The sequence below is a fragment of the Candidatus Viridilinea mediisalina genome (genome assembly GCF_002532535.1).
GTDB lineage: Bacteria > Chloroflexota > Chloroflexia > Chloroflexales > Chloroflexaceae > Viridilinea > Viridilinea mediisalina.
On record NZ_NQWI01000020.1, the window covers coordinates 1 to 57,671 of the forward strand.

Sequence of the window (57,671 nt, forward strand, 5' to 3'; positions counted from 1 at the left end):
AAGAGCGCCTCGCCATCCAGTCGCCACAGGTGGATCACGTTGTTGGCTTCGACAAGCTCAGCCAACAACATGTGACGTTGGCTGAGCTTGTCGAAGCCAACGTCATCCGTTCCGGTATTCACCGCATACCATACCACACTGTGAACTGGCATGTTTGGGTAGCTGCAACGAAGCCACGCACAAAAAACCGCTTCATGGTTCGTTGTTGGCGGTTTCGCCGCCAACAACGAACCATGAAGCGGGTGTGGGGCGTAGCCCCAACATGGGTTTGAGGGCAGTTAGCCCTACATGTCATACACATGGATGTTGTGGGCGGCGAAACCACCCACAACATCCATGATCAAGGATGAAACGAATAGCCCATATCACGCACACGGACAATATGGGTCGGCTTCAGCGGATCTTTCTCAATCTTGCGGCGCAGCCGCCCTACATAGACCGGCACAAGGTTGCTGTCGGTGGCGTCCTCGATGCCCCAAATCTGCTGGAGCAGTTGGCGTGAACTGAGCACACAGCGTGCATTCTGGGCCATATAGTAGAGCAGTTGGAACTCACGCTCGGTCAGGTTCTCTTCGCGCTCATTGGCGATGGTTACGCGGCGCTGCACCGGATCAAGGTGGATGGTACCCACTGAAATGGGCTCGTAGGCAGTATAGAGACGCAGGTACTCATCGCCATAGCGGCGCATCACCGCCTCGATGCGGGCCAGCAACTCATTGGGATTATAGGGCTTCTGCACCACATCATCGGAGCCAAGCTTGAGGGCACGTACCCGATCCGAGACCGCGTTGCTATCGCACATGAAAATGATGGGGGTATGGTATTGCGAACGCACCTCACGGCAGAAATTGTAGCCCCCAACCTCTGGGCATTCAGCATCAAGCAGAATCAAATCGGTCGAACCCTGCTTGAGCGTGCGGCGTGCCGCATGCTCATCCACATCGTGCTGAACCGTATAGCCAACATCCTCCAAAAGGAAGCGTGTCATGCGCGCATGCATGACATCGCTGCTCACAATCAGGATTTGCACCACATACCCCCTTGTTGGTTATAGCTCAATGCTATACTTGAGCTAGGTGAGGTCGTTTGTGTTCGTGAGCGCAATGAGCTTATGAATAGACAGCCCTAGCAAGCTCAAGCAAACGCTACCTGTACACACAAACACTTAAAAATGGGTTAAAATAAGTGTCATAACGTTTGATTATAAGAATGTGTATGGTCTTTAGGATTTTTAAGTGCATTATAGATAATAATGGTTCTAAGAAGCTTTGTCAATAGATGTAGGATGAACATCTGATCATCTGCTTGTTGCGCTGTTATCGTAAAAGGGAGGGGTTCTGGGAGGGCAAAGCCCTCCCAGAAAAACCCTCCCACGATCCTGGAGGTTCCAGAAACATTATCTGAAAGACTAGAGCGAAGCTAGACAAATCTTAACGGAGCGTTGTCAACCATTTTCATCACAACGGCATACTTTTTGGTATTATGAGCATAGTTTCACAAACTCCCCGCGGCCTACTCTGGGCCGGAAAGGCTGTTCTATGGCACGCCCAAAGCGCCCCCCCCACCCGATGCTGCAGGTGGCCCGCAACCACTTGCAGCAGCTTGATGAGGGGCTTCACGATGAGCCAATTCATCTTCGTATGCTTGATGGCCCACCAGGAGCACCACGCTATGCGGTCTACGTTGGTGCCTGCGAACGGGAAGGGCCTTGTCCCTATGATGTCGAGGATCAGAGCCCCTGTCCGATCCTTGACTGCGAACTGCGCCATTCGCTGCGCATGTTACTCGACCGCGAAGGCAAGCTCGTGGAAGTCCTGCGTAGCGGTGTGCGCTGGACCGCATAAGTGATCATCACCGTACCAACGTACTAGTACATTTTGGTTGTCTTAAGGAGGTTTGTTATGTATCGCCACATTCTCGTTCCGCTTGATGGTTCCAAATTGGCCGAGCAGGTTTTGCCCCATGTTCACGCCCTAGCTGCCAATGAAGGCACCAGCAAAATTACTCTGATACGCGCTGTTCCACCCGTCTTTAATACCAGTGTTGACTATAGTGGAATGCTGGCGACGACGGCTGCCGATGCAATCGAGTCACTCGAAGATGAGGCTCGTGAGTATCTCGATCAGATTGCTAGCACGTTCCGTGCCGAGGGGTACAGCGTGCAGATCGAAATTAGCGCGATGCCTGCGGCTGAAGCAGTGCTGGACTATGCCGAAAGCCAGCGTGCCGATCTGATTGCGATTGCAACCCACGGGCGCAGCGGGATTAGCCGCTGGGTCTTTGGCAGCGTCACCCAGAAGGTCGTTCAGAATAGCCCCGTTCCGGTTCTCGTTATCCGCCCGCATGACATCCCCGAAGAGCGGGGCAGGCGGCGGTAGCTCATAGGCAAAGGGGGTCTTGGCGGGGTGCTACCCCGCCAAGACCCCCTTTTTTTATGTGGGGCTTTGGCCTTAGAGTCTGTCTGAAAAGTCTATGAACTGGCGTTGGAGTGCCGGCTTCAGCCGGCTAAAGCCGGCACTCCAACGCGTGCCCACTAGCTTTTCAGATCAGCTTAGGTGCCTGTGATAGCACCTCCGCACCGGCAGGCGTAATCAGCACAAGGTCTTCGATGCGGATACCGCCCCAGCCTTCGATGTAGATGCCCGGCTCGATACTGGTGACCATGCCGGCCCGCAGCAGCACTTCGGGGCTATTGGCGTTGGCCCGCCGTAAGCCGGGGGCTTCGTGGATGTTGAGGCCCACGCCATGGCCTAAGCCGTGGCCAAATTGATTACCGTAGCCAGCTTCGGTGATCACGTCGCGGGCGAGTGCATCGGCGGCATGGGTGGCAAGGCCCGGGCGTAGCCCCGTGATCGCACTGCGTTGGGCTGCCAATACAATGTTGTAGATCTCCCAGAAGCGCGCATCGGGCTTGCCCAAGACAATCGTGCGCGTCAGGTCGGCATGGTAGCCATCCACACGCGCCCCCATGTCAATCACAATTGGCTGCCCTTCACCCAAGGGGGTGTCACCGGGGCGCGCATGGGGTAGGGCACTATTGGGGCCAGCCGCAACAATGATCGGAAACGAGACCGCTTCGGCCCCGCCAAGGCGCAACGCCACTTCGAGCATCCATGCCGCTTCACGCTCGGTGGTCTGCGGCGTAAGCCGCTCTAAGACTGCCGCCAATGCGGCATCGGTTAGCGCAATGGCCCGTAGTAGTGTGGTGAGTTCAGCTTCATCTTTGATTTCACGTAATGTTTCAACCAAATTCTGTTTCGGTTCAAGCCTAATCTCACGCCCCAAGGCTTGCTCTAATTGTTGGTATTCAGCCACACTCAAATGGTTTGCTTCACAAGCAATCGTGTCTATGCCCAACTCTTGGGCCGCTGCGCTCAATACGGTTGCCAAGGGGCTCTCGCTGAAATTGATCTGGTGAAAGGTGTATGCTGGTGCCTCCTGCGCGACCTGGAGGGTGTAGCGGCTATCACTGAAGAGCAAGGCATGCTCGGCACTGATCAGTAGCCAGCCATAGCTCCCTGTAAAGCCGCTCAGGTAGCGGCGGTTTGCCGCTGAACCGACCAGCAAGGCAGGCACCGCTTGCTCAGCCATGAGCGCACGGAGTTGGGTAAGGCGTTGTTCCATCGAGGCTTTTCCTTCTTTTTTTCTTTCGTGTTGGCGACGAAGCGGCCCATGGGCATGACCTGTAGGGCTATCGCCCTACAACCTGCTCTTGGGGCTGCGCCCCAAACCCCATTTTTTGTGCGGTGTTGGCGGCTACGCCGCCAACACCGCACAAAAAGAGCTGATTTCGGTAGGCTCAACCACCGAGCCAGCGGCGCGGTGGCGCGGTGGCGCGGTGGCTGAGCTTGTCGAAGCCACCGCGCCACCGCCCCCGAACCTCAGCCGCAAGGCTGTACTTACGGCGTAAAGGGGTTGGGCTCAGGAATCTCGTCCTCGATCAGGTCACCACTCGCCGGATCAACGCCAGTGCTGAGTGTCCCGTCGGCCAGGGCAGCGAAGATTTCATCAAGCTTGGCCTGAACGCTCTCCGGGATGAGATCGGCAGTTAGGTTGAAGGAGGCAAGCCCAATGCCATCACCAGCCGCATCATAGACCGCGATGCCGTTGCCCTCGAAGGTGCCATTGATCACGTTGCTAATCGCGTCGGCAACGGCCACATCCACCCGCTTGATTGCACTGGAGAGGATGCGATCGGCACCGGGGGCGTCGCCATTCGAGAAGGTGGTCACAAACTCATCCTGATCCACGCCGATCACAAAGGCGCCCTGCTCGGCAGCGGCCTTGATCGCCCCCGAACCAGTGGGGCCACCCGCGCCAAAGATCACGTCGGCATCGGCACCAATCTGCAACTCGGCGGTCGAAGCGCCCAGCGCCGGATCGATGAAGGTCGGCAGGTAGACGCCCAGCAGGTTGATGTCGGGCCGCACATAGCGCGCCCCGTTATCGAAGCCATGCTTGAACTTCTTGACCGGCGGAATCTCTACGCCCGCCACAATCCCAATCGTGCCGGTCTCGCTCATCATAGCGGCCAGCGCACCCGCCAAGAAGCCCGCCTGATCCTCACGGAACTGCAGGCCCAACAGGTTATCGGTGACGGTGCCCGGCTCATAGAACTGATCAACACCGATGAAGTAGATCTCGGGGTTGTCCGCCGCCGCCGCAACGGTCGCATCCTGAATTAGGAAGCCTACGGTCACAATGATGTTGAAGCCTTCATCAATGAAGGTCTGCAGATTGGCCACATAGTCGGCCTCAGAGACCGTTTCGATGAATTTGTACTCAAAGTCATACGTGGCCTGGGCCTGCAACACACCATTGTGGGCGAACTCGTTGAAGGTGCCATCATTCACGCGGCCCAAGTCGGTTACAAGGGCAACACGGAATGCGGAGGGATCTGTACTTGCGGGCTCTTCAGCGGGTTCTTCAGTGGGCTCTTCGGCGGGCTCTTCGGTAGCATCTGCCGTCGGTTCTTCAGCGGGCTCTTCGGTAGCATCTGCCGTCGGCTCTTCAGCGGGCTCAGGCGCGGTCGTGGCCTCCTCAGCGGGCACGGCGGTCGGCTGGGCCGCCGGTTGGCTGCCACAGGCAGCGAGCATGGGGATGATCAGCATGATCATCGCCACAAGCGTCAAGATAGATTTACGCATACGAGCAAAAACTCCTTACAGTTACAAACGAATACGATGATCCAACACGCGGTGAAAGGGTATGTCACCTCCTTTCTGGTGTTAGGGATGGTTTCAGAAAAGCCGAAGGAGGATGCGTGAGGCAAAGAGGCGCGGGCTTCGCGTCCTCGCGTCCTCGCGTCCTCGCAAATGGTAACGTGCCCTGAAACCTGCCCTTCCCACAACAAGCTATTGCTTGCGCTTCGATTATAGCATTGTTGCGGCCTGTGCCCGAAGCTGAGTCGAAGATATATCGGCGCGAAAGAGGCTTTCGGGGATTGCTTGGAAGAGGGAGGCAAACTCAGGGGGCACCCGCAGATCGGCAAGGGTCTGAAAATGCCCGGCGTGGAGCCGCCCGGCAACAAGGATGCGGCAGTCAAGATCGCGTAGGCTGCTGAGGGCTTGGGTCAGGCCGTTGGCCGCTGGGTAGTAGCGTGGATCGAGTAGGCGTGCAGCCGTATCATAGCCCAATACAAAGGTACGCCCTGGGTAGAGCGTAGCTTTTGCTGTAAAGAGAGGAGTACACGAGAGTACAAGGGTATGTTGACCAGCAAATTGAGTGGCTCGCCGTACCACCTCAGCGGGTGCAAGGGAACCCTTGTCGGCATTGATCACCGCCAACTCAAAGGCTACGGGCAAACCACTCAGAGCTTGGGCCGCCCGCGCCATGCCCAAGTGGCCCGCGTGCAGCGGGTTGAAGGAACCGCAGAGCAACGCTCCTACGGGAGCATCATTGCTGCGGGTTGTCCCATCTGGCATAAGCGTTAACGTGGCGATCTCACCAGTAAGCAGGTGGTCTAATGCAGGAATATTCATAGCGGTATTGTAGCAGAGGAGTTGCGGAGAGTGATGTTGTTGCTGTATTGGTGGAGTCCCTTGCCATTGACAAAGGGAATCGCGTCGGTTACGATAGCGCGTAGCTGTATCTTCTTGCAGACAAAGGTATAATTAAGGAGTATCGCGTGAGGATCGCCGGAAATTATACCTTCGACGCCACACGCGAGGAGGTCTGGGCTGCGCTGAATGATCCAGAGATTATGGCGCATGCCATTCTTGGTTGCCAACGTATGGAACTTGTCGGTGACCAAGAGTATGAGAGTACGCTCACGGTAGATTTAGATGCAGTTCATGGGGTGTATCATGGGCGCGTGCGAGTGTACAATATTGTAAGCCTTGAGTCCTACGATATTGCCGTGGATGGCCAAGGCAACAATGGCTTGTTCAAGGGTTCGGGTTCGATCAAGTTACGTAGTGATGGGGCACAAACCATCCTAGATTATGGCGGTGAGGCGCAACTTGGTGGAACCCTTGCTACGGTTGGTCAGCGTCTGCTTGATGCTGCGGCGCGTACCCTCATCCATCAGAGCCTCAAGCAGTTGGCGCAATTGATCAGCGAACGACGTCTGCATCATGATTTGTACGGTACTGAGCATGCTGTGGATGTACCCTATGCTTCGATGCTCTACTCAGTTGACATAAACACACGAACTGATCAGCGTTACCGCTCTCTGGAACCTCCCCACCACCAGTGTATCAGCGAAATCACGCTCGTGCGTGGCGCATTTGTGGATCTGTTTCAGCAGAAACGTTGGTTGCTTTGGCTCGTAGGGGCTTTTTGGTTGGGCTATCTGCTTGGACAGCGGCGTAAGCTCCCCTTTATGGGGCGAAGCCGCCCCTATAGTCCTTCAGATAAAGAATCGTAAAAGGGAGGGGTTCGGGGAGGGCGAAGCCCTCCCCGAAAACCCTTCCCACGATCCTAGAGGTTCCAGAAACATTATCTGAAAGACTATAGCATAGAGGCAAATCTATGAGTATCACAACGGATACTGAAGCAACATTCGCTGCCTTTGTGGATGCTTTGCTCGCTATGGATCGGCTGGCGGTGCGCCAGTTACTGACCCCCTTCCAAGGGGTTGAGCGGCGCATGGAGGCGATTGAGCGGCTTGTGGTGCCTGCCCTGGAGCAGATTGGGTGGCGTTGGGAAGAGGGCGAGCTTTCGTTGGCCCAGGTCTATATGAGTGGGCGCATCTGCGAGGAGTTGGTCGAAGAACTGTTGCCTGCTGCGCCAACTGAGCGGCCCGACCAGCCTACGTTGGGTTTGGCCATCCTTGAGGATCACCATATGCTGGGGAAGCGCATGGTCGCTGCGGTGCTGCGGGCGGGCGGTTACCGCTTCCATGATTATGGTCAGGTTGATGTGGAGCGCTTGGTGGCTCTTGTGCTGCAAGATCGGATCGATGTGCTGCTCGTTTCGGTCTTGATGCTGCCTTCGGCCCTGCGCGTGGCAGAATTGATGCACCAACTGGCCCAACTCAACCAACGGCCACGGGTTGTGGTCGGTGGTGCCCCCTTCCGCCTTGATGCCCAACTCTGGCAAGAGGTTGGCGCTGATGCGATGGGCCGCTCTGCGGCTGATGTGTTGCACCTGCTCCATGGAGCTGCAAGGAGGTCAGCATGAGCCGGACATCTATGACTTCGCTGCAACGCATTCAGACGACGCTGGGCCATCAGGAGCCCGACCGCGTGCCGCTGTTGTTGCTCTTTACGATCTATGGGGCGCGTGAGTTGCAGGTGCCGATCCAGGAGTATTGTTCGCGCGCTGACTACATTGTTGAAGGGCAGTATCGTCTGGTCGAGAAGTTTCGCAGCGATTGCCTCTTTAACTTCTGCTATGCGGCAACGGAAATTGAGGCGTGGGGCGGTTCGACCATCTTTCGTGAGGATGGCCCGCCCAATGCTGGCCCGCCGATTATTACCGATGTGGCGCAGATCCGTAGCCTCCAGCCCCCGCGCATTGCTGAAGCGACTGGGCTGCAACGGGTGCTTGAGGTTACCCGTGGGCTGGCTGAACGCAATCGGGGTGAACGGTTGCTGATTGGTGTGGTGATTGCCCCTTTCTCGCTGCCGGTGCTGCAACTTGGTTTTGAACGCTACCTCAATCTGATGTTTGAACAGCCGGAACTGCTTGAGCAGTTACTGCGTGTCAATGAACATTTCTGTATCGAGTGGGCGAATGCCCAGATTGAGGCGGGGGCTGGCGCGATCTGCTTCTTTAATCCGCTCGCCTCGACCACCATGGTTGCGCCTGACTACTATCAGCGCGTAGGCCATCCCAGTACGCTGCGCTGCCTCGCCCAGATCAAGGGTGCTACCGCGATCCACCTCGCGGCGGGGCGTTGTATGCCCATCATAGATCTGTTGGCTTCCACGAGTGCGTCGGTGTTGGGCGTCAGTGCTGAAGAGGACCTCGCGGTGTTGAAACGGCTTGCAGCAGGGCGCATTGCCCTCGTCGGTAACCTCAATGGCATCGAGATGCGCCGCTGGACGCCCGCTGAGGTTGAAGCGCAGGTCAAACGTGCCATTGCCGCCGCTGCCCCCGGTGGTGGCTTTGTGCTCTCGGATAATCACGGCGAAATCCCCTTCCAGGTGCCCGAAGAGGTGCTGCATAACCTCGCCGACGCGGTAGAGCGCTGGGGAACCTACCCGCTTGAATGGCTACGCGATGAGCCCTAAGCTACGTGTGTATGTCTGTCGCTACTACCATGCCGAGGTTTCTGCCGCCATTGCAGCCCTTAATGCGCCTGATGTGACGGTAGAGACCTATGGGTTGAGTTGTGATCGTCCGGTGCGCCAAAGTATTAAGCTGGGTGGTGCTGCATCAATCCCCGAAGCGACCGACCGGCTCTTTATTGGGGTGTGTGCCTTGGTGCCCGATCCCAACCGCCCGCCCCCGCCCCTGCCTGAGCGCATGATCCGGCTTGATCATTGCCTCACCATGTTGAGCGGGCCGGTGCTCTTTAAGCAGGCGATCCGTGATGGAGCCTACCTTGTAACCCCGGGCTGGTTGCGCCAATGGCCAGAGCATTTGCAGCGTTGGGGCTTCGATCAGACGCTGGCGCAGGAGTTCTTCCGCGATACGGTGACGGAACTGCTGCTGCTCGATACCGGCGTAGACCCCGAAGCCCCAGTTGAGTTGGAACGCTTTGCGACCTATGTGCAACGCCCCTACCAAGTGCGCTCGGTGGGGCTCGATTACCTACAACTCTTTCTTGAACGGGCCATCCTGGATTGGCGCTTGGGCCATACCAAGATTGAGGCGCAACGCACGGTGCAACAGGCCAATCGCAAGAGTGCCGACTATGCCATGGCCTTCGATCTGCTGGTCAATTTGGCTGAATTACGCACCGAAGAGGATACGATCAACGCGATTATGAACATGGCCGGCATGCTCTTTGGCAGTATGCGGTTAGCCTATGGTCAAGTGCGGGCCAACCGGATTGTGCATGTCTATGCGCTACCCGATACCGGCATGGAGCATGATCGGCTGAGTCAAGCATTGGAAGTGATCGGTAAGAGCTTCACGCTTGACGATGGACCCGATGGCTTCTTCTTACGTATTCAACACCGCCGCGAAACCTTTGGCCTCTTAGCGGTAGGGGGCATCAGTTTCCCTGAACATCGCCACCAGTATCTCAATCTGGGCCTTGCGATTGCCAACCTCTGTGGCTTGGCCTTGGCCAACGCGCGCATCTACTCAATGCTCCAGGCAACCGAACAATCCCTGCGGCGTGAGCGTGATCTGAGTGAACAGTTGCGCGAAGCGATGAGCAATCTTTCGGCAGCTATTGATCATGAGCACCTCCTTGATCAGGTTCTCGCCCTGCTCAAAGAGCTTATTCCGAACCATGTGGCCCTGCTGCTGCTCTGGGAAGAAGAGAACCTGCGGGTGATTGCTGAACACCACCAGCTTGAGGGTGAAACATTGGTAGAGGTGGAGCTTGCGTTTACCCAAGAACCTTTTGGGCTGGTGCTGCAACGCCAAGCGCCGGTGATCTTGGGGAGTATGGCCCTCGCCCAACTCCCGCCCCATCCCCTGATCAGCGGCTTGGGCCTACAGAGTTGGTTGGGTGTGCCCCTGCTGCACCACCATCAGGTGATTGGGCTCTTAACGGTTGGCAGTCATGCCCCCGATTACTACAACACCGAGCATGCCCGTGCTGCCCAGATGCTTGCCAACGAGATGGCCAATGCCCTTGAACAGGAACGGATTATCAGTGAGGCCAACACGCTGGCAGGCACCGACCCCCTAACCGGGCTCTACAACCGGCGTCGTTTTAACGAGATTGCTGAACAGTACTTTCGCCAAGCCAAACGCAATAACGGTTGGCTCTCGCTTATTTTCCTCGATCTTGACCACTTCAAACAGGTCAACGACGACTTTAGCCACCTTGTGGGCGATCAGGTGTTGGTTGCAGTGTCCAACATGCTCAAGCAGTTGCGCGATACCGAAATCGCAGCCCGCTACGGTGGCGAGGAGTTTGTGATCATCAGTTCAACCAGTGATATGCCCGCCATGCGCCAACTCGCCGAGCGCTTACGCCGCGAGATTGCCAATACGCCAATCATGACCATGGGCGGTTCGGTGCAACTCACTGCCAGCTTCGGTGTTGCCAGCATCACCCCCGAACTCCAGAGCCTTGGAGATCTGATCTGGTGCGCCGACCAAGCGTTGTATGCGGCCAAGAACACTGGGCGTAATCGGATCTGTGTCTGGGGTGAAATCCGAGGCGATAGCCAAGATAGCGTGCCAGTAGGCAGGTTGGGCGGAGATGCAGGGGGGGCAGGGGAAGCTGCCAACCCGAAGCCAAGTGATAGCCAAAGAGCAGAGGAGAAGTAGCTATGGCCATGACGGAAACGATTGATCGTGTAGTGGCGCGCATGCTCTGGGTGACGCCGGTGCCGCCGCCGAACGATGATGATCTGCCTGGCGATCAGCCAGCCCAGCGGGCTTTTGGTCTGTCATTGATCATTTCAGGGGTGCGTTGCACCATTCAGTATGTCTTTCTGCCGATCATTCTGCCGTTGATTGGCTTCACTGGCTGGTTTTCGTTACCCTTAGTGATCTTCTTGGATGTTTTGGCACTCTGGTTGCTGATCAGTAGCCTACGCTACTTCTGGCGCACGGCCCATCCCCGGCGCTTCGATATGCTGCCCCTAGCAACGGTAGTACTGCTGCTCATTTTTGGTTCGCTAGGCTTTGATCTGTGGCAACTCTTTGCAACATTGTAGGTAGCTTGGGGCGCAGCCCCATCTGTGGTATAATAGCTACGGCACTGAAGAACGGCAGATACGTGCTAAACCCCGCCAGGGCCGAAAGGCAGCAACGGTAGGTGCGTTCCTCTGGGTGTTCGGATGTGCCATATTTTTTTATTGATCGTTGAGTTGCGCCGGGCCAAAGCCGTAGGGCAGTAACTCATTAGGACTGGTGTAGCGGATCGCTCCCGTAAGGTTGAGCAGGATGATCCGTGCGTGTGGGGCCAACTCCAAGATCACCTGGCGACAAGCGCCACACGGGCTGGCCACATCGCTGGTGGGCGTCACCACTGCTAGAGCCTGGAGCTCACATTCCCCCGCGGCATAGGCGCTATAAATGGCGACGCGCTCGGCACACATCGCCAGGGGGTAGGACGCATTCTCGATATTGCCGCCGCTAAAGATGCGCCCGCTGCTACTCAGCACGGCTGCACCCACCTGGAAGCGTGAGTAGGGCGCGTAGGCGAGGTTGCGCGCTGCAATGGCCGCCCCGATTAGGGTGTTCACATCTAGTTGTGCCATAAGGATAAGGATACAGAAAATAGGAAATAGGAAATAGGAAATAGGGCTGAGGCTTTAGACTGCAATCTACTGAACATGCCGCAGCACCAAGCATGCGAAAGCCCATTGGAACGTCATGTTCGGCAATCTACAATCTACAATCTACAATCTACAATCTACAATCTACAATCGTATTACCGGCTATCCTCAGGCGCATCAGGATCAAGCCCTAGCTCACGCAGACGAGCTGCGAGGCGTTCGGCCCGTTGGTATTGCAGTTCCGCCCGTTGGCGCTCCTGCTCGGCCCGTTGCTGTTCTGCTTCCATCTTGCGCTGTAGTTCAACGAAGCTGAGGAAGGGACGCCCATCGGGGAGGTACATGCGGATGCGGTCGGGTTCGTGGGCAAAGCGGATGCCCAAGCGCAGACTCGTCCAGCCATCGAGGTCGGCAATAACCTTGAGCCGGTCGTCTATGCGCTGCCAGCCGCTTAGATCGTCGTTGTCTGGATCGTAGAGATAGTATTCCTCAACCCCATAGATGTCGTAAAATTCCAGCTTGGCAGCCATTTCGCTGAGGCTGTTGCCGGGCGATAGTACCTCGAAGACCACCTGCGGCGCGATGCCCGCCTCCACCCACTGCCGATAGGAGCCTCGATCACCTTTGGGACGCCCAAAGACCACCATGGCATCGGGGGGGCGGCGGATGTCGGGCCGCCCCTCGACCGGGTACCAGAGCAGATCCCCAGCGACAAAGACATCGCTGCGCTCACGGAAGAGCCCATCCAGATTGCCCTGAATTGTCATAATCTCGCGGAACTGTTTGGTATTGTCAGCCATGGGCATACCATCGCTATCTGGGTAGACAATGGTTGCTGATGTTGTTGTCGCGCTACACATCGTTCTTCCCCATGTTTGGGTTCGTGGTGGCGGCTGCGCCGCCACCACGAACCATATAAAATGTAGGTAGGGTGCGCGAGGGAACCTGGTTCCCTCGCATCCTCCCCCCGTCCAAACCATATCTGTTTACCCTGTGCGCTTAAGTGTAGCACAAATATGTTGCTTACGCAATCTCATTCATCAGTGATTTGAGTTCCCACACGCGCCCGGTGCCGATGCGTTCAAGGTTGCGGGTGCCGAGATCGCCGCTGGAGAGCAGGGTGGCAACTGCGTGGTGGGGCAGGGCGATCAGTTCGGTCGTTTTGAGGGTGACGACGCTGGCTACTGGTGGGGTGCCGCGCAGCAACTCGATCTCGCCGAAGAGTTCGGGGGGGCCGATGCGGGCGATCATGCGGGTTTGGGCTGGGCTGTTTGCGCTGGCTGGCTCTTTGCAGACCACGGCGGCTTCGCCACGAACGATAACATAGAGTTTGCCACTAGGCTGCCCTTGCTGTACCACGGGCGTACGTGCTTCAAGTTGGATCCGTTGGGCTTGTATGGCTAACGAGCGCAACCGGGCGCGGGGGAATTCGTGGAAGAAGGGGGCTCGTTCGAGGTCACGCACCAGTGCGGCCAGTTGCTGCTCGTCTCCCGCCGCTGCACTGGTGTTGGCCAAGAGCTGCGTTGCTTCGCTGGCATTGAGGTAGAGTAGTGTGCTGTTGATGCTCGTCTGGTAGACCAGAGTTGTCCCATTGTTCGCATAGGCCGCGCCGGCTTGGTCGAGACATGTACCGCGCTGTGCTTCGCCGAGAATCTGGTCGTCCTGCTTGATCAGCACTTCGCCCGCCTCTACCACCCAGAGGCCATGCTCCACCGGGATGCTTGTGCCCGCTTGGAGGCGCTGTACTTCAAACGCCGAAGCGAGCGCCGCAAGGGTATCATCGTCGCAGAGGGCAAAGCGGTCTATCGAGCGCAACAGGCGCAGACGGGCCGCACGGGCATCGCCAAAAGCCTGCGAGAGTTCGCGGGCCCAGGGGGTATGGGGAAAGCAGCGTCGGTCGGCGGCTTCCCGTTCGGGCCAGGGCAGGGCATCGTAGGCCGCTTGGATGGCCCGGTGGGCGAAGGTAGCCCCAGCGAGCCGTTCGATCTCGGCGACAGTGTAGCGCAACACTTCGGCAAAACGTAACCCCTGCACATCGAAGGGCCGTGCGGCCAACTCGGCCCCAATCCGCGCCCGATCACGGTCGAGTGTCAACTCCCAATTGGCCGTCGCGCCCAAGACATCCATGCGATCATCGAGTGCCTGGGCGCGACGAGCACCACTGTAACTCCGCAGCATACGATAGAGTCCTGCGTAGGTGTGTTGGAAGGCACGCTGCAAACGTTCGCCCTCACTAGCGGCATGCTGCACCGGCCAATGGAGACGCAGTGGCGTTGGTTGGCGTAGCGCAATCACATGCGAAACCCAGGCTGCGGCCCAGAGGCCCGAAGCCCAGACCACGGCAGCAAGGGTGGCAGGGGTGGAATCTGCACCGGCCCGAATCTCGAGTAGATAGGCACCAGCCTGCACAATCATGCCCATCCAGAGCAGCAGCCAACTCCAGCGTTGGCGCGAGTCGTGTAGGCTTACAACAAGGGGTAACAGGAGCGCTAGGGCGACCATACTGGCATAGACGGGCATGGCGAGCAGGACAATGCCGATAAAAGGCCATGTGGGATGGGCCTGTTGGATCACCCAAATGCCCCACCCGCCCGCGAGGAAGGCCAAGCCCAACAGCAGGGCACTGACCAACAATTCAGCCAAGGTAGCTTGGTGCAGATCATAGTCGAGCAGGGCGATAAAACCGGCTACAAGCAGCAGCGTAAAGCCAAAGCTCTGCACCGAAACCCAAAAGAGAAACTCACTTGGCATAATCAGGAAGCCCAACTGGGCCACCAGTTCAATCATGGTGACGATCAGGAAGGCATCAAGCGCACGAGCCACCGCTGCACCCCGATAGTCGGCATGCAGGGCCAATTGGGCGGCGAGGGCTACCATCCAGAGCAGCGGGCCGATCATTTTGGTTTCAGGTGTGACCCCAAAGCGAAGCGGGACGAGTGCAAGGGTAGCGGCCAGCAACACCATGGTACATGCCACAACCAAGGGGCTACGGCCATAGCCACGACGTTGCAGCCAGCCAGCGGCCACCACCAGCAAGCCCCAAGCGGCTACCAGCAGACCAATGAACATTGGCAGCACAGCGAGCAGCATGATCAACGCGGCCAAGATGCGGCCCCCTAGCCCGCCATTGAGCCAGAGATCGCTCAAGAGCCGCGCCAACTGCTCATTCCAAAAGATCAGTGCCAGCACAATTGCCAGCGTCGTATAAATCGCCGAAAGGCTCCCATAGAGGGTAAAGATCCGCTCTTCGCGTCCAAAGCGGGCGCGCGTCTGCAACTTTTGCCAGAGGGGCCCAGCAATAAAGCCCAAAGCGCGCGAGCGCAGATTGGGCAGCCGCAGCCAATCGCTCAACATATAGTAACCATCAAGTTCAAGCAGCGGATTGAGGTTACAGATGGCCGCGATGTAACAGGCGGCAGCAAGGCGATAGGCCGCTTCACCCAGCATGCTTTCGGGCAGCAAGGCCGCCGCAATGGCCGCCAACGAACCCACCAGCAGATCGCAGAGTGGCCCGGCCAGCGAAACAATGATGCGCGGCCTACGCCCCGCCCGCCAAATGTCACTCGTATCAACATAGGCCGCCGGCATCGCATAGTAGAGCATCACGCCACCACTGAGGACGCGACGACCAAAATGTTTCACCGCAACCGCATGGGCTAATTCATGGAGCAGAAAGGAGCAGAGCAGGGCCAACCAGAGGGCCAATAGGCTTGGCCCCAAGTTGCCCGTATCAATTAAGCTATAGGGGTGCAACTCGCCCCGTGCCAGCATGGTAAAAAAGCCCACCCCCATGCCCACGAGCAGCGCCAGCAGCCCCAGGAACGGAATGCTAAAGAGCGCCCAACCGCCCCAGCGATGCAAAGCCCCCGCCACCCGATCAACCCCCGTAAAGCTCAACTTACGGGTACGGATGGTCTGGAGGATGCGCCGACTCCAACCATGCAACCCTTGGTCGGCCTGGTGCGCTTCCAAAGCGCGATAGAGCCCAACTGGTTGCTCGCTCAAAAAGCCAGCTTGACGTAATCCTTCAACCAGATCGGCCACCAGCACCAACTGGCGAAAGCGGGTGAAGGCCAGCATCCCCAACTCGGCCACCGTGCGCGAACCATCCATTGCATGCCACAGCTCGGCCTCGACCGGCGAGAGACGCAGGTAGCGACCAGCCGCGCTACTGAGTACCAAGTATTCCTGACCATCTTCATAGACCGTCTCCGCATCAACCCCCTCGGCGCGACAGGGGCGATACTGGGTCAGATCGGTTCGTTGGCTCAAAGTGCGATAGAGGCCAAGCTCTGGATCGGTAGGCGCAGCTACGCGCTCGGCCAAGCCTGCATAGAGGCCCAATGGCTCTGCTGGTCTATTTGCAGCCTCCGTGAGGGTAGCCCATAGCCCCCCTGGTGCAGCAGGTTGTGATGTCTGGTTCGGCATGTGTGGATGAAATCCTTAGTAGGCAGTAGAGGCTGTTTGAAAAGTCTATGAACTGGCGTTGGAGTGCCGGCTTCAGCCGGCTAAAGCCGGCACTCCAGTGCGTACCCACTAGCTTTTCAGACAGCTTCTCAGTGTTATCTCATCATACTCTCATCAATATCGTAGAACAAGAACGTGGTCTAGTACGTCAAAACAAGCAGATAGTAGTGCTATTGGGGCCATGATACGGAGGTTCTGAAATGGAACACATGCAACCGATACGCAGCGACATTCGCGTTTGGCAAGAGGATCGCTTCGGCAAGCTCTGGCGCATCGCCTATCGTCATGGCGACGAGGTGATGCTCGTAAGCTTTCCCGACGAAGCCGCCCTCGACGACTTTATTGCCGAGCAGTTTGGTCTCGATCTGTTAGAAACTGAAGAATATCCCCGCCTTGCGGCGTAGCAGTGGTTTGACGCTCACTAGGGGGCATGCTACCATCAAACTATACAATCCTTGATAAGGGATGGTTTCAGAAACGCACGTTCAGCTTTACCGTCGTAGTGCCGACTTTAGTCGGCATCCAGGGGTTGTTGGCGACCTCAGCCGACTAAAGTCGGCACTACCTATGTTGTTGGCGACCTCAGCCGACTAAAGTCGGCACTACCTATGGCGCAAACGAAACGGTAAAGTGCTTTGAAACCTTCCCTAATGTTTGGATGCTTTCATGGTACTCTACAGTCTTTAGGCATCCAAGACATTCTGAAGCCTCAGCCCTATTTCCTACTTCCTATTTCCTGTTTTCTGTATCCTTCCCTAAGCACTATAATCATCATGCGAATTTCAAGCAAAGGCGACTATGGGTTGCGTGCGGTCTTTGATCTCGCGCAACACTACGGTCAAGGCCCGATCCAGAGCGAAGAGATTGCCCAGCGCCAGGGCATTCCAGCCAACTACCTCAACCAACTCCTGATCACCATGCGTCGGGCTGGGCTGATCGAGAGCCTGCGTGGCCCTCAAGGGGGGCATATGCTGGCGCGCAACCCGGCAGAGATTACGCTGCTTGAAGTTCTCAACGCGCTTGAGGGGCCACTTTTGCCTACCGCTGAACCTACCCGCGAAGGCATGACCCCAACCCTCCCCGGTGATCATGCGCTGATTAACGATCTTTGGGGCGAGTTACGTGGACGCATCGAGCAGATGTTGGCCAAGATTAGCCTTGAAGATCTCTGCCAGCGTAAACGAGAGCGGCCCGGCAGCCTTATGTACTATATTTAACCAAGCATGATCCCCAACGAAGTTCAAGTTGAACGCCCCTGGCTCTGGATGTTTGTGGGCGTCTTCGGCGTCTTACTGCTGGCGTTGCTCTTCTGGCCAGGGCAGCCGCTTGAGTGGAAGATGTATGCGGTGGTACACGGGGTGTGTGCCCAGCAGCATAATATCATCTTAGGCGGCCTGCAATTTCCCATCTGCGCCCGCAATGCTGGCATCTATAGCAGCTTTTTGTTGACCGTGATCTACCTCTATGCCATCGGGCGCGGACGGGCCGGAGGGTTGCCGCCACTCGGCGTGGGGCTGGCCTTGCTCGCCTTTGTCGCCATTATGGCCGTAGACGGCTTCAATTCCTTCTTTCTTGATCTCGGCCAAGCCAACCTGTATCAGCCCGATAATCGCTTACGTACCATTACCGGCATGGGTATGGGCATCTCGATTGCGGTGATGCTCCATTTGGTGTTTAATAAGACCCTACGCAAGAACGTGGACGATTTTCAGCCAGTACTCAAAGGTTGGGGCGAATTGGTGGGCATCATGCTGATCAACGGCCTCGTCTTGGTGGCGCTCTACGGCAATCTCGGTTTCATGTTCTGGCCCTTAGCCTTTATTGCCTTCTTTGGGCTCACCGGCGTCCTCTACACCATCTGCGTATTGCTGATCAGCCTGGTCTTGGGCTACGAAGGCCGGGTGACCGAATTGCGCCAGTTGGCCCGCCCGGCCACTCTTGCGCTCATCCCAACCCTTGGGATTTTAGGGCTCATGGCGGGCTTTCGCTTTTGGCTCGAAAGCTTGGGGTTAGTCATCTGAGGGGTTTGTGAGGGAGGATGGGAGGATGCGAAGACGCGAGGACGCGAAGATGCGAGGACGCGAAGATGCGAAGGCGTGAGGGCGTCGCGTCTTCGCCTCACGTATCATCAAAGCTCGCGCAGTTGCTCACGCAGTTGTTGTGCCGTAAGCACCCCAACATGGCGCGCATGAATGTTCCCATCGCTGTCAATGAAGTAGGTCGTTGGCAGACTCGTAACCGTATAGCGGTCGCCAATGGTGCCGGTTGGATCGGCAATCAATGGAAAGCTAACCGCAACACTCGGCGCAAAGCGGGCAATTGCAGCGGGCAACTCGTTGCGATTGATCGCCAAGATCGCAAACGCCCCCTCAGCCTCTTGGTAGACCTCCTCGAAAGCGGGTAACTCTTCAATACAGGGTAGGCACCATGTGGCCCAAAAATTGATAATTACCGGCTGACCACGTAGATCGCTCAGTTGGCGCGTTGTGCCATCACTGAAGTGAAAGCGAAAATCTGGGGCTACAGCGCCGATGGTAACTGCACCGCGCTGGGTATCGAGCAATTGGCTTGCGGGTGCAATCAGCCCCGCCTCAAGCTCAAGCTCTGGCGGGATGGGCGTTGTGGTTTGCCGCCCACAGGCGGTGAGGAGCATGAGTATCAGTAGGATGGTACACCAACGGAGGAGCATAGGTTACCTCAATGAGCAAATAGGAGTTGGGAGCTAGAAAATAGGTTTGTGCATTATACCATTTCAGATTGTAGATTTCAGATTGTAGATTTCAGATTGTAGATTTCAGATTGTAGATTTCAGATTGTAGATTTCAGATTGTAGATTTCAGATTATTGCATACAGGGTGGTTTTAGGGTACGTTACCGTTTGGAGGCATTCAGTCCATCCTGATGCCGCAAACCTATTTTCTATTTCCTCGTTTCTGTATCCTTTCCCTATGGAAATATAAGGAGTCCTACCCATGACCCTCATCGAGTCTTTTCGCATCGCCTGGGGGGCCATGCTTACCCATAAGTTGCGGGCCTTGCTGACAATGCTGGGCATCATTATTGGGGTTGGCGCGGTGGTGGGGATGCTGGCGATTGGCGAGGGCTATGCCCGTTGGATTGATGCTGAGTTTGAGAAGATGGGCGTTGGGACGCTCTATATTACGCCACGGGTGGATAGTCAGGATGAGCATGAGAACCTTGCGCCACGCTTGACGGCTTCCGATGCTGCGGTGCTGACTCAGCCGGGGCGTGCGCCTGCGGTGGAGTTTGTGGCGATTGAGTTGAGCCGTAATGGAACGGTGAGTGCCCGAGGTGAGCGTTTTATCTTTGGGTTGAAGGGGGTCAATCCCTACTACTTCTTGATTGGCGATCAGGAGTTGGGCGATGGGCGCTACTTTACGGCTGAGGAGGAGCGTAGCGGGGCGCGGGTGGCAGTAATTGGCCATACGGTTGCCGAGACGCTCTTTGGTGGGATTGAGGGTGCGGTGGGCCAGCGCATCAGCGTCAATGGCGTACCCTTTGAGGTGGTTGGGGTTTCGGTCACGCGCCGCAGCAACGTTGCGGGCGCGGTGGGGCGCTTTGGCGATCCGGGCGAACAGGTCTTTATGCCCTACCGCACTGCCCGTGAACGCCTCTTTCGCAACGCGGTCACGCCCCAGGTGGATGTTTCGACCCTCACCGTCAAGGTACGCGATCCGCAGCAGATGGACGAAGCGATCCGCCAAGTGACCCAAGTCCTCCGCGAAGAACACCGGCTCACCTACCAATCCAACGATTTCCGCATTACCAACCCGTCGCAGTTGGCCAGTCAATTTCGTGCAATTACGGTGGGCTTTAGTGCCTTTCTCGGCACAATTGGCGGTATCTCGCTACTCGTGGGCGGCATCGGGATTATGAACATCATGCTGGTGAGTGTGGCCCAACGCACTAAAGAGATTGGTCTGCGTAAAGCGGTTGGTGCGCGACGACGCGACATCATGCTCCAATTTCTGATCGAAGCACTCGTTCTCTGTCTGGTCGGAGGGCTGTTGGGCGTCGCCTTGGGCTATCTGCTCTCCTTCGTAGGCACAATTGTCCTCTACAATCTCTCACAAGACCCCACGCTCAAGGCGAGTGTTTCCCTCTTTTCGATCATCTTAGCTACCTCGATCTCGGCGGGAGTCGGGATCTTCTTCGGGCTCTTCCCGGCGATCCGCGCCTCGCGGCTCGATCCGATTCGTGCCTTGCGTAACGAGTGAGGCGAAGCGGCGAAGCGGCGAAGCGGCGAAGCGGCGAAGCGGCGAAGCGGCGAAGCGGTGTGGGCTTCGCGTCCTCGCGTCCTCGCGTCCTCGCGTCCTCGAAAGCTATAAAGTACCTACAAACTATACTCTTAGGATCGTTATGTTTCGTTTCGGCATCGAACATGAGGTAGCCTTCATCCGTGCGGATGGGCAGTTCGCCGATTTTGCGAATACGAGCTTTGCCGAGTTGGCGCAGTTGGTTGCTGCGCTACCGCTCTACCCCGAAGATTACCCGGCGCTCCATGTGGGTGATGCGGGTATTCGCAAGAAGCGCTGGTACGTTGAGGGGGTGGAACGCTTCGATGAGGCGGGACAACTCTGTGCTTTTGATGCCAAGGGGATCGAAATTCGTACCACCCCGCAGCCTACGATCCACGCGGCGCTGGCCGAATTACACCAGAGCTATGGACGTCTCAGCGAGGTTGCCCATGCCGCTGGTTTTCGGCCCATTGCCCTTGCGTTTCATCCTGTGCGCACCGAATATTGCTACCATCCGCCACTCAATAGCTATGAACGCCAGTTGCACCAGATCGAACCAGAGTACCAGACCGAGCATGTGCCCATGCTGACCTTTGGGCCGGATTTTAATCTGTCGTGGAGCGATCTCGGCCCACATGAGGTAATTGATCTAGGACGCAAACTCACCGCCTATAGTCCTGCGATTGTGCCCTTCAGCTTCAACGCGCCCTTCTATGCCGGCCAGCTTTGGGAGGGGCTATCGGTACGCACCGCAATCCGCACCGGCCTCCGCCCAGCCGTGCGGGTCTACCTTGAGGACGAAGCCGATCTGATTGCCAGTCGTCCATTGCTCACCAAGCTCGCCCGTCGGCCCCAAGAGGTGGGCCGGGTGGAGTTTAAGGCTTGTGATAGTTGTGGTGACTTTACGCTCTATGCTGGATTGTTGGCCTTGCTCAAAGGGCTCGCGCTGGATCGCAGCCTGCCGGAGCGTGCCACGACGCCTGATGCGCTGGCGCACCAGCAGGCAGCGCGGGCAGGCTTGGCCAATCCAAGCATTGCGAACCAAGCGGCCACCCTGCTCAAGGCCGCCACACAAGCCCTGCATGGTGATCCCGATGTTGCCTTGTTGCAGCCCCTCGCTGAGGCGCTGGCCCGCCGCACATGCCCGGCCCAGGTGCTACGCGACGCCACAATGGCCCGTGGGAGGATCGATCTTTTGGGGGGTGATTCATGATGATTGTACCGTTTACCGCACTAACGTAGCTTGCTCCACGCTGCGAGGAGGCGCTGATTCGCTGTTGGCTGACGGGGTGCGATGCGAACCCATGTGGGCAAGCCAAAGGAGCTACAATCGCGCACGAGCAGACCTTGGCGCAGCAGGGCGGCCCGCGTGGCTGCACCTGAGCCACTCTCTACCAGCATGAAGGGCAAGGCTGCCCGGCGCACATGCAATCCTAAAGCCCTGAAGCCAGCGAGCAGCGCATCACTTGCGGCCCAGAGGCGAGGCACACTGTCACTCAGGAAGGTTGCATCGCCCAAAGCAACCAAGCCTGCCGCTTGTGCCGCGCTGTTCACGCTCCAGGTAGGCTGGTAGGAGGCGATGCGCTCTAGCAACTCGCCTGCACCAAGCAGGTAGCCCAAACGCAACCCGGCCAGCGCATAGCTCTTGGTGAGCGAATAGAGTTGCAGGACGTTAGGGGGCAAGGGGGGAAGCGGATGCTCTTGCAAGCCTCCGCGCCGTAGGGCTGCATAGGAGCGATCAAGGAGCACATAGCCGCCATAGGCAGCACAGCGTTGCGCCAACGCCACGAGCAACGTAGCGTCCAGATCGTCGCCAGTTGGATTATTAGGTACGCAGAGCCATGTGAGTTGGGGGCGTAGCCGTTCTAAGGTAGCATCAAGCCCTTCAAGCTGGCGTTGCGCTGCGGCTGATGTGCGCCAAGGCACCACCGTTGCCCCAGCCAACTGGCTCGCAGCCCCATACTCACCATACGTTGGTTCAACCACCAGCGCAACGCTATGGCTTGCCAAGAGCGCCCGCGCCACCAAGTGGATCAACTCATTGGCCCCATTGCCGGGCAGCAGCGCCTCAATTCCACAGGCATGCTGCTTGGCTAACGCCAAACGCAACTGCAAACAACTGCGGTCAGGGTAGGGCGCAGGATCAAGTGCTGCCAAGGCGGCACGTACACCTGGCGGAGGACCAAAGGGATTCAGGTTACTACTGAAATCGAGCAGCTCCTCTGGATGGATACCAAGCTCAGATAACTCGACATAATCCAATGCGCCATGCGTCACCCGTGGGGTCATGGAAAGAACCTACTGTTCTTCGTTCGGCAATCTACAATCTACAATCTACAATCTACAATCGTAAATGGCATTACACCCCCTCAGGTGCAACCGTATCAATTGGCGCACAATCGCCCCAGATTACCGCTGCAATCTCGGGTGAAACGGTCATATCCCGGTTGCAACTACGCAGCGTAATGCCGTAGTCAGGTGACGCATCGGGAATGAAAAACTGATTGCCTGGCAGCAGCCGTTGAGCCTCAAGGTAGCGCAAGAACTCGGTGCGCTCTTCGGCCTCTTCCTCAATGCGCCGGATCGTAAAGAGCGTGCCTGCTTCAGCGCGATCAAGGCGCGTACCACCAGTATAGTGCGCCCCACTACCGGGGATGGGGTTCCCATGGGGGCATGTGGTTGCATCGCCTAAAAGCTGCGTAATCCGCTCTTCAAGCAGGGGCGAGAGGGCGTGTTCTAGCAGGACGGCCTCTTCGTGGAGGGCATACCAAGGGAGCCCAACAATATCGGCCAGAAAGCGCTCCAGCAGACGATGACGGCGAATAATGACCTCAGCCAACTCCAAGCCCTGGGCAGTGAGCGCAATCTCACCACGCTCATCGCGTTGAATATAGGCTTTCTTCTCCATCTCCTGCAGGGCATGGCTGACCGTCGGTGGTTGCAAACTCAACCAGCGCGCCACATGGGCCGCAATCACCGGCTCATCGCGCTGCACGAGATAGTAGATAATCTCTAAGTAATCACGCTCTTTATTGGTAGGCCCATCGCCACCCGCCCGTCGCCGTTGACGCGGGTGTGTCCCTTTGAGCACTTGTAGTTCGGCCATGCCTGGTTCCTTACCAGTAGTAGTGTTTCGTTCGCTAACTACCACTAGTATAGCATGTCCGGTAGGGTGCGACAAGCCGAGGGCTAGGTCAACGTTGGTGAGGCTTTGCCTCAAACCCGCTTTTGTGTTGCTGTTTGGCGCTGAATTCGCCAAGTAGCAGCAAGAAAAGAGCAAAGGTAACGCTACTCGCCTTGCCGTACCAAAGCAACCGCCTCACGCCGATTGGCGACCTGGAGCAGTTCGACGATTTGGCCCATGTGGTATTTTACCGTCGCTTCGCTCAGATTCAGATCAGACGCAATCTCGCGGTAGGTCTGGTTGTTGGCAACCCGCTCAAGGATCTCACGCTGACGCGCTGAGAGGTTGGTGAGGCGCGGATCATGGCAGATTAGGGGCGTGGCTTTAGCCTCGAAGGCGGCGAGGGTTTGCGCCGCTAGTTCTTGTGAAAGCACCACTTCACCCCGCGTGGCCTCCATGATTAGGCGGAAGAGATCATCGCTCTCAAGGCTCTTGAGCAGGTAGCCCGAAGCTCCAGCCTTAAGGGCCGCAAAGAGGCGCTCCTCAGTGGCGTCTACCGTCAGCATCAGGATCTTCACATGCGGCAATGCGGTTTTAATTGCGCTAGTTGCAGCGATGCCATCACAACGGGGCATGTGCATATCCATCAGGATGATGTCGGGCCGCAGTTGGCAAGCCATGGCCTGGGCCTCTATGCCATCGTTGGCCATGCCAACCACCTCAATGCCGCGCACCACCAGCATGTTGCGTAGGCCATCAACGAACAGGGCGTGGTCGTCTACCAACAGCACGCGCAATGATTGCGTATGCGCGAGGTTCTCTTGCGTACTCGGAGCTACAAGTCCATGCTCCAATGTAACGCTTTGCAGGGGTACGGTTAGCATCACATGGGTGCCTGTACCTGGTGCAGAATCGATCTGCAAACTGGCCCCAATCAGTGCAGCGCGTTCGCCCATGCTGCGTAGGCCCAAGCCACCCTTGCGCCCCTGATCGTCCGCCTCACGCTCAGGCGCACCCGGCGAAAAGCCCACCCCTTGGTCGGCAATCGTCACACGTACTTGGTTAAAACTCTGCTGCACCACCACTTGGGCGCTATTGACCCCCGCGTGTTTCCGTACATTATTGAGTGCCTCTTGGATGATCTGCAGCATCTCTTGGCCCAATTCGGGCGTCAGATCTTCATCGTTGAAACTTGGTGAGCAGTTCAGATGCAACTCAAGCCCATAGATCTGGCTCAGACTCTTCAATTGTTGCCGCAAGGCATCGAGCCATCGTGTATAGCTCACATCTACCGTAGGCAGCCGCAGGTCGAGAATGTAGCGCCGCACATCGTTATGGGCATGTTGGGCCACCTGCTTCATCTGGTTTAGCATCTGTTGCGCTTGGCTCATATTCCCTGTTTGCATCAGCGTCGTGGCCGTTTGGGTTTGCAAATTCATATAGCCCATCATCTGGCCCAGGCCATCGTGCAGATCCCGGCTAATCCGTTCGCGCTCACGCAAGACCGCCAACTCCTGCTGTTGGGCCAGCATCATGGCCTCCGCCGCTTTCACCTCGGTCACATCGCGGCAGATACCCTCAACGGCAACCAACTGATCGTTCACATAGATACCCGTATTGGACTGTTGGAGCCAGCGTTCGCGCCCTCTAGCATCAAAGACGCGATACTCATACTGAGCCGTCACCTTGCCTTGGGCCATCTGTTTGATCTGGTCCAACACCATGAGCCGATCAGCAGGATGCAGAAATGCGCCCAACAGCACTGGCCCGTGCAAAACCTCGGCTACTGGGTAGCCCAACATGCGCTCGACCGAAGGGCTCACATATTCCACCCAGGCTTCGGGCATAGCCAAGCGAAAGATAACCTCATCAATCTGCTCCACCAACTCGCGGTAGCGCGTCTCGCTGCGCTCCAGATCGGCAGTGCGCTCCTGCACGCGCTGTTCCAATCCGCTCACGGTTGTGTGAACCTGATCCACCATCCGATTAAACGCATGGGTCAACTCGCCCATCTCATTGGCAAAACTGACCGGCACATGCACATCCAGCCTTCCAGCCTGAACCTGACGCACCCCGCGCAGCATGGCATGCAGTGGGCCAAAGACACTACGCCAGAGCAGCATCGGCACAATGATGATCAGCAAGATCATGGCAACTACCGCTAACCCCATTAGCAGCAGCATGGCATAGTGCAACTCATCAATATCACTCAAGACAAAACGGAGCAGAATCGCAGTTGTATTGATTGTTGCAAAAACCATCACCAACGAAACAGCGAGCATGCGTACAATCAGAGTCACCGCTTCAGGAAAAAGATCGAGAAAGATTAAAACAATGAATGGTATATTAATCAAAAGCGAAAAATCACGAACCAACTCTAACGTGTTATGCTCAATCAGATTAAAATTGTAGAGCGGCATGGCAATCGTTGGTGGCGCGACCAACGCAAGCACCAGCATTGTTTCAAGAAAAAACCTCTTGATGTGTTGACCAGAGCGCCGTATCTGCATGATCGTAACGACAACCAGCCAAAGCAGGCTAAAGACCAGCAGCAGGTCGGCCAACAGCGACCGGCGGTCAATCACCAGCCCCTCGGTCGCAAAGGTCACGGTGCGGGTAATGCTCCAATAGAGTTCATAGAGCAGACGCAGGGTCATAAACGCAAAACCGATCTGAAATTCGCGTCGGTAGCGATCAGACCAGCCAGGCAGATGATAGATAAATACCAGTAACGGAAAACCAAGCATTGCCACTGATGACATGACAAAAAAAGTGGCATACGAACCATGTGGTTGATCGAGCGAAACCTCAGCCAGTGTCAAGCATAAAAAAAAGGCTGTACACAAGAATATAGCCGCTGCAGCACGTAGCGTATTGCGTTGCGGCGTTCCATGCCGGGCCCGCTGGAAGAGCAAGCCACTGGTGAGCATGGTGAGCAGGATGTGGGTGAAGTAGATGACTGAGTTGGAGGTGAAATGGAGCATCATAGGGTGAGCGAGGTGGGTGTGCCGCGACTCTCTACCTCCATTGTATCACTTGTATCAGTTTGCCTACGTTATGAACGAGTGCATGAGCATGCTTTTGGGGTATAGGTTGTGTAACTTTTTCTTAACTCTTATGCAATGGAAACCAAGCCAAGGCATGCCCCGGTGCTAAACGCACCTGCACCCGTGTTTCGGGCGCGTAGTCGTGGATGTGGTTGCTGATGCAGCGGAGGCGCTGGCGCGAGGCAAGTTCGACTTCATAGAGGTATTCGCCGCCCCGGAAGATGCGTTCGGCAATGCGTGCGTTGCCCTGTGGGCTGGCCACGAGCTCAAGGTCGTCAGGGCGCACCACCAGTTCAATGGTACTACCCGGCCCCAGTGCCAGGGTCTGCTCCAAACGGCCTAGTTCGGTCTCAAGGTATGCCGGGTGGACAGTGGCTGGCAGGAAGTTGGTGACCCCAATGAATTCGGCTACGAAGCGTGTTGCTGGGGCCAAAAAGAGCTCACGCGGATCGCACAATTGCTCCAGACGCCCGGCCCGCATCACCCCCACCCGGTCGCCCATGAAGAGCGCCTCCTCTTGGTCGTGGGTCACAAAGAGGGCGGTGGTGCCAAGCTGTTTGAGGATGTGGCGTACCTGCGCCCGCAGGCTCACCCGCAGGTCGGCATCGAGGTTACTGAAGGGTTCGTCGAGCAGCAGTACCGCCGGGTTGGGCGCGAGGGCGCGGGCGAGGGCGACGCGCTGCTGTTGGCCGCCCGAAAGCTGATGGGGCATGCGCCGTTCCATGCCGGCGAGCCCTGCCAGTTCGAGCAACTCCGCCACGCGTGCGCGACGTACAGCGGCACTGCTACGCAACCCAAAGGCTACATTTGCGCCAACATCGAGGTGGGGAAAGAGCGCATGCTGCTGAAAGACCATCCCAACCTTACGGCGTTCGGGGGGCAACCAGACCTCACGACTGGCCACAAGCTGCTCGCCGAGCCGGATTTCGCCCCTATCGAGCCGTTCAAAGCCCGCAATCAGACGCAAGATCGTTGTTTTGCCGCAGCCACTCGGCCCCAATAGGGCCAAGATTTCCCCTTGTTGGATCTGCATGTTCACCGTATCAACGGCAACGACTGGGCCAAATTGTTTGCACAACCCACTGCAATGCACGTCACTCATGGTTGTTCTCGCTGTTCGCGTGCCGCCAGCAGCGCCAGCGGCAACGACGAGCATAGGATGAGCAGGAGCGCCGGCGCGGCTGCACGCGCAAAATAGGCCTCTGAGACGGCTGTCCAGACCTCAGTGGCCAGCGTGCGAACCCCCAAGGGGGCCAGCAGCAGGGTTGCCGGTAGCTCTTTCATCGCGGTCAGGAAGACAAGGCTCGCTCCGGCCAGCATGCCGGGGCGTATCAGGGGCATGGTGATGGTGACAAAGACCGTCAGAGGCCGCCGCCCTAAGCTGCGCGCACTCTCCTCCAGGCTTGGATGCACCTGCAACAGGGCCGTGCGGAGCGCCCCAAAGGCTTGGGGCAGGAAGAGGATCATGTAGGCTAAAATCAGCATCGCGTAGGTCTGGTAGAGCGGGCGGGCGACGTTGATGCCGAAGAAGATCAAGGCCAGTGCCACGGCAATGCCGGGCAACGCAAAGGCGGCATAGGCCAAACGTTCCAGCCAGACGCTGCCACGGCTGGGATAGCGCACGGCCAGGATGGCCAGAGGCAATGCGGCAAGCACCGTCACCACGGCCCCGCCCGCCGAGGCGCTCAATGCGCCCCAGGTGGCCTGACCCAATACGCCAAGCGTTTCGCCCGCCTGCAAGCCCCGGATCAGCCAATAGAGCAGCACGCCGGTGGGTAGCAGCACGCCGAGGAAACTCATCAGCCCACAAAAGACAAAGGCGGGCCAACGCCACATGCCCAGGGGGATCACCTGGGGCGGACGCACCGCCCGTACCCCCGCCTGATCATAGCGCGCCCGGCCCCGCGTCTGGAGCTCAAACGCCACCAGCACGAGGGTCATGCCAATCAGCAGCAGGGCAAAAAAGGCCGCCTGGGAGCGATCAAAGGTACGGTACTGCTCATAGATCACACGGGTAAAGGTGTCGTAGCGCAAAATGGCCACCGCGCCAAAGTCGCGTAGCACATAGAGCGCCACCAACAGCCCCCCCGCCCCAAGGGCCGGACGCAACTGGGGCAGCACCACACGCAAAAAGGTCTGACGCCGCTGCATCCCCAGGCTCGCCGCCGCCTCTTCGAGGGTCGGATCCATCCGCCGCAGCGTCGCCTGCAACCCCAACAGCATATAGGGGTAGCTCAGAATGGTTAGGGTAAAGAGCGCCCCCCAAAAGCCGTAGAAGGAAGGCAGGCGCGTGATGCCAAAAGGGGCTTCGAGTAGTTGTTGCAGCATGCCGCGTGGCCCAAGGGCCGAGACATAGAGGTATGCCCCCACATAGCTCGGAATGACCAGCGGCAGCGGAACCAAAACGGCCCAGAGGCGGCGCAGCGGCACATCGCTCCGCACCGTCAGCCAGGCCAGCGGCACCGCCAGCAGCGCCGATGCTGCTGTAACACTAAGAGACAGTAGGGCCGTGCGCCCCACCACCATCCATGTACTCGCACGGTTCAGGGCTTGCCAAGCCGCATCGCTGGCCTCAAGCGCCCGGATAACCAGATAGACTGGTGGCAGCAGCAGGGCTGCCACCACCAGCAATGCACCAGCCCAGAGGGCTAGGTATGACCAAGGGATCTGTCGGTTTGGCATGGTGAGAGTGAGGAACAGAGGGGCAGAGGGGCAGAAGAACAAAGGAACAGAAGAACAGAGGAACAGAAGAACAGAGGAACAGCCATTAAACTATAGGGTTTTTTGTTCACCTGTTCTTCCGGCTCCTCTCCCACAAGTGGGTTTACGGGCGGACAGAAAACATGTACGTTGCCACGCAAAAACCTCATTGTAACGCCAAGAATCTCGCTGTCTTCGCCCCCTCTCCCACTTGTGGGAGAGGCTTGCCCTGAGCTTGCCGAAGGGGGAAGGGGGGTGAGGGCCAACCGGCACATCTCCATCAGGAATCCACATGCACCCGCACAGAAATTCTGTCCGCCCATGAACCCTCGTGGGGGCGGGGTTGGGGGCGGGGGGCAAGGAACCTGCGGGAGCAAAAACTGTATACCTGAAAGGGGGGGCGAGGATCGCGAAGACGGTAACACAGACTCAACTGTCGGGTAGCTAGTTCCCCTGTTCTCTGTTCCCCTGTTCTCTGTTCCCCTGTTCTCTGTTCCCCTGTTCTCTGTTCCCTGTTCCCCGGTTCCCTGTTCTCCTGTTCCCCTGTTCTCCTGTTCCCCGTTCCCCTGTTCTCCTGTTCTCCTGTTCTCCTGTTCTCCGCTCCCTCAGGGCAAGACTCCCGCTTGACGGATTAACTCAATCGTACCTTGGAGATCTTCCAATTCTGCCATGTCAATAGCTAGAGCCGCCGTCTCCAATTCCTCTAGGGGTGGTAAGCCAGCCGGGGTAACGATGTCTTCAACCAGCGGATACTCACTGGTGCGGCTGGCAAAGTATTGTTGTGCCGGATCGGAGAGCAGGAATTGCATAAAGCGTAGCGCATTCGCCTCATTTGGGCCACTTGCCAAGCGGCCAGCACCCGCGATCAAGATCAAGGAACCGGGCCCACCGCCACTCAGGAAGTGGTTACGCGCCTTAAAACCTTCACCCTGCTCGCGCAAGAAGCGGTAGAGATAGTAATGGTTGGTCAAGCCAATGTCAACTTCGCCCGCGCCAACCGCCTCTACAATCGGCACATTACGATCAAAGACGATAGGATCGTTGGCTTGGATGCCCTGGAGCCATTCGACCGTCTTGGCATCCCCCCAGACGACACGCATCGCCGAGACCATCGCTTGGAACGAGCCATTGGCCGGAGCCCAACCAATCCTTCCCGCCCACTGCGGATCGGTTAGATCGAAGATGTCGGCAGGCAGATCAGCGGGATCAACCGCGTCGGTATTATAGACCACAATGCGGGCGCGGCCCGAAACCCCGATCCAGAGGTCGCGGGGTGAGCGGAAGCGTTCAGGCGCTTGGCTCATCAAATCTGCGGGCAGCGGCGCAAAGAGCCCTGCATTGGCTATGGCCCCAAGCCCACCGGGGTCTTGGGCAAAGAAGATATCAGCGGGTGACGCGGCCCCCTCTTCCAGGATTGTCGCTGCAATCTCGGAAGTAGAGCCGTAGCGCACCTGGACATCAATGCCGGTCGCGTCGGCGAACTGCTTGATCAGTGGGCCTACGAGGGCCTCACTGCGCCCCGAATAGATCACTAAGCTACCAGGATCAGCCGTCACTTCAATGAACTCCTGAACCACCTCAGGCTCAGCGGTCACCGGCACCTCGACCGTCTCGCGGATTACCTCTGGGGACGGTGCTGGTGCTGCTGGTGCTGCGGCCTCGCCACATGCAGTCAGCAAGAACACCAACACGGCGAGCATGGCCGTCACAACTACCGAACGGGGGTAACGTAACATCGTAATCCTCCTAAAGACAAAGAAGTTGCATACCCTAACCTTGGGTATTAGTATATAAAAACTTTGAGAATTGTCAAATGCGTATGAAAGCCTTGGAGCTATACGCACTACGTTAAGCCTCCCTCAAAACCCATTGTTTGGGCGCAGCCCCAATCTTCATTGTTCCCATCTATGGGAATATCAGCTATAATGAGCGCCATGTACTCACCTCTGGTGGCGAAATGGCATGCAACCATCTGCTCTGTCGGCTTCGAGCCCTACGCTCAGCTTTAGTGGTCACGAGACCTTTGTCCTGCGCGGCAATTGGCTCAAGAAGGCGTATGATCTGCTGCTCACGACGCCCGATCTCTTCACGCGCAAGGATGCGTTTGTGCTACTTGGCGTGGGCAAAAATATGGCCAACTCCATCCGCTTCTGGGGGCGTGTCTGTGGCGTCTTTGCCCGTGAAGCGCAAAGCCACCACTATTGCCCAACCGAGCTTGGCCACGCCCTGCTCGCCGATGATGGCTGGGATCCCTTTTTGGTGACCCCCGCGGCCCGCTGGTTGCTCCATTGGCAGTTGTGTTCACGCCCCGAGACGGCCTTTAGTTGGTATTTCACCTTTAATCGCTTGCGGCGTGGTGAGTTTACGGCCCATCAGCTTACGACCCAGCTTATGGATCATGTGCAGTCCTTGGGCCTCCGGCCACCTTCGACGGCGACGCTCGGACGCGATGTTGATTGTCTGCTGCGCTGCTACCTGCGCCCTCAACTTGATCAGAAGAGTGCCTCGCTTGAAGATGTGCTCCAGTGCCCCCTGCACGAACTGGAACTGATCCAACGCATCCCGGGTCAGGCGAGCCTCCGCCTGACCACTGGCACCCGCCCCGATCTGCCCGATGCTCTGGTCGCTTTTGCTGCCCTGCACCAAGCGCGCCATGCGGGTCGTGCGGCCCTTGCCTTCAACGAGTTGGCCTATGGCGAACGCTCGCCAGGCCGCATCTTTCGCCTTGATGAAGAGGCACTCTTGCATATGCTGTTGCGCCTTGAGACGCTCTGCCCCGGACGAGTTGCCTACGCTGAACAGGGTGGCGTGCGCCAATTGCTCTGGCGCGACCATAATGATTCGTCGCTAGAGCAGCATCTGTTGCAGATGATGTTTGGCTGATATGACCATTCCTTCGATTGCTCCGCGCTTTATGCGCGCTATCCATATTCGCCGCGATTTCCGCGATCTGCGCTACCGCCTCGATGGCTACCAAGTGACCCCCTTGGTGCGCCAAGCGACCCTGCGCGTCCTGGCGGGCTTGCAGGCTGAGGCGAACGAACGGGCTTTTTCGGTGGTGGGGCCCTATGGTGCAGGCAAGTCGGCCTTTGCGCTCTTTTTGGCCCATTACCTCCAACGTAACCCCCAGAGCCGTCAGCAACTTTTGGCTTCCCTCGGCGCTTCTGAAGACGCCTTGCCCCTTGACGCACCCCAGTTGCTTGCCGTGCCTGTGGCGGGCAACCATAGCGCCCTGCGTGCCGCTGTCTTGCTGGCGCTACGTGAAGCTCTACAACGGCTCAAGCCGCAGTTGCGCGATCCCGAAGCCAAGACGCTGCTCGCAGCCTTGGCCCAAGATGCCGCCGATCCGCACCTTGATCCGCAGCGCGTCGCCGAGCGTCTGGCTGAGGTGGCAAACCTGGTGCAGCGCAACGGGCAGTATGGCGGTGTGCTGCTGATCATTGATGAGTTGGGCCAGTTTCTTGACTATGCGGCACGCCACGATGAGGAACGCGATCTCTTCCTGCTCCAAGCCCTCGCTGAGGTGGCGGCACGCAGTGGCACCGTACCATGCCTCGTGGTGACGATTCTGCATCAGGCGTTTGAACGCTATACCCTGGGGGCTGGCCCGACTCGCCGCATGGAGTGGGCGAAGGTTCAGGGGCGCTTTGCTGATCTGCCGTTCCAAGAGCCCGCCACCCAGATGATCCGGATGGTTGCCCATGCGCTGCGGCCCCATGTGAAGGATCATTGGCAGCAGGCGCGGGAAGCATGGGCTGCTCAGGTTGCTACAAGTAGTACGGCGCTGGGCCTGCGTCCACCTGAGATCAGTGCCGAGGAGTGGCCCACCCTGCTCGCCGCCTGCTACCCCCTCCACCCCACGGTGCTGGTGGCGCTGCCGCAACTCTTTCGCCAACTGGCGCAGAATGAACGCTCGCTCTTTGCCTTTCTGCACTCCGATGAGCCTTGGAGTCTGCGCGATCTGCTGACGAACACGAACGCGCAACCGTCTGGTTTGCCCATCTACCGCCTGCCCCACCTCTATGCCTATGTTGAGCATGTGTTAGGCCCAAGTCTCTTTGGGCGGGCGCGCGGCCAGCGTTGGGCCGAGTTGGCCGAGGCGCGGGCCATGCTGGCCAGCGATGATCCGATGCAGTTCCAGGTGCTCACCGTCGTCGGCACCATCGGGGCGCTCGAACGGGCCGCTGGGCTGCGTGCCGACCGTGCCCAAGTTGCGTTTGCCCTGGCCGATGCTACCGACGGCCCGGCGGCTGAGGCGGTCTATGCGGCCCTTGATGCCCTTGCGGCCCGCCGTATGCTCAGCTACCGCCACCATCGCAATAGCTACATTCTCTGGGAGGGCAGCGACCTCGATCTTGATGATCTGACGCTGACGCTGCAACGCGATCTGGCCGAGCGGGTGGCGCTGCCTGAACTGTTGGAACGCCATGCCGATTGTACGCCCCGCATTGCCCGGCGCTATAGCTACCGTAGCGGTGCGACCCGCACCTTTGCCCTGCGTTTTGTTGCTGCCAATCAGTTGCGTAGTGCCAATGCGGCTCTGGCAGATTTTGATGGCGAACTGCTGCATGTGGTCGCCAATGACGAAGAGGAACTCGCTCAAGCCTTGGATTGGGCCAGCGCCCCGGAGCGTCAAGCCGAGCCGCAGCGTATTGTGGTGCTGCCCCGCCGCCCCCACGCGATCCGCAGTAGTCTGCTGGAGGTGGCCGCGCTGCGTGGTCTGCTTGAAGAACATCCCGCCTTGGAACACGACCGCCCGGCCCGGCGCGAAGTGGCGGGGCGATTGCTCGAAGCGCAGCAGCAGTTGAGCGAACTGATCAGCGCCACCTACGGCGGGGAGCAAGGGCGCTGGTTCCATCGCCACCAAGCCTACCCGATCAATGGCCCCCGCGATCTCGACGAGTTGCTTTCTGCAGCATGTGATGCCACCTACCCCGCTGCCCCGCGCATCTGGAACGAACTGATCGTGCGCCGCCAACTCTCCTCAGCCGCAGCCAAAGCGCGGCGCAACCTGATCGAAGCGATGCTCGAACGCGCCGATCAAGCCGATCTCGGCTTCAGTGGTTTTCCGCCCGAACGCGCCATGTACGAGAGCATTTTGCGCCAAGGTGGGCTGCACCGCTACGATGAGGCTCTGGGACGCTGGCGCATTGGCCCCCCCTCTGCCGAAGATCCCTTGGGTTTGCAACCGGCATGGAGCGCGATGGAGCAACTCCTTGAAGGGCACAGCGAGCGCCCGTTGCCACTCACCGAGCTGCTTGGGATGCTTGAACGGCCCCCCTATGGCCTCAAAGCCGGCCTGAGTCCCTTGCTCTTCTTCAGCCTCTACGCCGCCCGATCAGGCGAAATCAGCCTCTACGAACGGGGCAACTACGTTACCACCCCCGACCTCGCCACCTACGAGCGGCTGCTCACCCGGCCCGATGGCTTCGGAGTACGCCTAAGCCGCGCCGACGGCGCACGAGCGCTGGTCTATCGCCACTTGGCCCAGGCGCTCGCGCCCCAGGCCCTCGCCCAACCCAACCAGCCTGCGCTGCTGACCGTCGCGCTGCCGCTACTCCGCAGCATCAAGAGCCTTCCTAGCTACAGCCTCCAGACAAAGCGCATAGGTGCGACGGCCCAAGCGGTGCGTCGGGCGCTGCGCGAGGCCCGTTCGCCCGACGAACTGCTCTTCACGGCCCTACCACGGGCCTGCGGGCTTGCGCCATTTCCTGCGGGAAACGTAGATGCGCATGCCCCCGCCCATGTGGAACGCTTTGCCGCATGCCTCAAAGCCAGCCTGCAAGAACTACAAAGCGCCTACCAGCAACTTCTCACCTGGATCGCCGACGCGATTCAAGCGAGCTTCAAGCTCACCAATGGACGCAGCGAGTTGCTGGCACGCTACCAAGCCATCGCCCCCACCAACAGCAACGCCCAGTTGCGCGCTCTAGGCATTCGTCTGGAAACCGCCGACCCCCAAGGTCTCGCTTGGGCCGAAAGCATCGCCGCGCTAATCGCCAAGCGCCCCCCAGAACTCTGGAGTGACAGCGACCTGCCTAGCTTTGAGGCCAAACTGAGCGAACTGGCCGCGCAATTGCGTGCCGCCGAAGAACTGGCCCTGATTGCGGGCAACACGCCCAGCCCAACCCCCCTGCTACGCATTGGCCTCACCGCGAGCGGTGGCAGCGAACAGATCCGCGTCATCAGCCGCTGCCACGACGACCCACAGGTAGCACAACTCCAACAAGAACTCCACAGCACCCTCACGCGCCACGCCAGCCTCAGCGCCGACCAACGCACCGCCGCGTTGGCCATGCTGCTGGAACAACTCTTGGGGGATTGAGAGCAAAAGGAACGATCTGCACCGCCATGCCCCTGGAGGCTCCGGCTACCACGGGTTTTTCGTCTGAAAAGTCCATGAACTGGCGTTGGAGTGCCGGCTTTAGCCGGCTAAAGCCGGCACTCCAACGCGTGCTCACTAGCTTTTCAGGCAGCCTCTAATGACATTCAAGCGCATTGAGACGCGCCATGTTCGGCAATCTACAATCTGAAATGGGTGTACTACACCAAACTGCGCGTCAACTCCGCAGCCGAGACCTCACGGCAGCCACTGGTATTCTGGCCAGCCCAGAGTGGCGAGAAGTCGCTGGAGCCACGCGCTTCTGCCTGTATACGCAGGGGAGCCATGGTCGCAGCAGCCATGGGGAAGGGCGGCAAATGCGGATGGATGGGGCCAAGTTCGCGCATAATCCGATTGACAATCCCACGGGCCGGGCGGCCAGTGAAGAGGTTGGTAATCGCCGTTGTCTGCGCCGCGCTACTGCTCAACGCCGCCCGGTGCAGCGGGCTGGTCTTCGCCTCAGTACAGAGCATATAGGCCGTCCCAACCTGCGCCGCCACCGCACCCAAAGCCAACACCGCCGCAACGCCACGGGCATCGGCAATGCCCCCTGTCGCAATCACGGGCAACTTGACCGCATCCACAACCTGCGGCACCAGCGCCAAGGTACTCAGTTGGCTATCGAGATCGTTGCTGAGGAAGGTACCACGATGACCACCAGCCTCAAGCCCTTGGGCAATAATCGCATCCACCCCTTGATCCTCAAGCCAACGCGCCTCTGCAACCGTTGTGGCCGACGAGAGAATCTTCGCCCCGGTAGCCCGCACCTGCGCCAAGAGGTCGGGGGCAGGCAGGCCAAAGTGGAAACTCACCACCGCCGGTGGAAAGGCCCGCAACAACTCTGCCGCCTCTGAGCTAAAAGGTGTACGCGCAGGCCCAGCCGGAAGCGCCTCCAACTCCAAGCCCAACTCAGCATAGTAGGGAGCCAATGCTTCACGCCAAGCCGTCTCACGCTCCGCGTCGGGCGTTGGCGGCGTATGGCTAAAGAAATTGATATTGAAAGGCCGTCCCTGGGCATGGAGAATGCTCAACTCACGCTGCAAATCCTCCATACTCAGCATTGCTGCGGGCAACGAACCCAACCCCCCAACCTCACTCACCGCAAGCGCCATCGGGCTACCCTGAATCCCGGCCAGCGGTGCTTGAATGATTGGCAAACTGATGCCAAAGATTTGTTGAAACATGAACATCTCCTTATTAGATGCAGTCTGAAAAGTCTATGGTTGGGCGTTGGAGTGCCGGCTTTAGCCGGCTAAAGCCGGCACTCCAACGTGTGCCCCCGGGCTTTTCAGACTACCCCTTACGGTCCCATCGGCACCGCCACCTCACCGCCCCCAATTGGCCAACCGGCACTGCCGGTCGCAGGCGTCGTCAGGCGTAGTGCAGCAGCATCAGGGGGAACATCGAAGAGCAGCGGGATACTGAGCATACCACTCTGGGCTGCAATCGTATCTTCGAGCGCCAGATCGCCCCGCTGGCCGCGCTCAAAGAGCGCGAGGTAGGCACTGGAAGCACCTGGCACAGGGCCATAGCTGCGACCAGCCCGATCAATCAGCGTAAAGAAATCGAGCGGCAACTGACGTGTGACCGTACTATTGTTGCTTACGGCCACCACTGCCAAGACAAAACGCCCTTCAGGTTGCAGATCGCCTAGCGCACCATCAAGCACCAACGCATACTCCGGTTGCAGCAGGGTTACACTCCAACCAGCGTAATCCACCACCACCCCCAGCGGCAACTCGGTGGTCAACGGAGTCGGCGAAGCTGCTGGGGTTGGCGTCGTCAGCGCGGGGGGGGCAGCAGGAAGCTCCGTCGCCACCATGCCAGGCGCAACCGTCGCATCTTGGGCAGGCGGCTGCTGCACCAAGCCTGGGTTGGCCACCCGCTGAAAGCTGAAGTTACCCAAAAAGCCCATTCCAACGCAACTGAGCAGCAGCACAATCAGTGCCAGCACAACCAGATTGAGTATAGAAAGCGGCGAACGCAGAGGGGGCGTTGCGACCTCGGCAACCGGCGGGGGGGGCGGCGGGGGCGGAGCAGGCGCAGCGGGGGCGGGCACAGGGGCAATAGGCGGTTGCAAGCGGGCCAACGCTTCACGGGCACGCTGGTGCTGCGGATCAAGCGCAATAATCTGCTCCAGAGCCATCCGCTGCTCATCAGGATGTGCAGCCGTCGCCGCAAGCCCCTGCCACACCCGCAGATCATGGGGATGCTCACGGCTCAGGGCCAAGAAGAGCGCCCGTGCCGCCACCCGTTTGCCGCTCCGTGCCGCCACCACCCCAGTCTGGAGCAACTGCTCAAGGTCGAGTTTGGTGACAGAATGTTGGTCACTCACCGATCTATGTCCTTCGAGGAGAGGTACCGAGGATTGCACCACAGAGGCACCGAGGGTACAGAGGGATTGGATTAGCGGTAATGCCTACAGGTACAGGTAGTGAATTTGCCACAAATTTCTCTGTGTTCTCTGTGTCTCTGTGGTGAAATTCTCTGCATCTCTGCAAAAACTCTATAACTGGAACCCCCATCTTACGCACAGTAGGGGCACGGCACCGCCGTACCCCTACAAGCTACGATGAATTCACCCACAAGGAAGGCTACAGGTTACGCAGCACCATCCAACCCTGTGCAGGGTTGCTGCGGGCGAAGAAGACGAGATCGGTGGCATCGGGGGCAACGTCGAAGATCAGAGCAACGCTACGCACAATCCCATCAGAGGGCATCGTCTGGGTGTGGGCTAAATCGGCATTAGCGCCCGGTATCACATAGGCAGCCGAGACCTCTGGGCGAGCTTCCCACACGCGCCCTTGGGCATCTTTGAGGACAAAGAATTCAGGCGGGATGGCCTGTTCGCTGCCGGTCTCATTGACCGCAAAGGCAAGCACCACCACAAAGCGGCCATTGTTCGGCGCGTACTGGCCCAAATTGCCAATAATCGGAGCAGCAAAGGTTGGAGTATTGAAGTCATAGAGCCAACCATTGCTCTGGAGAGGTGTATTGGCAGATAGGATCTCTGGATCAGCGCCAGCCAGATCACTTGGTGGTGCAGGTGGAGGCGCAGGCTGCTCGCCGGGCTGCTCGCCGGGCTGCTCGCCGGGCTGCTCGCCGGGTTGCTCACCGGGCTGCTCACCGGGTTGCTCACCGGGCTGTGCGGGATCAACCGGCTCAAGGGTCGGCAAGGCCGGCTCAAGGGTCGGCTCAACCACCACCGGAGGCATCGCGGCTGCTTCAGCGGTTTGGGCCACTGCCGTCTGGTTTGCAGGATCAACCGCAATCTGTTCACGCCCAAAGAAGACTGGCCAGAGCCATGCGATAATCAAGCCAAGCAAACCTAAGCCAACCAAGAAGATCAACAGGCCCAAGAGTGGACTAAAGCCGCGACGGGTAGCACCTTGATCCTTCTGTTTTGAACCAGCCGAGGCGCGGCGATTCTCGCGCATACGCTCCTCCGAGCGGCGGGCACTTGCCTCAGCGCGTGCAGCCGCACTCGCAGCACTCGAGGTGCTACTATCTTTGCTCTCCCCTTCCGGCTCACTACGGCGCACCGGCCCCGATGTATCAGCAGCCATCGTTTCGGAAAGCGAATCAAGTTCCGCAAACGGATCATCATCATCCATGAACGGATCCGGTTCAGGCTGGCGGGCAGGTGGCGCAGCAGCGGCTGGTTTCTCAGTAGGCGCTGCTGCTGGCGTGGAGTCTGAAGCTGTATGGGGCTTAATCGTACTCGGATCGACACCGAGCGCCTGCAGTCCCTTAATCGCCATCTCATTCGTGGGCTCAAGCGCCACAACACGCTCTAGCGCATGCTGGCGCTCTTCACGATTCTCAGCGACACCAGCCAACCACAACCAACCTTGGGGATTCGCAGGCTCCTGCTGGGTCAGCAGGCGAAAGAGTTGGCGTGCCTCGTCCTTTTTCCCCTCGCGTGCGGCTTCAATGCCAAGTTGCAGAATGCTATCCGGCTCCGCCATGAACTATACCTTCCTCCTACGCCCATCTGGGCAGGAACCATGGCACAAACATACAATGGGTGTAAATCCGAGGTTATTCTAGCACACGTCCCCACAAGGGTCAACAATCGGGGAAACGTTTGGTGGGGACGGCTTCGCAGCCCCCACCATTTGCGGTTCAAGGGCGAACAGAACATATGCTCATTGCCACAAAAGAACACAAAGGAACGCTAAAAAACCTTGCTGCAACCTGCAACCTGCAACCTGCAACCTGCAACCTGCAACCTGCAACCTGCAACCTGCAATCTACAATCTACAATCTACAATCTACAATCTACAATGGTATTATGCACGCCGCAGAAGCGCGAAGGTCATCATAGCCATGATGCCAAGGATGGGCAGCAGCAACAGCATGCTCTGCGCTGTAAGGAGTGTCGTTTGGCTACGAAGCAACCATTCAAGCGCGACGGCTACAATCAGGCCGTTGAGCCAAAGGACAAGCTTTTCTCGTGGGGTTGTACGCATAGTTGTGCCTCACCTGAATCAAGTTTTTGTTGCTTGCAACATGAGAAGATGCAGGTGCCAAATAGCTTATTTAGTCACAACTAAAGTGTATACCCTCACACAAGTGTATGTCAAGGGGCAATGAAGTGGTGTACCACCAAGAGCAGACCTTCAGCCACGCTAATCTGGGCTGGCGGTGCGCTGATCTGGTTGCTCACGCCCCGTGAACGTTCAAAGCGCAATTCGGCGTTGTGCAACGGGTAGCGTAACCCTCGGCTATTGATGCCACGCGCCGCCCCTCCCATCGGCAACAATGAGATAGTTGCCCCAAGCGCCCCAGCAATAGGCGTCTCGCCACGCACCAAGTAAGCCTCTTGCGTTTCAGACAGCAAACGCACCCGCCGCCCATTCAATTCAGGCAGGGCCAGTAGCGCAACATTGGCAAGCGTCTGATCCCAACGGCCCCCAAAAGCAGCCAGAATGTCAATTCGCTCGGCCCCACGCGCTACCGCCGCCAGCAACGCCAATTCCAGGTCAGTCTCGTCCTTCTCAACCGGAAAGGCCACAATCTCCGCCTCAGCCAACTCAAAGGCCGCCCGTGCCGCTGGATCGAGCGAATCGAGATCGCCAACTACAAGGTCGGGCGTCAACCCGGCAGCAAAGAGCGCATTGCCCCCACCATCTGCGGCAATCACCAGATCGGCTTCAGCCACATGGGATGCAAAGGGCGCAACACGAAAATCGGGGGCATTGGCGATGATAATGGTGTGCATACAATTGCCTTGATGAACAGAATTAGGAGAGCGAAACAAATGGTCCGATGCATCTAACTGTTCCAGGAAGGACGCTGGTACCCGATAGGACAACAATTCGCCAATTTCCACTCTCCATTAGCTTCGACAACTCGCTGTTGATAGTCTTTGGGTATGATTTGGTGGGAGCGTGTGAGGGAACCAGGTTCTCTCGCGCACCCTTGGCCAAAGTAGTGGAAGCATGCGAGGGAACCTGGTTCCTTCACATACCCTTGGCTGAAGCTTTGGTATAATCAGCCCTATGCTTGATCATATCATCAATGAGGCCATTGCGGCCCAGATCTTCCTTATGCCCATCGCCTGAACTGAAGCCGCAGATCGTGCCGACCGAATGGGACACGACCTGGCGTGAGATGTTGCTGCATGGCGTGGTACACGACGAGAGCGCCTACGCTAATCTACAATCTGCTATACGGGTCTGGTTGAGCATTTGCCAGAACCCCTAGTAGAAATGAGCGAACGATGAGTGTGGCACTTCTCGCTGCTGCAATAGCCATTCTTGCTGCCATCGTAGCTGCGCGTCGCCCCAGTCTCCCCGGGCGCGATATGTTTGTGTTGCTGATGCTTGCCATAGGCTGCTGGAGTGTCTTGGAAGCACTTCATCGCCTCACTCCCGATGTTGCATCAGACATCACCCTGACATGCTTCCGGTATATTGCTCTGTTTAGCGTCCCGTTGCTCACACTGCTCTTCACCCGGCAGGTGGTCGGTCTTGCTGCCCCACGCCCCAAAGTCGTCGTACTACTTGCAGCAATCCCCCTCCTGACGGTCGTACTCGCATGGACGAACTCCTGGCATGGTTGGATTTGGCTCCAGATCATGCAGCTTGGGCCTGATCTGATCTACAAGCCTGGCCCCTGGTTATGGGTCGCCACTAGCTACAACTACGCGCTGCTCAGCGTCACCATGTTCATGCTCATCGACGCCCTGCGCCGTGTTCCGCCCACCTTTCGTTTCCAGATCCTTGCTATGCTCATCGGCGGCGGACTATCCTGGTTAACTCATGTACTCTACCTTGCCGTTGCCATTCCCGCCATCGTCATCGATCCCACCCCCATCACCTCTGCCGTGAGCGGAGCGTTCATACTCTGGGGTATGACGCGTCACCACCTGTTCGATCTGATTCCAACTGCTCACGATACGTTGATTAACCAGATCGGCGATGGAGTAATCATCTTGGATCACCAGCAACGCACCGTAAGCCTCAACCCGGCGGCCATGCACCTTACTGGCCTTACCGATGAGGCCATTGGCAGGCCGTTTGCGGAGATGTTCCCTACCCTGGCACATGCCGTAGTCGCTACGGGAGGGGCTACATCCGTATGTACGAATCTCGGCCCCGCTGCGTCTATGATCGAACTCCGCGTGACCGCGTTCCCCTGCCACCGTAGGGGCGTGGGTGGGTGGCTAGTGACGCTCCATGACATCACCATCCAACATACGCTTGCCCGCGAGCTTGAGGCGGAGCGCGACTTTGCATTGCAGGTGATACAGACGATGGGTGAGGGGCTTACCGTGGTTGGTGCTGATGGGCGCTTTATTTTTGTGAATGACGCCTACGCCCGCATGCTTGGCCACGTACCAACAAGCCTGATTGGGCGCTCACCGCTTGATTTCACGGTGGCTGAGGATTGGACGACTCTTGAACGCGCCCGCGCGACCCGTATGAGTGGCCAGACCAACACCTACCTGTCGCGTCTTCGCCGTGCCGACGGACAGATCGTCCATGTACAGATCACTGGTACACCACATGTGGCAGATGGGCAATTCGCAGGCAGCGTTGCCGTCATTACCGACATGAGCGAGCGGCTGGCTACCGAGGCAGCCTTACGCGAGAGTGAGCAGCGCTGGCAGTTTGCTCTCAACGCAGCCAACGATGGACTCTGGGACTGGAACTACGCCACCGGCGAGGTCTTCTTTAGCGAACGCTGGTATACGATGCTCGGCTACGCCCCCGGCGAGTTGGTTGGCCATGTCTCATCATGGAAGCAGCTCGTCCATCCCAACGACATGCCATACGTTTTAGAGACGCTTCAGGCCCATCTCGACGGACAGATACCCTTCTACGAGTGTGAGCATCGCTGCTGCGCCAAGAATGGTGCATGGGTCTGGATTCTCGATCGTGGGCGTGTGATCAATCGTGACGAGTATGGGCAACCTCTGCGCGTGATCGGCACCCATACTGATGTCACTATGCGTCGCACGTTGGAGGCCGAACTGCGCGAAGCTGAACAACGCTTTCGGAGCATGTTTGAGCGTCACCAAGCAATTATGTTGCTCATCGATCCGTATAGTGGAGCGATTGTGGATGCAAATTTGGCGGCTTCTGCATTCTATGGCTACTCGCTTGAGGAACTGCGTCGGATGCAGATCCAGGCGATCAACCAACTCTCTCCAGAGCAAGTGGCTGCCGAGCGGAAGCGGGCGTTGACCGAGCAGCGCAACCATTTCGTTTTCCCGCATCGGCTGGCACAGGGCGAAATCCGCATGGTCGAGGTTCATTCGAGCCCGATCACCGTTGGTACCTATGTGCTTCTCTTCTCGATTATCCACGACATCAGCGCCCGTGTGCGTACGGAGGTCGCTGAACGTGAACAGCGTGCCCTGGCCGAGGCGCTGCGCGACACCGCCCTCGCATTGAGCAGCACCCTCAGTGTGGATAGCGTGCTGGATTGCATTCTCGATCATGTTGGGCGCTTTGTGGCCCATGACGCTGCTACCATTCTGCTGGTGGATGGCGCCAGCGATAGCATCTTGGTTACTCGTCGGCGGGGCAACCCTCCGCACGATCCAGTCGATGCTGTGGGCATACCGTTTTCGTCGGCGCTGCTGCCAAGCTTGAGCCAGATGGCACATACTGGCCAACCGGTATTGCTCCCCACCATCCAGATCAATTCCACCGAAGTTGATGTTGCAGCGTCCAGTTGGCTCATGGCATATGCGGGAGTACCCATTTGCATCCGTCAGGATATAGTGGGCTTTCTTACCGTCGAAAGCGCAACGCCGGGCTGCTTTACGCCCGCACACACTGAACGACTCCAGACGCTGGCCAGTCAGGCTGCCATTGCTATCGAACACGCGCAACTCTACGCTGAAGTCGAAGCGCTCGCTGTGACTGATCCGCTGACGGGGATCGTGAATCGGCGCGGCCTGTTCCAATTTGGTGGGCGCGAGGTGGAACGGGCGCTACGTGGCCACATGCCGCTGGCGCTGATCATGCTCGATATCGATCACTTCAAGCGAATCAACGACACCTATGGTCATCCTATGGGCGATCAGGTATTGAGCGCCGTTGCGGACTGTTGCAAGAGCCTCGTGCGGGCGATTGATGTGGTGGCACGCTATGGTGGCGAGGAGTTCGTTCTGCTGCTCCCAGACACCGACATAGACGATGCATCCGTGGTAGCTGAACGGCTGCGCCAGGCGATTGCACGGCTGGCCATCCCAAAAATAGGGGCGCAACGCGACATCTGCCCACCCATTTATGTGACGGTGAGTCTGGGGGTTGGTGCGCTGAGTCCCGACACGCGGACGTTTGAGACCCTGATCGAGCAGGCCGATCTTGCCCTCTACACGGCAAAGCAGGCCGGGCGCAACCAGGTACGCTGTGCGCCGCGCGCCATATGAGTAAGCCAAATCTTGTGTGGAGAGAGGGTGCGCCTTACTTGTCACTCGTCACTCATCACTCGTTACTGGTATAAACAAACGGGTTTGGGGCATAGCCCCCTAGACAAGTGCTGCCTGTTGGGGTACAATCATATCAATGAGAATTGATATGATTGTAATTGAAGGAATTGCACTATGGCAACGCGCATCGGCATCAACGGCTTCGGACGGATCGGGCGGCTGGCGTTACGGGCGGCTTGGGGCTGGCCTGAGTTGGAGTTTGCCCATATTAATGAGCTTGGCGGTGATGGATCGGTGGGGGCGCATCTGCTCAATTTCGATTCGGTGCATGGCCGTTGGCAGTATGAGGCTCATGGCGAAAAGGATCGCCTCATGGTTGGCGCTACAACCATTGGCTATAGTAGCCACAAAGACCCCGGTGCGGTGCCGTGGGCTGCGGCGGGGGTTGAGGTGGTGCTGGAGGCTACGGGTAAGTTTCGCACCCCCGAACAGCTTGCCGCCTACTTCCAGGCTGGCGTGAAGAAGGTGATTGTGGCTGCGCCAGTCAAGGGTGGTACGCTCAATATTGTGATGGGCGTCAATGATCATCTCTACAATCCCGCCGAACATCATATCGTTACCGCTGCCTCGTGTACCACCAACTGCCTTGCTCCGGTGGTCAAGGTGATCCACGAAAGGATTGGGATTACGCATGGTATGATTACCACGATCCATAGTTCAACCAATACGCAGAGTGTCCACGACCAGCCCCACAAGGATTTGCGCCGCGCCCGTGCTTCAGGGCTCTCATTGGTGCCCACTACCACCGGCTCGGCCACCGCCATCGGCCTAATCTTCCCGGAGTTGCAGGGCAAACTGGATGGCCAAGCGGTACGTGTGCCGCTGCTCAACGCCTCGCTCACCGACTGCGTCTTTGAGGTTGCACGGCCCACCAGTGTCGCTGAAGTCAACCAACTGCTCGAAGACGCAGCCAATGGCCCACTTCAAGGCATTATGGCCTACGAAACCCGCCCGCTTGTCTCAATCGATTTTGTCACCAATCCCCACTCCGCAATTGTAGACGCAGCCTGCACCATGGTCACCAATGGAACGCAGGTCAAAATCTATGCTTGGTACGATAATGAATGGGGCTACGCCAACCGCTATGTAGCATTGGCGCGCAAGGTGGCACTGAGTTTAGGGAAGGATGAAGGATGAAGGATGAAATAGGGAAACCTCCCTTTCTGAAAGCCTCCCTCATATATAAAATTCTCTGTGTCCTCTGTGCCTCTGTGGTGAAATTCTCTGTGTCCTCTGTGCCTCTGTGGTGAAATTCTCTGTGTCCTCTGTGGTGAAACCCTCTCTCTCCTCTAAGGTGTGGACTCATGCACCAAACTAACAACCTCCGCAACTACATCCTCGTCACCGGGGCCTATTGGGCGGATACGCTCACCGATGGGGCGATCCGCATGCTGGTGCTCTTCTACTTCTTCCAGTTGGGCTATAGCCCCTTTGAGGTGGCGATGCTCTTTCTCTTCTATGAGATCTTTGGCATCATCACCAACCTCTTTGGCGGCTATTTGGGGGCGCGCTTTGGCCTCAAGACGACCCTCTTTCTCGGTTTAGGCACCCAACTGATCGCCTTGGGCCTCCTTGCCTTTGCCCCACCAAGCCTCTTGGTGGTTCCCTACGTCATGCTCGCCCAAGCGCTCTCTGGGATTGCCAAAGACCTCACCAAGATGTCGTCGAAGAGCGCGGTGAAGCTGGTTGCGGGCGAAACGCAGGGCCAACTCTACAAGTGGGTGAGCATCCTCACCGGCTCGAAGAATGCGATCAAGGGGGTCGGCTTCTTCCTGGGGGCGCTGCTGCTCAACCTCGTAGGCTTCCAAGTGGCCCTGTTCATTCTAGCCGCCCTGGTGCTGCTGGCGCTCATTCTGGCCATGGTGCTAATCAAGGGCGACCTTGGCACAGCCAACAAGCAGGCCAAATTCAGCCAGATGTTCTCCCACAACCAAGCGGTTAACATGCTGGCCGCAGCGCGCATCTTCCTCTTTGGGGCGCGTGATGTCTGGTTTGTGGTGGGGCTACCTGTATTTTTTGTCAGCGTCTTAGGCTGGGACTTCTGGCAGGCGGGGGGCTTTATGGCCGCGTGGACGATTGGCTATGGTGTTGTGCAAGCAGCCACGCCGGGCCTGATCCGTCGTCGCGTCGAAGGGGCCAATGAACCGGATGGGCGCACTGCAAGCGGGTTAGCCTTTGCGCTCGCCGCCTTCCCCGCAAGCATCGCCCTCGCCCTCAGCGCCGGAATTGCCCCCGCGTTCGCCGTCGTGGCGGGCCTATTGGCCTTCGGTGCCATCTTCGCGCTCAACTCCGCTGTCCACAGCTACCTCATCCTTGCCTATACCGACAGCGACAAAGTAGCAATGAATGTCGGCTTCTACTACATGGCCAACGCCATGGGCCGTCTCGCAGGCACCGTACTGTCGGGCCTACTCTACCAACTGGGTCTCCAATACGGCAGTTACGGCGGCCTGATCGCCTGCCTCTGGGCCTCTGTCGCCTTTGTCATCGCCGCCGGCGGGCTCTCGTTGCTACTGCCCACCAACCGCGCACCACGCACCCGACCAATTGTGTTGAAGGATGTTGGTGAGTGATACCAATTATACCAACTTCCAGTTACACCCACATGCTACAATACCAACATGGCATATCATCAAGCACGTGAAAGCCCATTGCGACGCCATGTTCGGCAATCTACAATCTACAATCTACAATCTACAATCTACAATCTACAATCTACAATGGTATCATCCCATGCGAATATTTTACCTCATCCTCGTCGCTTTGCTCAGTCTCAGCCTTATGGGTTGTATGGATAGTGCGCCTTTGCTTGAGTCGCAGGCTGAACATCCCTGTGACGTAAGTGCCTATGTTGAACTCCGCAATGAACGTAAGTATACGCAGACTTTGGCTAATTGGACATACGCGCATAATAATGTAGAGCAAACGCTCCCCACCTTTACCCTCGCTCCAGGCGAGCATTTTCGCATTTGGCGTGGGGTTGGTCAAGATGATGAGTACAACTTTTATATTGGCGAAGCAACGGATACATGGAATTTTTCGGGCAACGATCACGTTGCGATTATCCGCCCTAATTCATGGTGGATGATTGAACACCATTGGTTTATATGTAGTACTCCATCGCTAGCGCGGTGAGGAACACGGCAAACCAACAGAGGTGGCGTTGCTGTAGCCCTAGCGGTTGACGCCCATAGATCACACTGCTATAATCGCCGCGATCCGCTCTGGATCAGCTTGTTGCTTGGAGGATCGCGTAGCTTATGGGGCTTATTACCTATCTCACAACCGCCGAAGCTCAGTTTGGGACACTCGCTTGGATCTTTTTTATTGCTCAAATTGTTGGGGTTGGTCTGGGTGCCTATCTTTACTTTCGCCATACCGAGCGTAATCCCGCTCGCTATACCTTCATGCGCCAGTTGGGCCTTGCCATTATGCTGCTGACTGGGGTTGGAGTGCTTTTTGGGACGCTGCGCCTACTCGATGTGCCTACGCTCAATATGCGGCTCTGGCTCTGGGGCCAAGCGTTGATTGAGGTCGTAGTCTTTGGCTATGTCGTCTACTACATGCAGAAGGTGCTGCCAAAGCTTGAGCGCGAAGCGCGTGCCAAGGGCATCAAGTTGCCGCAACCGCCTCCGCGTGCCTCCCGCACCGAGGCGGAACCTGTCAGTGAGCCGTCTCCTCCGTCTACCACTGGGCGACGCGATTCCCGCCGCGATCGCAAACGTAAGAAATAAGGGAAGCAGAAATTGTTACGTATCCTAGCAGCCTGTCATGCTGAATAGTCCATGATTCGCGGGCATCGTAGTGCCGACTTTAGTCGGCTGAGGTCTTTGCCAGCAATGGGAAGCCGACTAAAGTCGGCACTACCTATGGCGCAAATAGGAACGTTCCTATTCCCTAAGCCGATAGCTGTTAGTCGGACATGGCGTTCCAACAGAATTGGTATAAACTCAAGGATGCTCCACCATGATCAAAGGCCCAAGTGCGAACTGGATCGAGGTCTTCCCCGGGGTGCGCCGCCGTCGCTTGGTCGCTACGCCTGCGATCTATCAGATGATTGTCCATCTCGCGGCTGGTAGCGAGATCCCAAGCCACCAGCATCCCCAAGAACAGATTAGCTATGTGGTGAGTGGGCGCTTGCGCATGCAGCTTGATGCGACTGTGTGTGAGGCTGGCCCCGGTGATGCGGTCGCTATCCCTGCCAATAGTCCCCACGCTGTCTGGACACTCGAAGATGCGGTGGTTCTCGATACTTTTACCCCGCCTCGCGCTGACTATTTGGCCGCCGATGGCGATTAAGTAGTCTGGGAGAACCAGGTTCTCCCAGACCCAGCTCAGCTAGAGGGTAGCCGCAGCATTCTTACAGCTCCGCTAGGAACCAATATGCTCCAGACCCTGATTGGCTTTGCGCGCCCCCATACGGTCATTGCTACCAGTGTGCAGGTGTTGACCATTCTGGTGATTGTGGCCGGTACGCAGGCGCTGCAACTGACATCACTTGCTGTTGCCGCTGTAACGTTGTTGATCTGCCTGGCCCTCAATCTCTATGTGGTTGGGGTGAATCAGTTGACCGACGTGGAGATTGATCGCGTTAATAAGCCTTGGTTGCCGATTGCGGCTGGTACTCTGAGCCTCCAAAATGGGCAGCGCTTAGTCATTGCTGCGGCCCTGCTGGCCCTTGTTGGCGCGGCCCTCGCTGGCCCCTTTCTGCTGGCGATGGTGGCGCTGATTATGCTGATTGGTTCGCTCTATTCGCTGCCGCCGCTGCGCCTTAAACGCTGGCCTATCCCCGCTGCGTTGAGTATCGCCATTGCTCGTGGCGTTATCTCGAACTTGGGGGTGGCGCTGCACTACCGCTATACCCTTGGCGTTGAACTACCGCTTGGCACCATGACGATGCTGGCGGTCTTCTTTTTTGGCTTTGCTTTGGTGATTGCGATCTATAAAGACCTGCCTGATGATGCGGGGGATCGCCAGTTTCAGATTGAGACCTTTACCACGAGGATGGGGCCGCAACAGGTACTCAATCTAGGGCGAGTGGTGATGAGTGTGTGCTATGCTTTGCCCATTGTCATTGCTCTGTTGAGTCTGCCCGGCTTTGCGCCCCTCTTTCTGCTTGTCAGCCACCTGATCGTTATCGCTATCTTTTGGTGGGCCACGCTGCGTGTGGATTTGAGCCAGCAGCAGTCTATCACCAATTTCTACATGCTGCTCTGGGGCCTCTTCTATGCTGAGTTTGCCCTGTTGAGCCTCTATGAGTTGGCGCGGGTGACGACATGAAACCCACTGGGCTGCTGGCACGCCTAGTGGCTCTAATCCTCCTTGGTCGGCCCCTGCACCTTGCGGGCGGTGCGCTCTTCTATGCCCTTGGTGTAGCCGCTGCGGGTTATGCCGGTGCGCCCCTCGCCCTTGATGCTGCGCTGTTGGGCCTGCTGACGGTCATGACGGCCCAACTCATGAACCACTACAGCAACGACTACTTTGATCTTGATGCTGACCAGGCTAACCCAACCCCAACGCGCTGGTCGGGTGGTAGCCGTGTTTTGCCAAGTGGTCAGTTGCCCCCCCAAGCGGCCCTCTGGGCCGCGCTGTGCTGTGGCGGCCTAGCCCTCGTGCTGGCCGGCTTCGCCGCCAGTGCTTCGCCTAGCCCTCTCGCCAGCGGCGCACTGCTCTTGGTTGCCATCGTGCTGGCCTGGGTCTACAGCGGCCCACCGCTCTACCTGCACCGCCGGGGCTTCGGTGAGCCGGTGGGCGCGTTTGTGGTGACCGGCACGACGGCTTTGAGTGGCTATATCTTGCAGACTGGCCAACTCACGCTGCTTAGTCTGCTGATCATTCTGCCCCTCTGCTTGATGCAATTCACCATGCTGGTGGCGGTTAGTCTACCCGATCAGCAGGGCGACCGCGCCGTCGGCAAACTGACCCTGGCGGTGCTGTTGGGGCCAGAGCGGGCTGCGTGGTGCATGGCTGGTACCACAGTGGTAGCCTACCTCATGCTACCGCTGCTCTGGTACGCCGGGCTACCCACCCTCGTTGCTCTTGCGCCCCTGGGTGCCGCCCCGATTGGCCTTTGGATCAGCTTCCAAACTTTCAGGGGCATCTGGGCCAAACCCCACCTCTGGGACGCCCTCGGCTTCTGGAGCATCGGCCAGGTTGTGGCTAGTGCTGGCTTGATGCTCCTTGCCTTCCTGTTACGATTGTAGATTGCAGATTGCAGATTGCCGAACATGGCGTCCCAATGGGCTTTAGCGTCCTTGATTATGGTGATTGATATAACGTTCGCGTTATTTCCTATTTCCTGCTTTCTATTTCCTGCTCCCTGCTCCCTGCTTCCATAATCGTAAAGCCCAGCAAGCCAGCAAGCAGCAGCATGCCATAGAGTTTGTATGAGACTCCAAGCACGCTGATGAAACCGCTTACACTGCGATCATAGAATGACCACTGGTTGCCAAAGGCGATCAGGGCGAAACTGATGCCTAACAGCAAGGCGAAACCTAGGGGTACCTGCCGTTCGCGGAAGTGTAGCAGCAGCGTCGCAAAGGGTACGAGCAGCAATGTCTGGTAGTGCATCCAAGCCGCTGGAACGGTTAGTACCATAAGGAGCAGGAAGAGGCCGTATTGCAGCGCAAAGCGCGTACGTTGGCTACTGGCGGGGCGTAGGGTTAATGCAAGAGCGGCTAGAACAAAGAGGCCCGAGATGACCGTGCCCACCATTTGGAGCAGCGGGTCACGGAAGATCGAAGCGGCAGTGGGTGGGGCCGCGAGGCGGGCCATAAAGCCCGAAATGGTCTGGTTTTCAACCCACGAGGTGGTTCCGCCAATCTTGGGTACCACCTCAAAGAGGTAGATGCGGTGCTCTTCCCAGCCCACGAGGGTTACCGCAATCCCATTGAAGATGAGCATACCCAAGCCAAAACCGATCAGTGCCCGCCAGCGCTGTTTGAGTACAAAGAAGGCGAGCAGGATGACCGGGTAGATTTTGAAGAGCGTGCCCAAGGCTACGAGTACCCCCGCCAATCCATCGCGTTCTTCCCGCAGGGCCCAGAGGGCGAGGGTGAGCAGGAAGAGCAGCACAATGTCAATCTGTCCAAAGGCGATGGTATCAAAGAGGGGCCGGAAATCGAGGATGAGCAGTAGCCCCATGGCGGTAAACGAGAAGAGCGGGATGCGCCACATGCGTAGCCACGCCAGCGCGGTAGCCGCAATCAGCAGCGTGTTCATAATGCGGTGCAACAGCAGCGAACGCTCCTCATCAACGCCATACACAAGGGGTACAAAGAACATACCATAGAAGGGCGGCACTTTGAAGACATGACCAAAATGGTTGGTCACAACCGCTTCAAGGTCGTAAAATGAGCCGCCCGCAACCCAATCACGCGCACCACGATAGAGAATGAGGAAGTCGGGGGCTTGGCGCGAAAAGGCGAACTCAAGGCTCATGGCGATCTGCAGCGCCGCAGCGACCGCCAGCATGATCAGGAGCGGACGGGCCCGTTGCTCGCGCTGTTCAACGAGGCTTAGGTTGCGATCCTGCCATGTGCGCCAGCCCCACAGCCCAAGACCGCCAACCGCCAGACTCAGTCCGGTCGCACGCATCCATGTTGGTGAGCCAATGCCGCTCGCGCCATCCCAGATCATGATGTACTGGAAGAGCAATGCGAACCAAGCGCATGTGGCAAGCACAATTGGGAGGTAGCGTCCCGGCAGCAGCACGGTTGTCTGCTGCTGATTGGGGGCGGGCAACAGCAAGAAGCGGATAATCCCGCCACCAAAGCAGAAGACCAGCGCAAGCAGGGTAAAGCGATGGATGTAGGGCAGGGTGTCGAGGGGCTTGAAGCCCACCAAGAGCGCAAGCAAGAGCGTAAAGCCACCGGTAATCAGCAAGGCCACGGCTTGCTTGGCACCTGCGAGCCGCCCGGCAGTATAGCTGAGCACGCCAAAGAGCATGGCATGCAGCATGAGCCACGGGCTAGGCAGCAGTGGCCCGTCACCACTAGGCATGATCGCAATGCGCTTGAGCGCGACGCCCAATTCGCGTCCATCTTCATGTTCTAGGGTTACATCGCTGATCAGCCGGACTTTGATACTCTGGAAGAGCTTGGTATCGACTGGTACGAGTAGTTCATAGTCACGCAGTTGCCCATGATCGATCCTGATCTGCGCCAAGACTGCACCATCGGTACGGATGATCACATCGCGTGGTGCAGTAGGCGTTGCGCGTGGATCGATCACCCGCACCGTGAGCAGCACCGAGCGCCGCAGGGTGGGACGGGGCAAAAAGATCTGTGAGTCCCCATCGGTCCAGCGGAAAGAGCCAATCGCCCCTTGCTCTGGATCATGAAAGCCCGCAACCAACCAGTGATCGTTTTCTCCAACATCTACGATCAGCGGCCACGCCTGAGCATAAGCCAAACTAACGAGCAGCAGCGTAACCAACGCTGCTACCGCGCCTGCCAAGAGGTCGCTAGAGCCTTTCCCTCGCATAAACACAACTCTATTTCTTACGCCCAAACCATCCCCGCCGCTTTGGAGTTTCTTCCACCGTTTGACGCAATGAGTCGAGATCGCTCTCAAGCCCGGGTTGGGCTGGCGGGGAGGCTGGCACCTGCTCTTGCGTTTTGAGATCATCCAGTGAGATGCGTTTGCCTTTGGGCTGTTCGCTGACGACCTCACTGGCACCGACCGCCTCAACTACGGGAGCGGGGGGCGCAGGGGGCGCGGGGGGCGGGGGGGGCGCTGCGGCGGGCGGTGTTGCTGGCGCGGGCGGATCTGCTGCGGCGGGAGACGCTGTGGTAGGTGGCGCTACTGGCGTAGGTGCGGCTACGGCGGGTACTGGTTGCGGTGCGGGTTCGGCCACCACATAGGGATTTTCGCCCTGCTCGACGCCCAGTGCGACCAACCAGCGCCACAAGAGGGCACAACGCTCGGCTGGCGCTTCGGGCAGGCGCAGCGGGCGGCCACGTGCATCAATCACGAGCCCCAACTCGCTGCCTGCGAGATCCGCGCCGGGTGAAGCCAAGACTTCGCCGGGAGCGGCGGTGCCCACTCGTACCCCTGCGGCTGGAGTGATGCGGAGTTGCCCATAATAGCCTTGGGGCAGAGGAATCCGCACAAGCTCGCCATGCGCTACTGCGACCTGCTGAACACGCCCCTTTACCGCACTCAGTTCGACCTGCGCCGCTAATTCACCAGGTTTGCCTTCGCCAAGTAGGGTTACGACGCTGGCTAAAGCTGTACTCTGCAGTAGGTCACGGTCAAGCATACTGATTGCAGCTTCCTCATCAAGCCCGGCCAAGGCGCCACCCGCAACCAGCAGCCCCAAGGTATCGAGGAAGACATCCACCACCGGATTATCACTCTCGCCCGTTGGGTTCAGGGCATTCAGCAGTGTGAGTAAGGCCAGCCCTGGGGCCGGGCTATGGGCCAAGACCCCTCCGGCTGCAATGAGCCAATCAAAATCGCCTACGGCGGTCTCATCGTTGAGCGCGGCATAGGTAACCCGCAACGCTTCACAGGCGAGCGCTTGGCTAAGATAGACCGCTTCTGTATCAGCGGGCAGCATCTGTGGTCGCAGCATACTGTTCAACAAACGCTCGGTAAGCTCGTTGTCCTCAAGGGTAAAGGGCAACCAACGTTTTATTGCTGCTAACCCCACATCGGCCAGCAGTGAACTGATGCCATACGCAGTCCCGATTGTTCCAAGAAGCGCCGGATGGTAGCGTCCGGGCGCGGCATAGAAGGCAGCACTCGCACTCGCGCCTGCATCAACGAGCAAAACCCGTCGCCCAGTGCGTTCGGCCAGAAAGCGCGTCATCATACCTTGCACTTGGCAGACAGTACGAAGTGGGGCGCGACTCAGGCTGCGTAGATTGCCAACCCCAGCGAGGCGCGGCAGGTTCAAACGCTCATACAGTTCAGCCAAGGCTTGGCGCGTTGGATCGAGATTGGCCTGGGTGAGTGTTGGGCGTACATTGTCAACCACCACAAGCTCGGCACGCTCTTGCAGTGCTGCGCTCACCTGCTCACGGGCGGCCTGATTGCCCGCATAGATCACCGGGCGTGTCTTCAACTCTTGCTGCTGCTCACCACTCGTGGTCACCCCTGTACTCACAGCGGTGAGGCCAACAATATGGGCTAGGCGCTTCACCGCCCCCACCGCCCCACCATCAAGCCCACCGGCAATCAGCACCAGATCGGGCTGGAGGCTCAACAAGCGTTCCACCTGACGCTCGATCCATGAGCGTTCGGCAGGGCCAACCAGTGGTTGCCCCACCGCATCATCCAAGGTCACCACTTGTAGCAGAGCGCTATAGATTGACCGGCTGGCGTGCAGGGCACTTCGCGCCGAGACATCGCTGGCAATGGCTGCAATCACGAGGCTCAAGGTTCCAGTTGCGCTAGTGGTCACCACAATTTGATTGACGCCATCCTGCTCATTGGTTTGGGGCATGAGCAACTGGCCCTCAGGCGTCAACAATTGGCGGCCTGTAAAATCGCTAATCTGGGCTGCGGCCTCAAGGATGCCCACGAGGGCATTGTTGAAGGGAAGTTCAACGGTGCTGGCTGTTTCGGCATGGCTAATCAGGCGGAAATCGCGTTCCACCTGATCAACGAGGGTCACCTTCGTGATCAGGCTTCCCACCTCAGCAACCAACACCGCACCCAATGGTTTTGTCATAGTATCGTTCGGGAAGGTTTCAGAAAAGTGGAAGGTCGCTTTACCATCTTGCGAGGATGCGTGAGGCGAAGCGGCGAGGGCTTCGCCTCACGCATCCTCGCATCCTCGCGTCCTCGCAAACGGTAACGAGGCTACCAACCACACCTTAGTTCTACAACTCTTTTAGCCAAATGGTGAACGCAACCAACCTACAATAAACTCAAGGCGCCCATTGAGTGCCGTTAGGTAGGTGAGCAATCCGCCTGCAAAGAAGAAGCCAAAGGCAACCATGAGCAGCCAACGTCCAATCTTTGCACTGAAGACCACCACCCGGCCCTGGGCGCTCTCACGGGGGATCGTGAAGTAGAAGTAGCTCAGCGTAAAGATGACACCGAGCAGCAGCAGCACTGAGCCGATCATCTGGACAGGATCAAAGCCCGCTGGCCGGATCGTATCGAGAATCTGGGGTAACAGGGTGCCAAGCAGCGCCCCACCAACCGCCAATGCGGCCCCAACCCCAAAGAGCAGAGCCAAAGGAATATTGGCCAACCATGAGATAGTCTGACGACCACTGAGCCTCGTCAGCAACAGCAGACTCAGCACCCACGGCACCAGATGGACAAGCAAGCGCAGCGGGTTTGCGCTATCAACAAGGATCGCCATAAACGACGGACGCAGCACATGGTGGTAGATGACCACAAAGGCATAGCCCAACGAAACACCGATGAAGAGGTATTGGGCCAGACGGTAGGCGGGATTATCACCAAGCAGACGACTAAAGACCAGCAGGGTCAATACCACTGCAATCAGGCCCATCGCAAGATTGGCGAGTGCATCAGGATCCACCGCGAACCTCCCGCGCAGTGCGTCTCCGCGCTAGTGTAGAGCCGATTGCGCCACCAAAGAGCAAGATCAGAAAGACCACTACTGCAAACGAGAGTTGGCCAGTCGAGCGCGCCAACGCGCTAGCATCGGCCTGAGGATCATCAGCGAGCAGCGCCAGTGCGCCGCGCTGCCCAGAGATCGCATAGACCCCCGGTTGGCGCAGGTAGGGCTGGGCCAAGGGTTGGGCCTCTTGCGGCAGGGCAAAGACAATCGGTACTTCATGTGCAGCACGGTGAATCTGCTCCATCCATGCTTGCACATCCTGAGGCGTATCGGCCAGCACAATGATCATACTCAGATCACGAATGCCGTTGAAACGCGGCGTGCCATCAGGGAAATTGGCCACTAACCCACGGGTTGCATCTTGGCCGTCAAAGTCGGAGCGTAGCTCGCCCCGCAGATCCTGCGCCAGACCACGTAGCGCCAACTCGCCGCCTGGACGATAGCCCAACAGCACGTAGTCGCGCCCACCCAACAGAATACCGGCCTCATTATTGTAGCCAGCAGCCTGCAACGGCCCAGTTAGATCAAACGAGAGCAGGGTACCCTGCATATTGGTACTCACCAAGATCAGTTTGGTACGCTCGGCCATCAGGCGACTAGTGATAGCCTGTTCCAGCGGGCGCAGTTCACTGCTGCGCTGGGCCGACCACTCGTAGGCCAGCAGCACCACATCATCGCCATCAAGTGTAGCGAGCAACTCACTCACCTCAGCGGCCCCCGGTGCTTGCGGGTTGGCCGTCTGGAAGGGCAGGGTCAAGCTAGGAATCAATAGTGCCAACATCAGAGCAAGCAACAAGACAGCATAGAGGACACGATCGAGCCCAATGCGCTGCCAGCGGCTCAGTGGAGCGGGGGTTGGTGGGGCAATCGGCTCAGGGAAGGGCGTCGCGGCTAATTGGCGCAATAGCCCTGCTGCTACCATCTGATCGGCACTGGGCTGAAAGCGGGGCCGTTCCGGCATCGTTAGCGGCACACTCACGCGCGGAACGGAATCTTCATCCTGCTGTTCGCTATCACCCAAACTACGGAGCCAATCGAGCCCACGTCCAGTTTGAGGTTCCTCTTTGGGCCGTTCTGGCTCGGCAGCACGCAACCAACTCGGCAACTCCGTACCACTAAGGAACGAGTGGCTATCACTTTCATCTTCAGCCGCTTTGGGGCGCCGGGCTGGTTCGGGAGCGCGGGCAGCAGGGGTAGGCGCAGCAGGTTCATCGGCCACGCCCTGCAACCAAGGTGGTAGTCCAGGCTCGCTGGTTGCTGCATCAGCGGGCGAACTCGGTTCATCCGTAGCGGCCAGCCACGCGGGGACATCATCGCCCGCAGCAGGCGCAGCAGCACCAGCCTGCTGGTCGCCTTGGAGCCAGGCGGGGACATCGTCGCCCGGTGCGGGCGGGGTAGGTTC

General features: G+C 58.0%; 45 protein-coding genes, 1 other RNA gene and 1 pseudogene (1 of these 47 running past the window's edge). 24 read left to right on the forward strand and 23 right to left on the reverse strand.

All coding sequences use genetic code 11. The features are described from left to right. Positions 1-340: 340 nt before the first annotated feature. Positions 341-1,030: a response regulator transcription factor gene (locus tag CJ255_RS06580; protein WP_097643294.1), complete on the reverse strand. Its 690-nt coding sequence runs from the start codon at positions 1,028-1,030 to the stop codon at positions 341-343. A 508-nt stretch (positions 1,031-1,538) separates the two neighbouring features. Here CJ255_RS06580 and CJ255_RS06585 point away from each other — a divergent pair. Then, positions 1,539-1,844 carry a hypothetical protein gene (locus CJ255_RS06585; protein WP_097643295.1) on the forward strand — a complete coding sequence of 102 codons (306 nt, stop codon included), beginning with the start codon at positions 1,539-1,541 and terminating at the stop codon, positions 1,842-1,844. Between the two features lie 57 nt (positions 1,845-1,901). Then, on the forward strand, positions 1,902-2,378 hold the full coding sequence (locus tag CJ255_RS06590) for a universal stress protein (protein WP_097643296.1): 477 nt from the start codon (positions 1,902-1,904) through the stop codon (positions 2,376-2,378). Between the two features lie 163 nt (positions 2,379-2,541). Here the strand turns inward: CJ255_RS06590 and CJ255_RS06595 are convergent, their stop codons facing one another. From CJ255_RS06595 to CJ255_RS06610, 3 genes are all read right to left on the reverse strand, one after another. Beyond that, the gene (locus CJ255_RS06595; RefSeq protein WP_097643297.1) at positions 2,542-3,624 is read right to left on the reverse strand and encodes a M24 family metallopeptidase; all 1,083 of its coding nucleotides are present in this window, start codon (positions 3,622-3,624) and stop codon (positions 2,542-2,544) included. 275 nt (positions 3,625-3,899) lie between these two features. After that, complete coding sequence (locus CJ255_RS06605; protein WP_097643299.1) at positions 3,900-5,147, reverse strand: BMP family ABC transporter substrate-binding protein; 1,248 nt, start codon at positions 5,145-5,147, stop codon at positions 3,900-3,902. 225 nt (positions 5,148-5,372) lie between these two features. Further along, positions 5,373-5,981: a nucleotidyl transferase family protein gene (locus CJ255_RS06610; protein WP_097643300.1), complete on the reverse strand. Its 609-nt coding sequence runs from the start codon at positions 5,979-5,981 to the stop codon at positions 5,373-5,375. A gap of 146 nt (positions 5,982-6,127) precedes the next feature. Between CJ255_RS06610 and CJ255_RS06615 the strand changes: the two genes are divergently transcribed. The 6 genes from CJ255_RS06615 to ffs all read left to right on the forward strand — a co-directional run bounded on the left by CJ255_RS06615 (position 6,128) and on the right by ffs (position 11,370). After that, entirely contained in the window at positions 6,128-6,868 is a 741-nt protein-coding gene (locus tag CJ255_RS06615; protein ID WP_097643301.1) for an SRPBCC family protein, read from the forward strand. A 104-nt stretch (positions 6,869-6,972) separates the two neighbouring features. Beyond that, positions 6,973-7,623, forward strand: a complete 651-nt coding sequence (locus tag CJ255_RS06620) for a cobalamin B12-binding domain-containing protein (protein WP_097643302.1) — start codon at positions 6,973-6,975, stop codon at positions 7,621-7,623. Further along, positions 7,620-8,678, forward strand: coding sequence for a uroporphyrinogen decarboxylase family protein (locus CJ255_RS06625; protein WP_097643303.1), 1,059 nt, complete (start codon positions 7,620-7,622; stop codon positions 8,676-8,678). The genes CJ255_RS06620 and CJ255_RS06625 overlap by 4 nt, the downstream gene beginning before the upstream one ends. Then, positions 8,668-10,842 (forward strand): diguanylate cyclase, encoded by a 2,175-nt coding sequence (locus CJ255_RS06630; protein WP_097643304.1) that lies wholly within the window; start codon positions 8,668-8,670, stop codon positions 10,840-10,842. Before CJ255_RS06625 ends, CJ255_RS06630 begins: the two co-directional genes overlap by 11 nt. Before the next feature lie 2 nt (positions 10,843-10,844). Next, on the forward strand, positions 10,845-11,234 hold the full coding sequence (locus CJ255_RS06635; RefSeq protein WP_097643305.1) for a hypothetical protein: 390 nt from the start codon (positions 10,845-10,847) through the stop codon (positions 11,232-11,234). A 37-nt stretch (positions 11,235-11,271) separates the two neighbouring features. After that, positions 11,272-11,370, forward strand: an RNA gene (ffs, locus tag CJ255_RS06640) — signal recognition particle sRNA small type. 2 nt (positions 11,371-11,372) lie between these two features. On the opposite strand, the gene cdd is transcribed toward ffs, so the two are convergent. The 3 genes from cdd to CJ255_RS06655 form a co-directional block, all read right to left on the reverse strand. Beyond that, positions 11,373-11,765 (reverse strand): cytidine deaminase, encoded by a 393-nt coding sequence (cdd, locus tag CJ255_RS06645; RefSeq protein ID WP_245863225.1) that lies wholly within the window; start codon positions 11,763-11,765, stop codon positions 11,373-11,375. A 188-nt stretch (positions 11,766-11,953) separates the two neighbouring features. Next, on the reverse strand, positions 11,954-12,655 hold the full coding sequence (locus CJ255_RS06650; protein ID WP_097643307.1) for a Uma2 family endonuclease: 702 nt from the start codon (positions 12,653-12,655) through the stop codon (positions 11,954-11,956). A gap of 163 nt (positions 12,656-12,818) precedes the next feature. Then, the gene (locus CJ255_RS06655) at positions 12,819-16,223 is read right to left on the reverse strand and encodes a cyclic nucleotide-binding domain-containing protein (protein ID WP_097643308.1); all 3,405 of its coding nucleotides are present in this window, start codon (positions 16,221-16,223) and stop codon (positions 12,819-12,821) included. Between the two features lie 248 nt (positions 16,224-16,471). Between CJ255_RS06655 and CJ255_RS06660 the strand changes: the two genes are divergently transcribed. The 3 genes from CJ255_RS06660 (at position 16,472) to CJ255_RS06670 (ending at position 18,283) form a co-directional block, all read left to right on the forward strand. Further along, positions 16,472-16,666, forward strand: a complete 195-nt coding sequence (locus CJ255_RS06660) for a hypothetical protein (RefSeq protein ID WP_124681842.1) — start codon at positions 16,472-16,474, stop codon at positions 16,664-16,666. A 369-nt stretch (positions 16,667-17,035) separates the two neighbouring features. Then, positions 17,036-17,479: an RrF2 family transcriptional regulator gene (locus tag CJ255_RS06665; protein ID WP_097643310.1), complete on the forward strand. Its 444-nt coding sequence runs from the start codon at positions 17,036-17,038 to the stop codon at positions 17,477-17,479. 6 nt (positions 17,480-17,485) lie between these two features. Next, on the forward strand, positions 17,486-18,283 hold the full coding sequence (locus tag CJ255_RS06670) for a DUF2085 domain-containing protein (RefSeq protein WP_097643311.1): 798 nt from the start codon (positions 17,486-17,488) through the stop codon (positions 18,281-18,283). A gap of 107 nt (positions 18,284-18,390) precedes the next feature. On the opposite strand, the gene CJ255_RS06675 is transcribed toward CJ255_RS06670, so the two are convergent. Beyond that, positions 18,391-18,951, reverse strand: coding sequence for a TlpA family protein disulfide reductase (locus CJ255_RS06675; RefSeq protein WP_097643312.1), 561 nt, complete (start codon positions 18,949-18,951; stop codon positions 18,391-18,393). Positions 18,952-19,234: 283 nt separating this feature from the next. Between CJ255_RS06675 and CJ255_RS06680 the strand changes: the two genes are divergently transcribed. Both CJ255_RS06680 and CJ255_RS06685 read left to right on the forward strand, forming a co-directional pair. After that, positions 19,235-20,500 (forward strand): ABC transporter permease, encoded by a 1,266-nt coding sequence (locus tag CJ255_RS06680; protein WP_097643313.1) that lies wholly within the window; start codon positions 19,235-19,237, stop codon positions 20,498-20,500. A 142-nt stretch (positions 20,501-20,642) separates the two neighbouring features. After that, positions 20,643-21,734, forward strand: coding sequence for a glutamate-cysteine ligase family protein (locus tag CJ255_RS06685; RefSeq protein WP_097643314.1), 1,092 nt, complete (start codon positions 20,643-20,645; stop codon positions 21,732-21,734). Between the two features lie 20 nt (positions 21,735-21,754). Here CJ255_RS06685 and CJ255_RS06690 read toward each other — a convergent pair whose 3' ends face one another. From CJ255_RS06690 to CJ255_RS06715, 6 genes are all read right to left on the reverse strand, one after another. Beyond that, complete coding sequence (locus CJ255_RS06690; RefSeq protein WP_097643315.1) at positions 21,755-22,810, reverse strand: pyridoxal phosphate-dependent aminotransferase; 1,056 nt, start codon at positions 22,808-22,810, stop codon at positions 21,755-21,757. Positions 22,811-22,880: 70 nt separating this feature from the next. After that, positions 22,881-23,627 carry a metal-dependent transcriptional regulator gene (locus tag CJ255_RS06695; protein WP_097643316.1) on the reverse strand — a complete coding sequence of 249 codons (747 nt, stop codon included), beginning with the start codon at positions 23,625-23,627 and terminating at the stop codon, positions 22,881-22,883. Positions 23,628-23,809: 182 nt separating this feature from the next. Further along, positions 23,810-26,632 (reverse strand): response regulator, encoded by a 2,823-nt coding sequence (locus CJ255_RS06700; RefSeq protein ID WP_097643317.1) that lies wholly within the window; start codon positions 26,630-26,632, stop codon positions 23,810-23,812. A gap of 121 nt (positions 26,633-26,753) precedes the next feature. Next, on the reverse strand, positions 26,754-27,725 hold the full coding sequence (locus tag CJ255_RS06705) for an ABC transporter ATP-binding protein (RefSeq protein ID WP_165774593.1): 972 nt from the start codon (positions 27,723-27,725) through the stop codon (positions 26,754-26,756). A gap of 65 nt (positions 27,726-27,790) precedes the next feature. After that, complete coding sequence (locus CJ255_RS06710) at positions 27,791-29,374, reverse strand: ABC transporter permease (protein WP_097643319.1); 1,584 nt, start codon at positions 29,372-29,374, stop codon at positions 27,791-27,793. A gap of 623 nt (positions 29,375-29,997) precedes the next feature. After that, complete coding sequence (locus CJ255_RS06715; protein ID WP_097643320.1) at positions 29,998-31,128, reverse strand: iron ABC transporter substrate-binding protein; 1,131 nt, start codon at positions 31,126-31,128, stop codon at positions 29,998-30,000. 226 nt (positions 31,129-31,354) lie between these two features. Between CJ255_RS06715 and CJ255_RS06720 the strand changes: the two genes are divergently transcribed. Together CJ255_RS06720 and CJ255_RS06725 are read left to right on the forward strand one after the other, a co-directional pair. Next, positions 31,355-32,275, forward strand: a complete 921-nt coding sequence (locus tag CJ255_RS06720; protein WP_097643321.1) for a DUF4007 family protein — start codon at positions 31,355-31,357, stop codon at positions 32,273-32,275. Position 32,276: 1 nt separating this feature from the next. Then, complete coding sequence (locus CJ255_RS06725) at positions 32,277-35,717, forward strand: hypothetical protein (RefSeq protein WP_097643322.1); 3,441 nt, start codon at positions 32,277-32,279, stop codon at positions 35,715-35,717. A gap of 218 nt (positions 35,718-35,935) precedes the next feature. Here CJ255_RS06725 and CJ255_RS06730 read toward each other — a convergent pair whose 3' ends face one another. From CJ255_RS06730 to CJ255_RS06750, 5 genes are all read right to left on the reverse strand, one after another. Continuing rightward, the gene (locus tag CJ255_RS06730; RefSeq protein WP_217352419.1) at positions 35,936-36,958 is read right to left on the reverse strand and encodes an NAD(P)H-dependent flavin oxidoreductase; all 1,023 of its coding nucleotides are present in this window, start codon (positions 36,956-36,958) and stop codon (positions 35,936-35,938) included. Between the two features lie 116 nt (positions 36,959-37,074). After that, a complete protein-coding gene (locus CJ255_RS06735) occupies positions 37,075-38,109 on the reverse strand; it encodes a DUF4352 domain-containing protein (protein ID WP_097643324.1) in 1,035 nt (344 codons plus the stop codon). A gap of 259 nt (positions 38,110-38,368) precedes the next feature. Next, positions 38,369-39,742 carry a hypothetical protein gene (locus CJ255_RS06740; RefSeq protein WP_097643325.1) on the reverse strand — a complete coding sequence of 458 codons (1,374 nt, stop codon included), beginning with the start codon at positions 39,740-39,742 and terminating at the stop codon, positions 38,369-38,371. A gap of 324 nt (positions 39,743-40,066) precedes the next feature. After that, the gene (locus tag CJ255_RS23385; RefSeq protein WP_097643326.1) at positions 40,067-40,246 is read right to left on the reverse strand and encodes a hypothetical protein; all 180 of its coding nucleotides are present in this window, start codon (positions 40,244-40,246) and stop codon (positions 40,067-40,069) included. A 110-nt stretch (positions 40,247-40,356) separates the two neighbouring features. Then, the gene (locus tag CJ255_RS06750) at positions 40,357-40,998 is read right to left on the reverse strand and encodes a thiamine diphosphokinase (RefSeq protein ID WP_097643327.1); all 642 of its coding nucleotides are present in this window, start codon (positions 40,996-40,998) and stop codon (positions 40,357-40,359) included. A 359-nt stretch (positions 40,999-41,357) separates the two neighbouring features. Between CJ255_RS06750 and CJ255_RS24630 the strand changes: the two genes are divergently transcribed. The 9 genes from CJ255_RS24630 (at position 41,358) to CJ255_RS06790 (ending at position 50,927) form a co-directional block, all read left to right on the forward strand. Next, positions 41,358-41,483 carry a hypothetical protein gene (locus CJ255_RS24630; RefSeq protein WP_281257188.1) on the forward strand — a complete coding sequence of 42 codons (126 nt, stop codon included), beginning with the start codon at positions 41,358-41,360 and terminating at the stop codon, positions 41,481-41,483. A 16-nt stretch (positions 41,484-41,499) separates the two neighbouring features. Then, entirely contained in the window at positions 41,500-44,664 is a 3,165-nt protein-coding gene (locus tag CJ255_RS06755) for a PAS domain S-box protein (protein ID WP_097643328.1), read from the forward strand. Between the two features lie 174 nt (positions 44,665-44,838). Continuing rightward, positions 44,839-45,861, forward strand: coding sequence for an ArsJ-associated glyceraldehyde-3-phosphate dehydrogenase (locus tag CJ255_RS06760; protein ID WP_097643329.1), 1,023 nt, complete (start codon positions 44,839-44,841; stop codon positions 45,859-45,861). A 167-nt stretch (positions 45,862-46,028) separates the two neighbouring features. After that, complete coding sequence (arsJ, locus tag CJ255_RS06765) at positions 46,029-47,297, forward strand: organoarsenical effux MFS transporter ArsJ (protein ID WP_097643330.1); 1,269 nt, start codon at positions 46,029-46,031, stop codon at positions 47,295-47,297. Further along, positions 47,290-47,859, forward strand: a complete 570-nt coding sequence (locus CJ255_RS06770) for a lamin tail domain-containing protein (protein ID WP_165774594.1) — start codon at positions 47,290-47,292, stop codon at positions 47,857-47,859. Before arsJ ends, CJ255_RS06770 begins: the two co-directional genes overlap by 8 nt. A 125-nt stretch (positions 47,860-47,984) precedes the next feature. Beyond that, complete coding sequence (locus CJ255_RS06775) at positions 47,985-48,458, forward strand: hypothetical protein (RefSeq protein ID WP_097643332.1); 474 nt, start codon at positions 47,985-47,987, stop codon at positions 48,456-48,458. Between the two features lie 232 nt (positions 48,459-48,690). Further along, on the forward strand, positions 48,691-49,023 hold the full coding sequence (locus CJ255_RS06780) for a cupin domain-containing protein (RefSeq protein ID WP_097643333.1): 333 nt from the start codon (positions 48,691-48,693) through the stop codon (positions 49,021-49,023). Between the two features lie 84 nt (positions 49,024-49,107). Further along, positions 49,108-50,004, forward strand: coding sequence for a homogentisate phytyltransferase (locus tag CJ255_RS06785; RefSeq protein WP_097643334.1), 897 nt, complete (start codon positions 49,108-49,110; stop codon positions 50,002-50,004). Then, positions 50,001-50,927: a prenyltransferase gene (locus CJ255_RS06790; RefSeq protein ID WP_097643335.1), complete on the forward strand. Its 927-nt coding sequence runs from the start codon at positions 50,001-50,003 to the stop codon at positions 50,925-50,927. Before CJ255_RS06785 ends, CJ255_RS06790 begins: the two co-directional genes overlap by 4 nt. 88 nt (positions 50,928-51,015) lie before the next feature. Here CJ255_RS06790 and CJ255_RS06795 read toward each other — a convergent pair whose 3' ends face one another. From CJ255_RS06795 to CJ255_RS23390, 4 genes and pseudogenes are all read right to left on the reverse strand, one after another. Continuing rightward, entirely contained in the window at positions 51,016-53,208 is a 2,193-nt protein-coding gene (locus CJ255_RS06795) for a glycosyltransferase family 87 protein (RefSeq protein ID WP_165774595.1), read from the reverse strand. Positions 53,209-53,218: 10 nt separating this feature from the next. Beyond that, positions 53,219-55,402 carry a glutamate mutase L gene (locus CJ255_RS06800; RefSeq protein ID WP_097643337.1) on the reverse strand — a complete coding sequence of 728 codons (2,184 nt, stop codon included), beginning with the start codon at positions 55,400-55,402 and terminating at the stop codon, positions 53,219-53,221. A 162-nt stretch (positions 55,403-55,564) separates the two neighbouring features. Beyond that, positions 55,565-56,227, reverse strand: coding sequence for a hypothetical protein (locus CJ255_RS06805; protein ID WP_245863229.1), 663 nt, complete (start codon positions 56,225-56,227; stop codon positions 55,565-55,567). Continuing rightward, positions 56,217-57,671, reverse strand: a pseudogene (locus CJ255_RS23390) (hypothetical protein); its annotated part runs 114 nt beyond the window's last position; the annotation flags it as partial. The pseudogene CJ255_RS23390 and the gene CJ255_RS06805, both read right to left, overlap by 11 nt.

Bases quoted from the DNA above. Each gene is read 5' to 3' on its own strand.
- CJ255_RS06620 (WP_097643302.1), top strand. From the start codon at position 6,973: ATGAGTATCACAACGGATACTGAAGCAACATTCGCTGCCTTTGTGGAT.
- CJ255_RS06780 (WP_097643333.1), top strand. From the start codon at position 48,691: ATGATCAAAGGCCCAAGTGCGAACTGGATCGAGGTCTTCCCCGGGGTG.
- CJ255_RS06655 (WP_097643308.1), bottom strand. From the start codon at position 16,223: ATGCCGAACCAGACATCACAACCTGCTGCACCAGGGGGGCTATGGGCT.
- CJ255_RS06670 (WP_097643311.1), top strand. From the start codon at position 17,486: ATGATCCCCAACGAAGTTCAAGTTGAACGCCCCTGGCTCTGGATGTTT.
- CJ255_RS06740 (WP_097643325.1), bottom strand. From the start codon at position 39,742: ATGGCGGAGCCGGATAGCATTCTGCAACTTGGCATTGAAGCCGCACGC.
- CJ255_RS06665 (WP_097643310.1), top strand. From the start codon at position 17,036: ATGCGAATTTCAAGCAAAGGCGACTATGGGTTGCGTGCGGTCTTTGAT.
- CJ255_RS06650 (WP_097643307.1), bottom strand. From the start codon at position 12,655: ATGTGTAGCGCGACAACAACATCAGCAACCATTGTCTACCCAGATAGC.
- CJ255_RS06755 (WP_097643328.1), top strand. From the start codon at position 41,500: ATGAGTGTGGCACTTCTCGCTGCTGCAATAGCCATTCTTGCTGCCATC.
- CJ255_RS06605 (WP_097643299.1), bottom strand. From the start codon at position 5,147: ATGCGTAAATCTATCTTGACGCTTGTGGCGATGATCATGCTGATCATC.
- CJ255_RS06700 (WP_097643317.1), bottom strand. From the start codon at position 26,632: ATGATGCTCCATTTCACCTCCAACTCAGTCATCTACTTCACCCACATC.
- CJ255_RS06675 (WP_097643312.1), bottom strand. From the start codon at position 18,951: ATGCTCCTCCGTTGGTGTACCATCCTACTGATACTCATGCTCCTCACC.
- CJ255_RS06800 (WP_097643337.1), bottom strand. From the start codon at position 55,402: ATGACAAAACCATTGGGTGCGGTGTTGGTTGCTGAGGTGGGAAGCCTG.
- CJ255_RS06750 (WP_097643327.1), bottom strand. From the start codon at position 40,998: ATGCACACCATTATCATCGCCAATGCCCCCGATTTTCGTGTTGCGCCC.
- CJ255_RS06725 (WP_097643322.1), top strand. From the start codon at position 32,277: ATGACCATTCCTTCGATTGCTCCGCGCTTTATGCGCGCTATCCATATT.
- CJ255_RS06590 (WP_097643296.1), top strand. From the start codon at position 1,902: ATGTATCGCCACATTCTCGTTCCGCTTGATGGTTCCAAATTGGCCGAG.
- CJ255_RS06715 (WP_097643320.1), bottom strand. From the start codon at position 31,128: ATGTTACGTTACCCCCGTTCGGTAGTTGTGACGGCCATGCTCGCCGTG.
- CJ255_RS06695 (WP_097643316.1), bottom strand. From the start codon at position 23,627: ATGGCCGAACTACAAGTGCTCAAAGGGACACACCCGCGTCAACGGCGA.
- CJ255_RS06685 (WP_097643314.1), top strand. From the start codon at position 20,643: ATGTTTCGTTTCGGCATCGAACATGAGGTAGCCTTCATCCGTGCGGAT.
- CJ255_RS23385 (WP_097643326.1), bottom strand. From the start codon at position 40,246: ATGCGTACAACCCCACGAGAAAAGCTTGTCCTTTGGCTCAACGGCCTG.
- CJ255_RS06720 (WP_097643321.1), top strand. From the start codon at position 31,355: ATGCAACCATCTGCTCTGTCGGCTTCGAGCCCTACGCTCAGCTTTAGT.
- CJ255_RS06625 (WP_097643303.1), top strand. From the start codon at position 7,620: ATGAGCCGGACATCTATGACTTCGCTGCAACGCATTCAGACGACGCTG.
- CJ255_RS06595 (WP_097643297.1), bottom strand. From the start codon at position 3,624: ATGGAACAACGCCTTACCCAACTCCGTGCGCTCATGGCTGAGCAAGCG.
- CJ255_RS06710 (WP_097643319.1), bottom strand. From the start codon at position 29,374: ATGCCAAACCGACAGATCCCTTGGTCATACCTAGCCCTCTGGGCTGGT.
- CJ255_RS06680 (WP_097643313.1), top strand. From the start codon at position 19,235: ATGACCCTCATCGAGTCTTTTCGCATCGCCTGGGGGGCCATGCTTACC.
- CJ255_RS06790 (WP_097643335.1), top strand. From the start codon at position 50,001: ATGAAACCCACTGGGCTGCTGGCACGCCTAGTGGCTCTAATCCTCCTT.
- CJ255_RS06635 (WP_097643305.1), top strand. From the start codon at position 10,845: ATGGCCATGACGGAAACGATTGATCGTGTAGTGGCGCGCATGCTCTGG.
- CJ255_RS06585 (WP_097643295.1), top strand. From the start codon at position 1,539: ATGGCACGCCCAAAGCGCCCCCCCCACCCGATGCTGCAGGTGGCCCGC.
- CJ255_RS06785 (WP_097643334.1), top strand. From the start codon at position 49,108: ATGCTCCAGACCCTGATTGGCTTTGCGCGCCCCCATACGGTCATTGCT.
- CJ255_RS06760 (WP_097643329.1), top strand. From the start codon at position 44,839: ATGGCAACGCGCATCGGCATCAACGGCTTCGGACGGATCGGGCGGCTG.
- CJ255_RS06630 (WP_097643304.1), top strand. From the start codon at position 8,668: ATGAGCCCTAAGCTACGTGTGTATGTCTGTCGCTACTACCATGCCGAG.
- arsJ (WP_097643330.1), top strand. From the start codon at position 46,029: ATGCACCAAACTAACAACCTCCGCAACTACATCCTCGTCACCGGGGCC.
- CJ255_RS06775 (WP_097643332.1), top strand. From the start codon at position 47,985: ATGGGGCTTATTACCTATCTCACAACCGCCGAAGCTCAGTTTGGGACA.
- CJ255_RS06690 (WP_097643315.1), bottom strand. From the start codon at position 22,810: ATGACCCCACGGGTGACGCATGGCGCATTGGATTATGTCGAGTTATCT.
- CJ255_RS06705 (WP_165774593.1), bottom strand. From the start codon at position 27,725: ATGCAGATCCAACAAGGGGAAATCTTGGCCCTATTGGGGCCGAGTGGC.
- CJ255_RS06660 (WP_124681842.1), top strand. From the start codon at position 16,472: ATGCAACCGATACGCAGCGACATTCGCGTTTGGCAAGAGGATCGCTTC.
- CJ255_RS06610 (WP_097643300.1), bottom strand. From the start codon at position 5,981: ATGAATATTCCTGCATTAGACCACCTGCTTACTGGTGAGATCGCCACG.
- CJ255_RS06730 (WP_217352419.1), bottom strand. From the start codon at position 36,958: ATGTTTCAACAAATCTTTGGCATCAGTTTGCCAATCATTCAAGCACCG.
- CJ255_RS06795 (WP_165774595.1), bottom strand. From the start codon at position 53,208: ATGCGAGGGAAAGGCTCTAGCGACCTCTTGGCAGGCGCGGTAGCAGCG.